Origin of the sequence: Jiangella aurantiaca, from assembly GCF_004349105.1 — a bacterium.
GTDB lineage: Bacteria > Actinomycetota > Actinomycetes > Jiangellales > Jiangellaceae > Jiangella > Jiangella aurantiaca.
The window spans coordinates 1-57,671 of the sequence record NZ_SMLB01000012.1 but is presented as its reverse complement, the minus strand read 5'-3'; the positions used below and the strand labels follow the sequence as shown (position 1 = coordinate 57,671).

49 protein-coding genes and 5 pseudogenes (1 of these 54 running past the window's edge) are annotated in these 57,671 nt (G+C 70.4%); 12 read left to right on the top strand and 42 right to left on the bottom strand.

Annotated features, from left to right (window positions below; all coding sequences use genetic code 11):
• The 3 genes from E1262_RS11320 to E1262_RS11310 form a co-directional block, all read left to right on the top strand.
• Positions 1–970, top strand: the 3' portion of a protein-coding gene (locus tag E1262_RS11320; protein WP_132103237.1) for an ArsO family NAD(P)H-dependent flavin-containing monooxygenase. The gene continues 104 nt to the left of window position 1, outside the view; 970 of the gene's 1,074 nt are visible here — the last part of the coding sequence; its start codon lies off the left edge, out of view; the stop codon is at positions 968–970.
• Between the two features lie 251 nt (positions 971–1,221).
• Complete coding sequence (locus tag E1262_RS11315; RefSeq protein WP_420810518.1) at positions 1,222–1,905, top strand: GTP pyrophosphokinase; 684 nt, start codon at positions 1,222–1,224, stop codon at positions 1,903–1,905.
• A gap of 81 nt (positions 1,906–1,986) precedes the next feature.
• Entirely contained in the window at positions 1,987–2,700 is a 714-nt protein-coding gene (locus tag E1262_RS11310) for a DJ-1/PfpI family protein (RefSeq protein WP_132103235.1), read from the top strand.
• A gap of 30 nt (positions 2,701–2,730) precedes the next feature.
• On the opposite strand, the gene E1262_RS11305 is transcribed toward E1262_RS11310, so the two are convergent.
• Positions 2,731–3,006 carry a DUF1876 domain-containing protein gene (locus E1262_RS11305; protein ID WP_203453774.1) on the bottom strand — a complete coding sequence of 92 codons (276 nt, stop codon included), beginning with the start codon at positions 3,004–3,006 and terminating at the stop codon, positions 2,731–2,733.
• A 131-nt stretch (positions 3,007–3,137) separates the two neighbouring features.
• On the opposite strand from E1262_RS11305, the gene E1262_RS11300 reads away from it, so the two are divergent.
• Positions 3,138–4,502 (top strand): phosphoribosyltransferase family protein, encoded by a 1,365-nt coding sequence (locus E1262_RS11300; protein ID WP_132103233.1) that lies wholly within the window; start codon positions 3,138–3,140, stop codon positions 4,500–4,502.
• 146 nt (positions 4,503–4,648) lie between these two features.
• On the opposite strand, the gene E1262_RS11295 is transcribed toward E1262_RS11300, so the two are convergent.
• The 4 genes from E1262_RS11295 to E1262_RS11280 all read right to left on the bottom strand — a co-directional run bounded on the left by E1262_RS11295 (position 4,649) and on the right by E1262_RS11280 (position 10,195).
• Entirely contained in the window at positions 4,649–5,053 is a 405-nt protein-coding gene (locus tag E1262_RS11295; protein WP_132103232.1) for a four-helix bundle copper-binding protein, read from the bottom strand.
• Between the two features lie 38 nt (positions 5,054–5,091).
• Complete coding sequence (locus E1262_RS11290; protein ID WP_132103231.1) at positions 5,092–5,544, bottom strand: YbhB/YbcL family Raf kinase inhibitor-like protein; 453 nt, start codon at positions 5,542–5,544, stop codon at positions 5,092–5,094.
• A 770-nt stretch (positions 5,545–6,314) separates the two neighbouring features.
• Positions 6,315–8,180: a PA domain-containing protein gene (locus tag E1262_RS11285; protein ID WP_132103230.1), complete on the bottom strand. Its 1,866-nt coding sequence runs from the start codon at positions 8,178–8,180 to the stop codon at positions 6,315–6,317.
• Between the two features lie 347 nt (positions 8,181–8,527).
• The gene (locus E1262_RS11280; RefSeq protein ID WP_132103229.1) at positions 8,528–10,195 is read right to left on the bottom strand and encodes a DEAD/DEAH box helicase; all 1,668 of its coding nucleotides are present in this window, start codon (positions 10,193–10,195) and stop codon (positions 8,528–8,530) included.
• 174 nt (positions 10,196–10,369) lie between these two features.
• Between E1262_RS11280 and E1262_RS11275 the strand changes: the two genes are divergently transcribed.
• Complete coding sequence (locus E1262_RS11275) at positions 10,370–10,870, top strand: DUF2231 domain-containing protein (RefSeq protein WP_132103228.1); 501 nt, start codon at positions 10,370–10,372, stop codon at positions 10,868–10,870.
• A 28-nt stretch (positions 10,871–10,898) separates the two neighbouring features.
• Here the strand turns inward: E1262_RS11275 and E1262_RS11270 are convergent, their stop codons facing one another.
• Positions 10,899–11,210, bottom strand: a complete 312-nt coding sequence (locus E1262_RS11270) for a MerR family transcriptional regulator (RefSeq protein ID WP_132103227.1) — start codon at positions 11,208–11,210, stop codon at positions 10,899–10,901.
• Between the two features lie 135 nt (positions 11,211–11,345).
• On the opposite strand from E1262_RS11270, the pseudogene E1262_RS11265 reads away from it, so the two are divergent.
• Positions 11,346–11,774 (top strand): annotated as a pseudogene (locus E1262_RS11265) (Hsp20/alpha crystallin family protein); the annotation flags it as partial.
• 324 nt (positions 11,775–12,098) lie between these two features.
• Here E1262_RS11265 and E1262_RS11260 read toward each other — a convergent pair.
• Complete coding sequence (locus tag E1262_RS11260; RefSeq protein ID WP_132103225.1) at positions 12,099–12,449, bottom strand: DUF8129 domain-containing protein; 351 nt, start codon at positions 12,447–12,449, stop codon at positions 12,099–12,101.
• Positions 12,450–12,579: 130 nt separating this feature from the next.
• A complete protein-coding gene (locus E1262_RS11255; protein ID WP_132103224.1) occupies positions 12,580–13,815 on the bottom strand; it encodes an MFS transporter in 1,236 nt (411 codons plus the stop codon).
• Between the two features lie 545 nt (positions 13,816–14,360).
• Between E1262_RS11255 and E1262_RS30295 the strand changes: the two genes are divergently transcribed.
• A complete protein-coding gene (locus E1262_RS30295) occupies positions 14,361–14,858 on the top strand; it encodes a hypothetical protein (protein WP_162605870.1) in 498 nt (165 codons plus the stop codon).
• Between the two features lie 299 nt (positions 14,859–15,157).
• Here the strand turns inward: E1262_RS30295 and E1262_RS30860 are convergent, their stop codons facing one another.
• Positions 15,158–15,331 (bottom strand): hypothetical protein, encoded by a 174-nt coding sequence (locus tag E1262_RS30860; RefSeq protein WP_203453771.1) that lies wholly within the window; start codon positions 15,329–15,331, stop codon positions 15,158–15,160.
• Positions 15,332–15,366: 35 nt separating this feature from the next.
• Complete coding sequence (locus E1262_RS11245; RefSeq protein ID WP_132103223.1) at positions 15,367–16,086, bottom strand: class I SAM-dependent methyltransferase; 720 nt, start codon at positions 16,084–16,086, stop codon at positions 15,367–15,369.
• 91 nt (positions 16,087–16,177) lie between these two features.
• On the opposite strand from E1262_RS11245, the gene E1262_RS11240 reads away from it, so the two are divergent.
• On the top strand, positions 16,178–17,326 hold the full coding sequence (locus E1262_RS11240; RefSeq protein WP_132103222.1) for a hypothetical protein: 1,149 nt from the start codon (positions 16,178–16,180) through the stop codon (positions 17,324–17,326).
• Positions 17,327–17,557: 231 nt separating this feature from the next.
• Here E1262_RS11240 and E1262_RS11235 read toward each other — a convergent pair whose 3' ends face one another.
• From E1262_RS11235 to E1262_RS11135, 22 genes and pseudogenes are all read right to left on the bottom strand, one after another.
• A complete protein-coding gene (locus E1262_RS11235) occupies positions 17,558–18,427 on the bottom strand; it encodes a F510_1955 family glycosylhydrolase (protein WP_132103221.1) in 870 nt (289 codons plus the stop codon).
• Positions 18,428–18,508: 81 nt separating this feature from the next.
• Positions 18,509–19,129 carry a DUF305 domain-containing protein gene (locus tag E1262_RS11230; protein WP_132103220.1) on the bottom strand — a complete coding sequence of 207 codons (621 nt, stop codon included), beginning with the start codon at positions 19,127–19,129 and terminating at the stop codon, positions 18,509–18,511.
• Between the two features lie 63 nt (positions 19,130–19,192).
• Positions 19,193–19,615, bottom strand: coding sequence for a DUF6153 family protein (locus E1262_RS11225; RefSeq protein ID WP_203453770.1), 423 nt, complete (start codon positions 19,613–19,615; stop codon positions 19,193–19,195).
• A 73-nt stretch (positions 19,616–19,688) separates the two neighbouring features.
• Positions 19,689–20,240: pseudogene (locus E1262_RS11220) on the bottom strand (proton-conducting transporter transmembrane domain-containing protein); the annotation flags it as partial.
• Between the two features lie 86 nt (positions 20,241–20,326).
• Positions 20,327–22,759 carry a heavy metal translocating P-type ATPase gene (locus E1262_RS11215; protein WP_420810517.1) on the bottom strand — a complete coding sequence of 811 codons (2,433 nt, stop codon included), beginning with the start codon at positions 22,757–22,759 and terminating at the stop codon, positions 20,327–20,329.
• Between the two features lie 67 nt (positions 22,760–22,826).
• Positions 22,827–23,069 (bottom strand): DUF427 domain-containing protein, encoded by a 243-nt coding sequence (locus E1262_RS31305; protein WP_238992900.1) that lies wholly within the window; start codon positions 23,067–23,069, stop codon positions 22,827–22,829.
• Positions 23,069–23,188: pseudogene (locus E1262_RS32055) on the bottom strand (DUF427 domain-containing protein); the annotation flags it as partial. The pseudogene E1262_RS32055 and the gene E1262_RS31305, both read right to left, overlap by 1 nt.
• Before the next feature lie 576 nt (positions 23,189–23,764).
• A complete protein-coding gene (locus E1262_RS11205) occupies positions 23,765–25,369 on the bottom strand; it encodes a glycoside hydrolase family 13 protein (protein WP_203453769.1) in 1,605 nt (534 codons plus the stop codon).
• Positions 25,366–27,006: a GH39 family glycosyl hydrolase gene (locus tag E1262_RS11200; protein ID WP_132103217.1), complete on the bottom strand. Its 1,641-nt coding sequence runs from the start codon at positions 27,004–27,006 to the stop codon at positions 25,366–25,368. The genes E1262_RS11205 and E1262_RS11200 overlap by 4 nt, the downstream gene beginning before the upstream one ends.
• Before the next feature lie 65 nt (positions 27,007–27,071).
• The gene (locus tag E1262_RS11195; protein WP_132103216.1) at positions 27,072–28,115 is read right to left on the bottom strand and encodes a GDSL-type esterase/lipase family protein; all 1,044 of its coding nucleotides are present in this window, start codon (positions 28,113–28,115) and stop codon (positions 27,072–27,074) included.
• Entirely contained in the window at positions 28,112–28,996 is an 885-nt protein-coding gene (locus tag E1262_RS11190) for a dihydrodipicolinate synthase family protein (RefSeq protein WP_132103215.1), read from the bottom strand. Before E1262_RS11190 ends, E1262_RS11195 begins: the two co-directional genes overlap by 4 nt.
• A 40-nt stretch (positions 28,997–29,036) precedes the next feature.
• Positions 29,037–30,671: an extracellular solute-binding protein gene (locus E1262_RS11185; RefSeq protein ID WP_132103214.1), complete on the bottom strand. Its 1,635-nt coding sequence runs from the start codon at positions 30,669–30,671 to the stop codon at positions 29,037–29,039.
• 28 nt (positions 30,672–30,699) lie between these two features.
• Positions 30,700–31,593, bottom strand: coding sequence for a carbohydrate ABC transporter permease (locus E1262_RS11180; protein ID WP_132103309.1), 894 nt, complete (start codon positions 31,591–31,593; stop codon positions 30,700–30,702).
• A gap of 5 nt (positions 31,594–31,598) precedes the next feature.
• Entirely contained in the window at positions 31,599–32,519 is a 921-nt protein-coding gene (locus E1262_RS11175; RefSeq protein ID WP_203453767.1) for an ABC transporter permease, read from the bottom strand.
• 84 nt (positions 32,520–32,603) lie between these two features.
• Positions 32,604–33,404 carry an alpha/beta hydrolase gene (locus tag E1262_RS11170; RefSeq protein WP_132103213.1) on the bottom strand — a complete coding sequence of 267 codons (801 nt, stop codon included), beginning with the start codon at positions 33,402–33,404 and terminating at the stop codon, positions 32,604–32,606.
• A gap of 3 nt (positions 33,405–33,407) precedes the next feature.
• Entirely contained in the window at positions 33,408–34,067 is a 660-nt protein-coding gene (locus E1262_RS11165) for a GntR family transcriptional regulator (RefSeq protein ID WP_132103212.1), read from the bottom strand.
• A gap of 42 nt (positions 34,068–34,109) precedes the next feature.
• Positions 34,110–34,913 (bottom strand): SDR family NAD(P)-dependent oxidoreductase, encoded by an 804-nt coding sequence (locus tag E1262_RS11160; protein WP_132103211.1) that lies wholly within the window; start codon positions 34,911–34,913, stop codon positions 34,110–34,112.
• Positions 34,910–36,076, bottom strand: a complete 1,167-nt coding sequence (locus tag E1262_RS11155) for a mandelate racemase/muconate lactonizing enzyme family protein (RefSeq protein ID WP_132103210.1) — start codon at positions 36,074–36,076, stop codon at positions 34,910–34,912. The genes E1262_RS11160 and E1262_RS11155 overlap by 4 nt, the downstream gene beginning before the upstream one ends.
• Complete coding sequence (locus E1262_RS11150; RefSeq protein WP_132103209.1) at positions 36,055–37,215, bottom strand: hypothetical protein; 1,161 nt, start codon at positions 37,213–37,215, stop codon at positions 36,055–36,057. The genes E1262_RS11155 and E1262_RS11150 overlap by 22 nt, the downstream gene beginning before the upstream one ends.
• A 1-nt stretch (position 37,216) precedes the next feature.
• A complete protein-coding gene (locus tag E1262_RS11145) occupies positions 37,217–38,308 on the bottom strand; it encodes an acyltransferase (protein ID WP_203453766.1) in 1,092 nt (363 codons plus the stop codon).
• An 11-nt stretch (positions 38,309–38,319) separates the two neighbouring features.
• Positions 38,320–40,236 carry a right-handed parallel beta-helix repeat-containing protein gene (locus E1262_RS11140; RefSeq protein ID WP_132103207.1) on the bottom strand — a complete coding sequence of 639 codons (1,917 nt, stop codon included), beginning with the start codon at positions 40,234–40,236 and terminating at the stop codon, positions 38,320–38,322.
• Positions 40,237–40,269: 33 nt separating this feature from the next.
• Positions 40,270–41,292: an enolase C-terminal domain-like protein gene (locus E1262_RS11135; RefSeq protein WP_132103206.1), complete on the bottom strand. Its 1,023-nt coding sequence runs from the start codon at positions 41,290–41,292 to the stop codon at positions 40,270–40,272.
• On the opposite strand from E1262_RS11135, the gene E1262_RS32050 reads away from it, so the two are divergent.
• Together E1262_RS32050 and E1262_RS32045 are read left to right on the top strand one after the other, a co-directional pair.
• On the top strand, positions 41,285–41,926 hold the full coding sequence (locus E1262_RS32050; protein WP_132103205.1) for a GyrI-like domain-containing protein: 642 nt from the start codon (positions 41,285–41,287) through the stop codon (positions 41,924–41,926). The genes E1262_RS11135 and E1262_RS32050 overlap by 8 nt on opposite strands.
• Positions 41,927–42,103: 177 nt before the next feature.
• Positions 42,104–42,241 (top strand): annotated as a pseudogene (locus tag E1262_RS32045) (SAM-dependent methyltransferase); the annotation flags it as partial.
• Positions 42,242–42,496: 255 nt separating this feature from the next.
• On the opposite strand, the pseudogene E1262_RS32040 reads toward E1262_RS32045, so the two are convergent.
• The 9 genes and pseudogenes from E1262_RS32040 to E1262_RS11080 all read right to left on the bottom strand — a co-directional run.
• A pseudogene (locus E1262_RS32040) lies at positions 42,497–42,955 on the bottom strand (GTP-binding protein); the annotation flags it as partial.
• A 56-nt stretch (positions 42,956–43,011) separates the two neighbouring features.
• Entirely contained in the window at positions 43,012–45,210 is a 2,199-nt protein-coding gene (locus E1262_RS11115; RefSeq protein ID WP_162605868.1) for a M14 family zinc carboxypeptidase, read from the bottom strand.
• 41 nt (positions 45,211–45,251) lie between these two features.
• Positions 45,252–46,142: a proline iminopeptidase-family hydrolase gene (locus tag E1262_RS11110; RefSeq protein ID WP_132103203.1), complete on the bottom strand. Its 891-nt coding sequence runs from the start codon at positions 46,140–46,142 to the stop codon at positions 45,252–45,254.
• Positions 46,139–47,059, bottom strand: a complete 921-nt coding sequence (locus E1262_RS11105) for an ATP-binding cassette domain-containing protein (protein WP_132103202.1) — start codon at positions 47,057–47,059, stop codon at positions 46,139–46,141. The genes E1262_RS11110 and E1262_RS11105 overlap by 4 nt, the downstream gene beginning before the upstream one ends.
• Positions 47,056–48,081, bottom strand: a complete 1,026-nt coding sequence (locus E1262_RS11100) for an ABC transporter ATP-binding protein (RefSeq protein ID WP_132103201.1) — start codon at positions 48,079–48,081, stop codon at positions 47,056–47,058. The genes E1262_RS11105 and E1262_RS11100 overlap by 4 nt, the downstream gene beginning before the upstream one ends.
• 16 nt (positions 48,082–48,097) lie before the next feature.
• Positions 48,098–49,114, bottom strand: coding sequence for an ABC transporter permease (locus tag E1262_RS11095; RefSeq protein ID WP_132103200.1), 1,017 nt, complete (start codon positions 49,112–49,114; stop codon positions 48,098–48,100).
• Positions 49,111–49,965, bottom strand: coding sequence for an ABC transporter permease (locus tag E1262_RS11090; protein WP_203453764.1), 855 nt, complete (start codon positions 49,963–49,965; stop codon positions 49,111–49,113). Before E1262_RS11090 ends, E1262_RS11095 begins: the two co-directional genes overlap by 4 nt.
• A gap of 9 nt (positions 49,966–49,974) precedes the next feature.
• A complete protein-coding gene (locus tag E1262_RS11085; RefSeq protein ID WP_132103199.1) occupies positions 49,975–51,603 on the bottom strand; it encodes an ABC transporter substrate-binding protein in 1,629 nt (542 codons plus the stop codon).
• A 12-nt stretch (positions 51,604–51,615) separates the two neighbouring features.
• Positions 51,616–53,844, bottom strand: a complete 2,229-nt coding sequence (locus E1262_RS11080) for a M14 family zinc carboxypeptidase (RefSeq protein ID WP_162605867.1) — start codon at positions 53,842–53,844, stop codon at positions 51,616–51,618.
• A 431-nt stretch (positions 53,845–54,275) separates the two neighbouring features.
• Here E1262_RS11080 and E1262_RS11075 point away from each other — a divergent pair, with 431 nt between their 5' ends.
• On the top strand, positions 54,276–56,579 hold the full coding sequence (locus tag E1262_RS11075; protein ID WP_132103197.1) for an ATP-binding protein: 2,304 nt from the start codon (positions 54,276–54,278) through the stop codon (positions 56,577–56,579).
• Here the strand turns inward: E1262_RS11075 and E1262_RS11070 are convergent.
• Positions 56,477–57,346 (bottom strand): IclR family transcriptional regulator, encoded by an 870-nt coding sequence (locus E1262_RS11070; RefSeq protein ID WP_132103196.1) that lies wholly within the window; start codon positions 57,344–57,346, stop codon positions 56,477–56,479. The genes E1262_RS11075 and E1262_RS11070 overlap by 103 nt on opposite strands.
• Positions 57,347–57,428: 82 nt before the next feature.
• Between E1262_RS11070 and E1262_RS11065 the strand changes: the two genes are divergently transcribed.
• The coding region (locus E1262_RS11065; protein WP_162605866.1) for an aromatic amino acid lyase at positions 57,429–57,671 on the top strand (243 nt) is incomplete at its 3' end.

Sequence of the window (57,671 nt, the reverse complement as noted above, 5' to 3'; positions counted from 1 at the left end):
CCTCGACGACCAGCCCGCACCCGGCGGCGCCTGGCAGCACATGTGGCCGTCGCTGCGGCTGTTCTCGCCGGCGTCGTACTCGTCGCTCGCCGGTTGGATGATGCCTCCGACCGGTGACGACCGCTTCCCCGATGCCGCGCACGTCGTCGACTACCTCACCCGGTACGAAAAGCGCTACGACCTGCCCGTCGTACGACCGATACGCGTGTCGTCGGTGTCCCTCGGCGCCGGCGGCCGCTTCGCGGTGCACACCGACGCCGGTAGCGCGGCGTCACGGGGCGTGGTCAGTGCGACCGGCACCTGGTCGCGGCCGCACGTGCCCGCCGTCCCCGGCCGCGACACATTCCGCGGCCGCCAGCTGCACACCGTCGACTACGACGGACCAGAGCCGTTCGCGGGCCAGCGCGTCGTGGTCGTCGGCGGCGGGAACTCCGGCGCGCAGATCCTCGCCGAACTCACCACCGTGGCCGAGACCCTCTGGATCACCCAGCGCCCACCCCGGTTCCTCCCCGACGACGTCGACGGGCGCGTGCTGTTCCAGCTGGCCTCGCGCCGCTTCGCCGCCCGCCGCGACGGCGTCGACGACCCGGGCAGCGGGATCCGCGGCCTCGGCGACATCGTCATGGTGCCGCCCGTGCGCGAGGCCCGGGACCGCGGCTCCCTGGTCGCCGAACCTCCACCGTCGGCATTCACCCCGACCGGCCTCGAATGGCCGAACGGGCGCCCCACCGACGTGGACGCCGTCGTCTGGTGCACCGGCTTCCGGCCGGCACTCGACCACCTCGAACCGCTGGGACTCCGCGGCCGCATCGCCACGACGGGCGCGGCCGGCACCCGCTCGGCGGACGTCCCCGGCCTGTACCTGGTCGGCTACGGCGATTGGACCGGACCCGCGTCGGCCACCCTCGTCGGCGCCGCACGCACCGCCCGCGACACCGTCCGCGAACTGGCCGACGCCATCGTCAGCTAGCGTGCGCCGTTGCCGCTCGGAGCGGTGAGGCTCCACGAGCGTCGACATCATGAGGCGTTCTCCCGCTGTACCAGGCATGCACTCCTGGTGAAGCAGGAGAACACCTAGGGAGAGTGGCTCACATACGATCGACAACGATGGACGAACACGCGCAGGTGAGTGCCGACGACGATCCCGACGTCCTGGCGGCAGGCGAGATCCCCGAGTTCCTGGCCGAGTTCCGGCAGCTGCGCGACGAGTTCTCGCGGTTCATGCTCTCGTACAAGTTCGGCATGGACGAGATCACCACGAAGGTGCGGATCCTGCAGGAGGAGTTCCGCACCGTCCACGTCTACAACCCGATCGAGCACGTCTCAGCGCGGCTGAAGACGCCGGAGAGCGTGCTCGAGAAGGTGCGGCGCAAGGGGTGCGAGCCGACGTTCGAGCGCATCCGTGAGCAGATCACCGACATCGCGGGCGTCCGGGTCACCTGCTCGTTCGTCTCCGACGCCTACCGGGTCTTCGATCTGCTGACCGGCCAGCGCGACATCGACGTGGTGGCGGTGAAGGACTACATCCGCCATCCCAAGCCCAACGGCTACCGGAGCCTGCACGCGATCGTCCAGGTGCCGGTGTTCCTCTCCGACGGGCCGACGCCGGTGCCGGTCGAGGTGCAGTTCCGCACCATCGCGATGGACTTCTGGGCCAGCCTGGAACACAAGATCTATTACAAGTACGACAAGCACGTGCCCGACGCGCTCCTGGCCAACCTGGGCGAGGCCGCGACCACGGCGGCCAAGCTGGACGAGGACATGGAGCGCCTGCACCGCGAAGTCCACGGCGACGACCGTCAGCAGCCCCCGCTCGAGACCTCGACGGGCGGCCTGGAGCTGTCCGAGCGTGTCGTGGCTCAGCTGATCCAGCAGCGCGCCGCCGCCCACGGTGGTAACGGCTAGCGGCCTTCGTGGCCTGGCACCCGGCTCACCGGCCCGATCGGGATCCGCCGCTCCTATGATGGGTGGCGACGAGGAGTTGTCATGGATGCCAGCTCGACGACCGCGATCGTCGCCTATCGGGGGGTCTCCACCGACGAGGCTGCGATCTTCCGGTTCGTGCTGTCCCAGATCCCCGACTTCCGCACCGTGGTCGTCGGCACCGCGCTCGGGCAGGTGCCGGGCCCGGGCGGGTTCCAGGTCGTCGAGGCCACCATCGACGAGATCAACGCGCCCGAGATCGTCGCCGTGCCCGGCGGCGTCGGGACCGACCGGCACCCTGAGCTCGCCGCCTGGCTGCGCCGCGTGTCACCGCGCTGGCTGCTCGCGAGCTCGACGGGCACCGCGTTGCTGGCCGCGGCCGGCCTGCTCGACGACGCCACCGCGGCGACCCACTGGCTGGCCGGCCCGCTCCTCGAACACTACGGAGCGCACCCGTCGCACGAGCGAATGGTCGTCGACGGCTCGGTCATCACCTGCTCCGGAGGCCCGGCCGCGTTCCAAGCCGCGTTGCTGGTCGCCAGGGCCTACGGTGGAGCCGAGCTGGTCACTCAGATCACCGCGACCGCGGCCGCCGCGCGCCGGGAACGCGTCCGGCCACAGCACCGGACCCTCCGGTCACGGCTGAGCGACGTGTTCCGCGGGCGGGACCCGTCGCCACCGGCACCGACGTCGCTCGACCATGCACTCGGCGAGGTCGACGTCCTCGACCTCGGGACGTTCACCGCGCTCCCCGACCGCCGCGACGACGAACGCTGAGGCAGCGGCACCCGGCCCGACGATCGATCGTCAGCGCTGCAGCCGCGCCTTCTCCCGGGTGGCCATCTCGATGTCACCGGCGGCCACCTCGAGCAGCTGGTGCGCGAGGTCCGACAGGGCCCGTGCGACGGCCAGCTCGTCGCCGATTCGCGGAACATCGGGGTCTTCCGGGTTGCGCCGCGCCCGCCCGACGCCCGCCATCGCGGGCCGCCGCGGCGCCTGCAGCCGCGCCTCGGCATGCGTCAGGCGATCGTCGTGGTGTTCGTCGATGACGACCTCGACCGTCCAGTGCTGTCCTTGCATCATCACGACTCCCACACGATCGGCTCTGGTGGTACTCGCCTCCGCTTACCCGCGGCCGAATCGACCAAACGGCGTCGGACCAGCCAGCGGGACCCACGTGCGTGGAGCGACGGCAGTGCGGGTACGAACCGCGAATGAGCACTCGAGACGCACCGATCTTCCGCGATCGTGACGACGCCGGCCGCCGGCTCGGTGAACGTCTGAGCGCGCTGACCTTCCGTGACCCGATCGTGCTGGCGCTCCCCCGCGGCGGCGTGCCGGTCGCCGCCCGGGTCGCCGCCGCGCTGGACGCTCCCCTGGAGGTGTTCGTCGCCCGGAAGGTCGGCGCGCCGTCGCATCCGGAGTTCGGCATCGGCGCCATCGCCGAGGGCAGCGACGAGGTCGTCGTGACGAGCGCGGCCGACCGCCTCGGCCTCGGCTCCGACGACCTAGAGGCCCTGGTCGACGACGAACGAGCCGAGCTCGCCCGCCGGGTCGACCGGTACCGCGGCGCCGCGCCACTGCCCGACCTCGAGGCGCGGGACGTGATCCTCGTCGACGACGGCCTGGCCACCGGCGTCACGGCCGAGGCGGCCCTGCGCTCGCTGCGCGGGTTCCGGCCGCACCGGCTCCTCCTTGCCACGCCGGTCTGCTCGCCCGACTCCGCCGAGCGGCTGGCCGCGATCGCCGACGACGTCGTTTGCGCGGCCGCACCGGAGGACCTGTTCTCGATCGGCGCCTACTACGACGACTTCAGCCAGACCACCGACGACGAGGTCGTCGATCTGCTCGCGTCGTCCAGGGACAGGTCGGCCACCACCGGCGACAGCCCGGCGAGCGAGCGGCCGGTCACTGTCGCCGTCCCCGGCGGCGGTACCATCGACGCCGCCCTCACCGTGCCCGCATCGGCACGCGGCGTCGTGCTCTTCGCCCACGGAAGCGGCAGCAGCCGGCACAGCCCCCGCAACCGCCAGGTCGCCCGGGCCCTCCAGCGACGCGGACTGGCGACCATGCTCACCGACCTCCTCACGCAAGACGAGGAGCGCGAGGACCTCGCCACCGGACGGCACCGGTTCGACATCGGTCTGCTGTCCCTGCGGCTGGAACTGGCCAGCCGCTGGCTGGCGGCGGAACCGTCGACCGCCGGCCTCCCCCTGGCCTACTTCGGTGCCAGCACCGGCGCCGCTGCGGCGCTGGTCGCCGCGGCCGCGTCCAGTGGTCGCGTCCGCGCCGTCGTCTCCCGCGGCGGGCGGCCCGATCTGGCCGGCGACGCGCTGGCCGACGTCGACGCTCCCACGCTGCTGATCGTCGGCGGCCGTGACGAGGCGGTCATCGGCCTCAACCAGGACGCCCTGCTGGCGATGCGCACCGTCCGCGAAATCGCGATCGTGCCCGGCGCCACCCACCTGTTCGAAGAACCCGGCGCACTCGACGACGTCGCCCGGCTGGCCGGCGACTGGTTCATCACTCACCTCGGCCGACCGGCCGGCGACGCGCCCGTCCACGACGTCAGGAGGTGAGACCAGCATGGCCACCCAGACCCAGCGGACGCTCTTCTGGATCCTGGCAATGGTCGCCGTCATCGCCCTCGTCGCGCTCGCGCTGCTGAGCGGCGGCAACGGCGGCGGAGGCGGCGGCTACTGAGTGGCCGCGGCGAGGCATTCGGTCAGCCGAGGCTGCCGAGCAGGTCGTGGCAGGCCTCCGCGCAACGTCGGCACACCTCGGCACAGATACGGCAATGGTCGTGGGCGGCGGCATGCCGCCCGCACTCGTCCGCGCATGACCTGCACACGACCATGCACGCCTGGAGCAACGCACGTGTGACGTTGGCGTCGTAGCCGGTGTGCCGCGACAGCACCCGGCCGGTCGTCTCGCACGTGTCGGCGCAGTCCAGGTCGGTCCGGATGCACTTGGCCAACTCCGCGACCATGTCCTCGCTCAGACAGGCGTCCGCGCACGCCGTGCATGCCTGTGCGCACTCGACGCAGGCCTCGATGCAGGCCACGAGCTTCGCCTGATCGACGTCGCCGAGGCTCTTCGGGTAGGTCAGAAGCATCTCGTTCACGACCATGGTCGCCCTCCTCATGATGCTCGGCGGGTGCCCGGCGCTCAGCGCTGGAAGAGCCCGACCAGCGTGCCGCGCTCGATCATCGCCGCGTCCGCCGCGCGGTAGACGTCCGCGACGCTGGGGTCGTCCGGGAGGTCGACCGGCTCGGACAACGCGTACAGCCGGAAGAAGTAACGGTGTGCCTGGTCACCCGGCGGCGGCGCCGGCCCGCCCCACCCGATCTCCCCGAAACCGTTGCGCCACTCACGGCCTCCGGCCGGTGTCCGGTGCTCGGGCACGCCGCCGCTGTGCGCGTCTATCCCGGTGACGAGCCAATGCAGGAACGAACCGCTCGGCGCGTCTGGATCCTCGCACAGCAGTAACAGCTCGACCGCCTCCGTCGGCACGCCGATCCACTCCAACGACGGCGAGACGTTCTCCTCGTCGTGGCCGTGGCGGCCGGGAATGGCCGTGTGGTCGCTGAAATCCGGACTTCGAAGCTCGATGCCGGCCACACTCCCACCTCACTCACGATGACGGGTCTTCTGCGCCGCGTACCCGCAACCCGGGCCGGCAAACCACCGGCGGGAGCGAGCATCTGGCCCGCCGATCCGGTCCGTCGGCCGGTCTTGCCCGGATCCTCGACCCTAGACGGTGATCTTGGCTGAGGTCGTGTCGTGGGCGCGGAAAGTACTCCTGACCTGGGGGAATAGGGATTGTCGAGTCAGTGGCGACGCTGCGGGGGGTTGTCGCATGCCGGAGTCGTCACGCGTGATGCGGGCACCTCACTCGCCTGAAGACCGCACACCGCGCGCTCGGGTCCCCGCAACGGCCCTGACGCGGGTGAGGTGTCGCCGGGGCGAGTGCCGGCGTGCGCAGTGCCCTACGTAGTCACCGTGACGACGTACGCGGTGATCGCGACCGGGCCGGTCCCGTTGGCCGATTGGCGCGACGGCGGGCTGGCTGCCGAGACCATGCCGGCCGCAAAGGGGGCTCGCGTCCCCGCCTCCCGGCGGCCTGGTCTGTCGGTCCGGCGTGTTGACAAGGACGCCGAGCAGTTGGCGCTGGTGTCAACACGCCCGGATCCTGATCAGACTGTCTGCCCGGTCGCCTGGACAGGGGCCGGCGGCCCGATGCCGGTGGCATCGTGTGGGATCGTGCAGCTCTGGCGACCCGCATCCTCAACCATCCACCACACGCTCGGCCAGGCCGACGATCGCCCCAGCGGAACAGAGAAGAGGGGCGTCGCCTGTCGCCGGCGACGCCCCTTCCCCCGTCGTGCCGGTCAGTCGCCGGTGTAGCGGAAGATGAACAGGCCGTGGTCACGGTCGCTGGCGGCGACGTACTCCTGGCCCTCGTGCTGGAAGACCTGCACGCCCCAGAAGTTGTTGCCGTCGTCGGCGACGTAGTGGCCGATCTCCTCGATCTGCCCGCTCTCCGTGCTGACCACGCGCAGGCCGCCGGAGTAGTAGGCGATGTATGTCAGGTCGGGGTCGACCTCGGAGGTGGCCACCTCGTGCACCGACAGGTCACCGAAGCCCGACGCGTACTCCGGGTCGTGTGCCTCGGGGATGGCGTAGGTGTCGAGCGACTCCATCGTCTGGCCGTCGAACAGGTGGACGTAGCCCCAGCCGTCGAAGTACGAGGAGAATGTGAGCGTGTCGCCCGTCGTGCCGACCGGGATCGGCGAGAGCACCGAGCCGTTGCCGGCCACGCAGCCCGCGTCGTCGTACTGGTCTTCGTAGCCGAAGATCGCGTAGCCCTGTTCGCGCGGGACGACGCCGAAGGTGTAGATGTCGCCGGCCACACTCATGCCGAGCTCGGCGTTGCAGGCGTCGGAGCCCTCACGGTTGAAGATCACGACGGCATCCCAGCCGCCGGCCGCGATCACATTGGCGACCTTCACGGTGAAGTCACAGACCCCGCGTTCGACGACGGCGATGTCGGCGACGTTCGGGTCGCCGGCCGGCACGGCGGTATCGCCCGGGCAGGCGCGCCCGACGAACGTCGTCGCCCCGGTGAAGGTGTCGCCCTCGGCGAGCTGTTTGGTGTCGCTGCCCGAGCTGGCGTCGATCTCGGTGCCGTCGGTGACGTTCTCGGCGCTCAGCGCGTACGGGCCGAAGTCCTCGTCGGTGGCGAGCACGAACTCCTGGTCGAGCGTGAACTCGCCCTGGTGCCCGTTGCCCTCCGGCGGCACCATGAACCCGCTCTCAGCGGCCTCGGGGTCGAACTCGGCGTACTGGGAGTCGGCGAGGTACACGGGGGCCAGCGGGTTCGTCACGTCGAGCTGGACGTAGCCGGCGTCCCAGTAGGAGACCAGCATGATCTGCCGGCCGTCGATCTCCTCCACGATCACGTCATGGTGGAAGATCTCGTCCAGGCCGTCCTGGGCGATCTGCGGGAACATGGCGTCGAGGTCGTACTCGGCGACGAGCCGCGGCTTCTTCGGGTTGGTGATGTCCATGATGTCGACGTCGGGACCCTCTTCGTTGTCGACGATCACGGCGTACGCCTTGTCGCCGGCGTCCCAGGCGAAGACGCTGTGGATCTCGTTCGCGCCCTTCTGCCCCTGCCCGTTGGCCAGGGTGTCGCCGATGCCGACGGCCAGCGGCGTCGGCGCCTCGGGCTTGGTGACGTCGTAGATGTTGAGGCCGCCGAAGCCGGCAGGGTCCTTGCAGGTCTCGTTGTTGGTCACCAGGATGTCGCCGGTGAAGTACGGCGTGTCCAGGGAGATGGCCTGGATGCCCTCGCCCGGCGCGCTGCCCTCCTTGGCGACGATGAACGCGACCTCCTCCGGGTTCTCCGGATCCCGGATGTCGACGACGTGGACGCCGTTGTACTTGCAGGTCGCGCCGCCCCACGCGGCCAAGTAGGCGTAACCCTCGTGCACGCCGACGTCGGCGATCTTCTCCGGTTCGACGTTCTTCAGCTCCAGCTGGCTGACCAGCTCCACGTCCGACACCGAACCGGGCAGGTGGCCGTCGTCGCCACCGTGCTGGTGATGGTGGTGCGTGGTCTTGGCGTTGTCGATGGCTCCGTCGTACTGGACGGAGCCGCTGTCGTGAGCCGTGGCCGGGATCGCCAGCGTCGCGGCGGCGAGAACGGCGACGCCGGCGGTCGTGACCGCCCGGCGAGATGCATGGTGCCTCATGGGCTACCCCCAGGTCGGAGATACGGGGTGTGGGTATCGAGACACGGACGATAGCCCTGCTCAGGCCGGTTCGAGAAGATCTCGGCCGATGATCGTGAGATACGTAAAGATATCCTGGGAAATGGGTCGCGACCCGTGCCCTTTTGAGCTGTCAGAGCGATCACATCGGGCTCATCGGCCGGGATCGCAGCGTCGCGGCGGTCGCGTGCGGTGACAGTGCATGCGCGGTGGTGGTGGCGACTCCGATAGCGCACCAGTTCGAACGGTGCAGCGCTCACCGCGGCTAGTTCCGCCGGCTCGTACGTGTCGGGACCGTTGGGGCGATCATCGGGTGCCCCGCCGCCGCGTCACCGCTTCGCCGGATACCGCTCGCGCCGCACGGTGGCCTTCCGTCCCTTGATGGTCGTGCGCCGCAGTGCCGCGATGACGTCGTCGGCCGCCGACTCCGGCACCTCCACGAGCGAGAACCGGTCGGCTAGCTCTATCGCGCCTACGTCGCGACCAGTCAGGCGCGACTCGCCCGCGATGGCTCCCACGAGGTCCTGCGGCCGGACGCCGGCCCCGCGGCCGACGCCCACGTATATGCGCGTAGTGGCACCCGGTCGCGCGGCACGCCGTTTCGCCACCTTGTCGGCTCGCGCTGGAGGTGCGTCGGCGACGGCGGGGATGGTCTCGTCGTCGGCCTCGTCGCCGGTACCGGACGTGGCTTCATGCGCCAGCTTCACGGCCGCCAGAGCGACGTCCACGATGTCGAACTCGTCGGACAGCGTCTCGACCACCGGCCGGAACCGCTCGACGTCGTCGGTGAGCAGCATCTCACGAAGCGCCGCACGGGTCAGGTCGAGTCGTCGCGTCCGCAGCTCCGCGACCGTGGGCACCCGGTCGACGGTGATGCGCTGCTTCGTCAGCCGTTCGATCGCCTTGAGCATCCGATGCTCGCGCGGCTCGGCCAGCGTGATCGCCACGCCTTCCCGACCGGCTCGCCCCACGCGGCCGATCCGGTGCACGTACGCCTCGGGCGCGGCCGGGACGTTGTAGTTCACCACATGCGTCAGCTGCTCGATATCCAGACCACGGGCGGCGACGTCGGTGGCCACGACCAGTTCCACCGCGGCGCTGCGGAGCCGTCCCATGACCCTGCTGCGGTGATCCTGGTCCATCCCGCCGTGGAGTGCCTCGGCACGGTAGCCGCGGCCGGTCAGCGTCTCGGTCAGCTCGTCGACCTCCTGCCGCGTCCGGCAGAAGACGATCGCCGCCGCGGGCGCCTCCACGTCGAGCACCCGGCCGAGCACCGTCGCCTTGTGCGCTCGATCGACGATGTAGGCGCTCTGCCGCACCAGCGGGCCGCCCCGCTCCGTCACCGCCGGGCCGATCTCGATCCGGACCGGGTCGCGCAGGTGACGGCGGGCGATCCGCCCCAGCCGGGCCGGCATCGTGGCCGAGAACAGGACGGTCTGCCGGTCGGCGGGCGTCTGTTCGAGGATCGCCTCGATGTCCTCGGCGAATCCCATGTCCAGCATCTCGTCCGCTTCGTCGAGCACCACCGTGTCGAGGTCGTCCAAGCGCAGCGTCCCCCGGCCGATGTGGTCCAGGGCGCGACCCGGCGTGGCGACCACGACGTCGACGCCGCGGCGGAGGGCGGCGAGCTGGCGTCCCATCGGCTGGCCGCCGTACACCGGAAGCACCCGGACACCCAGCTCGCGGCCGTAGCGATGAAACGCCTGGGACACCTGCTCGGCCAGCTCACGAGTCGGCGTCAGCACGAGAGCACACGGCGCCGCGTCGCGGCGATCGGCGGCCATGCGCTGCAGCACCGGTAACGCGAACGCCGCTGTCTTCCCCGTCCCGGTCGCGGCCTGCCCCAGCAGATCACGCCCGGCCACCAACGGTGGAATCGCCGCCAGCTGGATCGGCGTCGGTTCCTCGTAGCCCAGCCCCGACAGCGCACCCGCCAGCTCCGGCCGCAGCTCCAGGCCGGCGAAACCGCCGGCATCACTCAGGTCCACTCTCATCATCTCCAGCCTTCGAGCACTGCGGCGCCCGGCAGCGGACCCCCCGGCCAGGTGCCGACGCCACGTCCCGTACCCAGGATCGTCTCCGGCGCCCTCCATCCCCTGCTCCACGTCGAGTGCATCGACGGTGGGCCATCAGGGTACGGCTGAGCCAACTGGACCACGGCGAGGTGGATCATGGAGAGTCGTGTGAAGGCGGCCGGTCATCCGGTCCATCCGATGCTGATCGTGTTCCCGCTGGGATTGCTGACCACGGCGGTCGTGTTCGACATCCTGTACTTGATCACCGACGGAGCGGGGTTCCCGGTCGCTGCCGGATACGCGATCGCCGCAGGCCTCATCGGGGGGCTCGTCGCAGCGCTGTTCGGCTTCATCGATTGGCTGGCCATTCCAGGCGGCACGCGCGCCAAGCGGATCGGGGCGCTCCATGGGCTGGGCAACGTCGTCGTGGTGGCGCTGTTCGCGGTGAGCTGGTTGCTGCGGGCGGGCGACGAGGGCTGGAAGCCAGACCTCTGGGCGCTGGTGTTCGGCTTTGTCGGCGTAGCGCTGGCCGCGGCGACGGGATGGCTCGGCGGGGAGCTGGTGGACCGGCTCGGCGTCGGTGTCGACGACGGCGCACACCTGGATTCGCCGAGCTCACTGTCCCACAGACCGGCACAGGCCAGAGGACCACGCTGAGGCACGCCGAGAGCGACGACGGGACAGCTCAGTCATCACCCGCCCTCTGACCGCGGCGGCCATCAGCGTCGCGGCGCAGTTCCGCGTTCTCGGCTTCGAGGTCGAGGACCATGGCGATGCCGGCGAGGTTGAGACCGTCGGCGAGGAGCTCGCCGATGCGACGGAGCCGGTCGACGTCGTCGGCGCTGTAGCGGCGGGTACCGCCGTCGGTGCGAGCCGGCGCGAGCAGTCCGCGGGCCTCGTACAGGCGCAGGTTCTGCACGCCCATGCCGACGAGGTCGGCCGCGACGGAGATGCTGTACACGCCGCGCGCCGAATCGATGTCGTCTCCGCTGGTCATGAACCTCTTCAGTCGTCTACTTGCACACACTGTGGTGCGCGTGCTATAGGAAAACTATAGCGCATGCCATAGATCGCAGCCCGGCGATCCATGGTCGGAAGGAGCATCTCGTCTGACGCGATGGAGGTGGAACCGATGCTTATGCGCACCGATCCGTTCCGCGAACTGGACCGGCTGACCCAGCAGGTGTTCGGCGCCCGCGGCACCCTCGCCCGTCCCGCCGTCATGCCGATGGACGCCTGGCGCGAGGGCGACGAGTTCATCGTCGAGTTCGATCTGCCCGGTGTGGCCGCCGGCTCGATCGACCTCGACATCGAACGCAACGTCGTCACCGTCAAGGCCGAGCGTCCCATGCCCGAGAACGACAGGGAACTGGTCGCGGCCGAACGGCCCCGCGGCATCTTCAGCCGCCAGCTGATCCTCGGCGACAACCTCGACCTCGACCGCATCACGGCCCGCTACGACGCCGGCGTCCTGACGCTGCGCATCCCGGTGGCCGAACAGGCCAAACCGCGCAAGATCAGCGTCAGCAGCGGCGGCGCGGACCGGCAGGCGATCCAGGCCCATGGCGAGGCCGGCGACCGGCGGCTGAGCGGCAGCGCCCAGGAACCGGCCGTCGAAGGGCAGGTCGAGTCAGTGCAGAACGGGCACACGGTGCCCGCCTGACCCGCACCTCGATGGCGATGCACGGCAGCGTCCAGGTCGAGCTGCGACCTGTCGGCCCGGCGAGCGCCCCCGCCCGCCGGCACCCAGAGGCGTCGGCTACGAGAGGTAGGTGATGCGCCACAACGATCATCGACACACCACCGATTCAGCGAGCGCGTCCGGCTCGGCGATCCGCGCGCCGAGCCGGACGCTCGGACGGCACCGGCCCCCTCTGTGGAGCGGCTAGCCGGGAGCCGGGCCCTGGCGAGGCTTCGGCTGGCTCGTCGGCACGCCGTGTGGTGCGGAGTGGCTCGGCGGTGCCTGGGTCTCGGGCCGGATGCGCTGCGTGTCCGACGGCGGGCCGCTCGGCTGCGGTCCAGGCGGTGCCTCGCCACCCGACGGGGTGGCGCCGGCCTCCAGTTCGCTCATCCGAGTCGCGAGGACCTGTCTCACCAGCGGCCGGTCGGCGTGGCCGGATTCGTACTCCATGAGCTGCCTCAGGGCAGCGTGGTCGAGCGTTCGGATCACCTCGCGCACTGTCTCGACCGACATGTGGTCGTAGTCCCGTATCGGCAGGCGTTCGTCACGGCTCACCGTCATCACCTCTCGACGTTCACGGCCGGAACGCTCAAGCCGTTACCCGGAGGCGGTAGCCGTACACCGATCGCCCGAGGGGTCCTGGCCACGTCCTGCGCGGCGGGCGCGGATCAGAGGTCCGGGCGGCTCAGCGCCCCACGCGCCGCAGGTCGCGCACAGCCGGGATCGCCAGCAGCAGGGTGCAGGTGACGAGCGCCATGGCTGCGGACACGAACAGCAGCGGCACCGTGCCCGCGATGACCGCGAGCGGCCCCGCCACCGCCTGGCCGATCGGTTTCATCACCAGCGAGCCTGCCGCGTCGTACGCGTGCACCCTGCCGAGAACGTCCTGTGGGATGTGCGTCTGCACGCTGGTGTGGAACATGACGATCCAGAACGCCATGCCCACGCCGCTCACGGCGTAGCACCCGGCGACGAGGGGCGCGGGAAGGCTGAGCGCGACACTCAGCGGCATGAGCGTCCACAGGATCATGGAGAGGGCGCCGGCCCGGAGCGGAAACCGCGGGCGGAGCCTGATCGCGACGATCCCACCCAGCACACTGCCCGCCCCGAGGGCCGACATGACCAGGCCGAACGTCGCTGATCCGTGGTCGGTGACGAGCGTGCTGTAGCCGAGGGTCATGGCGGGGCCGGACCCGGCCAGCTGCCAGGCCATGAAGACGACGATGACGCTCCACAGCCAGGTCCTGGCTCGGAACTCCCGCCACCCCTCGATGAGGTCGGCTCGGAACGACGACACGCCACCCCGCCCGGCGGGGCCCATCGGGACCGAGCGGATCCGCAGAAGGCAGGCGCCGCTGACCGCGAAGGTCAACGCGTCCAGGGCGACCACCGCCGCAGGTGACGTGATCACCAGCAGCAGGCCGGCCAGCGACGGGCCGATCACGACGGTCACGGACTCGGAGATGCGGAGGGTGGCGTTCGCCTTCTGCACGTCCCGAGCGATGAGTGGGGTGATGCTGGCGACTCCCGGCTGGAACATGGCGCTGCCGGCCCCGACCAGGGCCAGCAGCACCAGGATCTGCCACAACTGTGGCGTACCCAGCACGAACAGCAGCGCGAGCACTGCCTGGAAGCACAGTCGAGCCGTGTCCGACACGACCATCAGCCGCCGGGCGCCGAAGCGGTCGGACAGCACCCCGCCAAAGATGATCAGCGCTGCGAACGGAGCGATCAGCGCGGCGAGCGCGTAGCCGACGCCGCTCGCCCCGTACCCCGCTCCGATCACGGCGGCCGTGATCGCGACGGGGAGCATCGCGTCGCCCAGCAGCGAGGTGGTGCGGGCGGCGAAGAACAGCCGGAAGTCCGCCGTCCACAGCGGCAGATCAGATGAGTCGTCCTTGACGCGCAGGTCACGGGTCATGTCCGAGCCAGCCACTGCTCACCGTCCCACATATGCGGTTGATCACCATCAGGGCGATCCTCTCGTACCCCGGTCGTCCCGCGCGGCGGTCTCCAGCACCACCTGGTGAGAACCTCACTCTGACGGTCACCATGGGCGCCGTGGTGGGCTGACCGAGCCATCCGAGGCCGGGCGTCGCAACGTCGAACCGGCCGGTGTGGCTGTGCATGCTCCGGGTACACGGTCCGGTTGATCGGTCTCGGAAACGTGATCGGCGGGCTTCCGGCTGTCCGCGGCGCTCGCCGTCGCCGGCCTGCACTGGGGCTGGGGGCGCCGGCCAGTACCCGGAGCTGCTGCCGGGGCGACGTTCCAGCGCCCGCAAGGCTCCGGATGAAGTCGGTCGTGGCGGCTTGGCTGTGTCGCAACCGATCTGTACGCCGAACCGGACCTGGAACATGCCGCCAGGAAGCGGCATTCTGGGCCGAAAGCGTCCGCGGGAGAAGCTGATATCGGTCATGTCTGGGGCCTGGAGAACCACGCGGTTCGGGCGTCGCCCGATGACGCGAATGGCCACGGCGGGCCTGGCCCTGCACGTGTTCTTCGAGTTCGGCGCGGGCGTGGGTATGCCGCTGGCGTCGGTCCTCGGACCCACCGGTGCGGGCACCCTGTGGGCGGCGAGTGCCGGGACCGCGTTCCACCGGGCCGGCACCAGACCGTCATCCAGCGACACGACCTTCGCGCTGATCAACAGCTTCGGCCTGGCTGCGGTCACCGCTCACCTGGCCGGCTGGCCGACACGGCGGACCGCGTTCGGCTTGCCGTGGCTGCGCGACTGCGAAGGACTCGGACCGGAACTCATGCGCTTCTACAATCCGATCTTGTACTTCTCCGGCAGCGCCGCGTTGGCCGCGCTTCTCACTGAGAACCGATCGGCGCCGCGGTACTTGCCGCTGCTGAGTCTTGGGCTCGTGCCGGTGCTGATCGCGGCGCAGCACGGCGAGCACAGACGGCTGAGGGAGATCGCATGCCAACAGCCGCGCTGGTGGAACCGCAGACTGCAGTAGGACGACTCATGCCTCCACAGGGGAAGGACGGGCGCCTCCTCCTGGACTGACTCCTGCGAGGTGGACGTCATGCCGACCCTTCCGGCGGTGGTCGGCGGCAGCCATTGCACCAGTTCGGTGGCCGGTTTTTGTACGAGCGCCCGGGCGCGATGCCGGGCGAGTGCGGCATCGACGCCTCTGGTGACGCAGGCGGCGAGGTCACGAACCGCCCCGGGATTTCCGGACAGTCGGCGGCGGCCCTTGGCCGCTTGTGTCGTCTTGTCCGAGATGTTCAGGCGCCGTCGAACCACTCGCGGTGATCAGCCGCCAGGTTTCGCCCTTCGATGGGCCGATCGCCTCAGCCAGCCGACGATGGCAGTGGCCACGAACAGCACCACCCCGATGACGCCGAGCCAGAGGATGCCCTCGATCGCGAACCCCACGATCGACAGCACCAGCCAGATGGCCAGCAAGACGACGACGAGGATGAGCATGTCCGGAGTGATACCCAGCTCCGAGCTTCGCAAGCCTAGAGCGCGAAGCCGTCGTCGCCGCCGCGCGGGCTTCGGTTCGGGTCCGGCTGAGGATCTGTCTCCTTCGCCGCGGCCACCAGGGCGTAGCGCTCGTCCGCGACCGGCCGACCCCACAGGTCCGGATCTCCGCTGAGATCCTCCACCCGCAGGTCACGGACCAAGGGCCGAACCGCCGCCACCAGGTCTCCCGCGGCCACCCCGCCGTTCCAGGGCAGCTGTTCGGCCTCGACGACGTACGACCCGTCGGACCCGGCGCCGGCCCAGCGCCCTTCGACCAGGATGAGCGTCCCGCCGTCGCGCAGCCGACCACGCCAGTCGCGCAACGCCGCCAGCGGGTCGGGCAGCGTCCACACGACGTGGCGCGCCAGAACCACGTCGAACCGCTCGTCACCGGTCGGTGGCGCCACGGCATCGCCCACCAGGAACCGGCCACGCTGACCGGCGGCCGCGAACTTGGCCTGGGCGAGCTCCACCATCCGCGGCGACAGGTCCACACCCGTCACGCGATGTCCCGCCTCGGCCAGCAGCAGAGCGAGGGAACCGGTGCCGCAGCCGACGTCGAGGACGTCGGGGGCACCCGCCGGCAGCCACTCGGTCAGCCGCTGCCGCCATGCCGCCCTCGTGCGCTCGGCCCGCAGCCCGTGATCGGGCTCCTCGTCGAAAGCTCCCGCTGCTTCATTCCAGTACGCCTTGATGGTGTCGACCCGGTTCGTCATGCCCCCGAGTATCGAGGCAAGGTCCGACAAGGTCGGCGCGATGGTCGGCGGTTCATTGCAAATGAGAACCATCCCCTCATAGAGTCGCCGTATGCCGCGTCTGAGTTCGATCACGCCAAGGCTTCGAATCCTTCTCGCCGCCACCATCGCGACCGCGGGACTCACCTACGCCCAGACCGCAGCCGCGGACCCATCGCCGTCCGCACACCCGCCCGAGTTCAGCTTCGCCGAGGTCGGAGATCTCGGCGGCTCGGCGTCGTTCCCCCTGGACATCGCCCGGAACGGGACGGTCGTCGGAACCGCCCGGACGCAGGCCACGCCGCGCCCTCAGACGGCGTTCGTCCACCGGGACGCGGCCCGCTCGCTGGGCACGCTGCCCGGCTCCACCTTCAGCCGCGCGATGGGCGTCAACGCCCGCGGGCAGGTGGTCGGCGAGGCGTTCACAGCCGGCGCAGAAAGCTCCCGAGCGGTCATCTGGGATCGCCGTGACCACCTCAGCGTGCTTCCTGGCCTGCGCGGCCCGGACAGCAGTGCGGTCGCGAACGCGATCAACGAACGGGGCGACGTGGCGGGAGTGAGCACAGCATCCGACGGACGAGCCACCGCGGTCATCTGGCCTCGAGGCGCAGCCCCACGGGCGCTGGGATGGCTCGATGACCTTCCCGGCACGTCGTCCCGGGCATGGGACATCGACACCACCGGCGCGGCGGTCGGCTCCATGTCTGTCGCCGACGGTGACGATCACTTCCACCCGCATGCCGTCGCTTGGGACCGCAGCGGCGTACCCACCGATCTCGGCGTCCTGGAAGACCACGGCAGCAGCACCGCGTACGCCGTGGCCCGGGGTACCGGCCGCCACCCACTCATCGTCGGAGCGGCATCGCTGGACGGTGGTACGCGAGCGGTGGTCTTCGGCTCGTCCGGGCCGACAGCGCTCCCGACCCCCGGCGAGTTCCGCCACGCTCGCGCCAATGACGTTGCCCGGCAAGACTGGGTGGTCGGCCACGCTGCTCAGCTCGAAGGCGCGCCCACGTTCGGCGGCGCCGCGGTGCTCTGGGTGAGCGGCGTGGCCTACCGCCTGGAAGAGCTGACTCGCGACCTCCCGCCGGGATGGAGCCTCCAGAACGCCGAAGCCATCGACGACCAAGGCAGGATCGTCGGATACGGCACCGTGCGCGGCGAGGTCCGGGGCTTCATCCTGACGCCCGACTCCCCCGCGACACCAGAGCCATCCACCTGAGAAGGTGCCGTCACCTTGGCTGATTGTCATGCCGCACATCACTGTCCAACGGACGCACAGGAGTGCGCCCGACCCAACCAGGCGGCTGAGCAGGCGACGCGGGTCAGATCGGTGGCAGCACGATGAATGAAGCTCGCCCTGAACTTCACGAGGCGGGAGGTCGAATCGCCCGTCGATGGTGACGTAGCTGGCCCGGCCCAGTGCGCCGGGCCTACGCGGTTCCGGCTCACATCAACCCCAGGTGTAGTAGGGCTCAAACCTCTCACCGCCGTCGCTGGAGGCGACGATGGAGCCCTCGAGAGCGACGTAGATGGCGCCGTCGTGGGCGACCGTCATGGCCTGCGGCGGTCCGCCCAAGCCGGCGCGCTCCTCCCAGGTCACACCACCGTCGACGCTGACGTGAACCGCGCCATCGGGCGCGATGCCGTAGACCTCGTCGGCGTGCGGCCACTCGGCGAGCATGACGACCGGAGCGCCCTCGACGACGGCGAAGGTGCGGCCGCCGTCGGTGCTGAGCTGCGGGCCCTGCTCCGTGGTGACCAGCACGGACGCGGCGTCATCGGGGTTGATGGCGACGTCGGCGAGCGGGATCTGGCCGAGCGACGTCCAGGTCTCCCGGTCGGTCGTGGTGAGCAGCTCGCCGCTGCCGCTGTCGTAGCCGTAGACGGTACCGGCCTTGGCGTCGAGGGTGTGGAAGTCGACCTCTCCGGACAGCGAGAGCGTGTTCCAGGTGGCGCCCCTGTCGGAGCTCTCGAGCAGGCCGAGGTTCGGCGGCAGGTCGGTGCGGCTGTTGGGGTGGCCGCTGGCCAGGAACTCGCCGGTGTCGGCGACGGTGAAGCCCATGAAGTCGTGGTCGTCGCTGCTCGCGGCCGACGCCCGCCCGTCCGGCGAGACGGCGAACAGGCCGTTGTGGGTGGCCACGTAGAGAACGTCGTCCACCATGCCGAGGCCATGGATGTGGTCGAACGGCTCCCCCACGTGGGCCTCGGCCGTGGCGCCGGTGTCGGCGTCACCTGCGCTGTCGCCGTCGTCACCGCAGCCGGCCAGGAGAAGGCCGGCCGCCGCGATCGCGGCGGGCAGCCGTGCACATCGTTTCGTCATCGATGTCCCCTTGAGAGTCGAAGTGAGGAGGTACGAGTCGTGGCGGTGCCGGGCGGTCACCCGGCACCACCACGAGCTGAGTCAGGAACCCACGCCCTGGAGCATCTGCTCCATCTGCGTGATCTCCGCTTGCTGGGCGTCGATGATCGTCTGAGCGAGTTCCTGCGCCTCCGGGTCCTGGCCCTCGGCGAGCTCGGTCTCGGCCATGGCGATGGCGCCTTCGTGGTGCTCGATCATCATGGTGAGGAACATCTGCTCGAACTCCGCGCCGGCGGCGGCGCCGAGGGCCTCCATGTCCCCGGCGGACATCATGCCCTCCATGTCCATGTCCATGTCCATGTCTCCCGAGCCGTGGCCGGCGTGCGGGTCGTCGGACGGGGCGTCCTCGCTCCACCGTTCGAGCATGGCGGTCATCTGGTCGATCTCGGGCTGCTGTGCCGCCTCGATGGCGTCGGCGAGCTCGATGAGCTCGGGGCTGACGCCCTGGTCCGGCACCACCTGGGCCATCTCGACGGCCTGTTCGTGGTGCGGGATCATCCCCTGGGCGAAGTCGACGTCGGCGTCGTTGAACTCCGCCTCGGTGGCGCTGGTCTCCGTCGCCGGATCGGCGCCGGCGTCGTTCGACTCGTCGTCGCCACAACCGGCGAGCAGGAGCCCGACGGCAGCCACGAGGGCGGGCAGGGTGAAACGTGTGCGGTACATCGATCTGTCCCTTTCAAGACGTGCGTGGGCATGCGAATGTGCAGGTCAGGAGAACCTGACCTGTCACGTCCGGATCACGCACAGGGACATCAGAAGCGCCGAACCATGGGGTCTGGGAGGTGCCCTGGAAGGCTTCGGCCGGGCTCGGAACGCCACGAACGACGACATCGGCAGCCATGGGCGCCGGGCCAGCAGCAGCCAGCCGACCACCAGCACGGCCGCCGCAGTCAGCACGGCAAGGCATAGGTGCAGCAGGCCGTGACCGGCCGACGGAGCGTCACCGTCGGCCACGCCGGAATCCGAGGCGGCGGAGACGTCCGCACCCTCCGCATGACCGACGGCAGCAGTTGGGCTGTCCACCATGGCCGAGGACCCGGGACCACCAGATCCGTCGTGCTCAGGACGGGCCACATGGTGCATCACCACGATGCCGAGGACAAGGACTGCCACCGCCATCAGGCGCGCCAACAGCCGTGGTGTCCTCACGGAATTCGAGCGTAACCCTTCTCGGCCCGCAGCCCGACGGTGCTCCCCCGATCGGCCACGAGCGAGGGCGCGTTCAGAGTCCGACATAGGCCAGCCAAGCTCCCGCGCCGAGGCCGAGGACCAGGGACCCGGCGGCCGCGGCGTGCAATGTCGCCGCAGGCGCACACGCCGGCACGGTCATGGCCTCGACCGGTGTAGTGGTGTCGGCTGCGGGTGCGATCCAGCGCAGGTAGTAGAAGAGGCTGGCGACGGTGTTGACGGCGGCGACCACGACGAGCCATGCCATGGCGCCGTCGGCGGCCGCCAGGAAGACGGCGAGCTTGCCGACGAAGACGGCGGCGGGTGGCGTGCCGACCAGGCCGAGCACGCAGACGACCAGGCTGACCACCAACCATCGGCGCTCGCGGACCGCGGCCGCCCAGTCCGCGATGGTGGTGGACCTCGGCAGCGCGGCGACGGCGGCGAACGCGCCGAGGTTGGTGATCGCGTAACCGGCCAGATAGACGACCAGGGCGGGGACGGCGATGTCGGTGCGGGCCGCGACGGCTACCACCATGAACAGGTAGCCGACCTGGCTGATGGTGGAGTACGCGAGCAGGCGCAGCAGCTCGTTCTGGGCGAACGCGGTGCGCCCCTCGACCTCCGCGGTCAGCCAAGACCGTGGTTCGGCGGCCGCCTCCTCGGGCGGGCTTTCACGTGTCAGACCGTTGTTCATGCCGGGGTCTCCGTCTCGTCCGCGTGTCCCTGGACGTCGAAGCCCATCTCGTGCAACTTCGCGCGGAGCCGGCCTTCGAAGACGTCTGCGGCGTGCTCGATCTCCACGATGTCCGCTGCGTGGTCGGCGGCCACCCGGTGGACACCGGGCACAGCGCCGAGGCGGTCCTCGATCCGGCTGGCGCAATGCTGGCAATGCATGGGCACCCGCAGCCGCGTGGTGGTGAACGCCGCGAGTTGGCGTTCGCCGCGGGCGCGGCGCAGCAGTCCGCTGGCGAAGGAGTTGGTGAGCACCGTGGTCACCGACGCGACCATGGCGGCCATCGCCCAGATCGGGTGCACCAGCCCGGTCGCCGCCGCCGGCACCCCGATCCCGTTGAACGCGAACGCCAGCGCGAGGTTCTGCTTGGTCTTGGCGTACGAGCGGATGCCGATCTCGCGGGCGTCGGCGACCGCCCCCAGCCGGTCGCTCAGGACGACGATGTCGGCGGACTCGATCGCGATGTCGGTACCGGCGCCGATGGCGAACCCGACGTCGGCCTGGCTCAGTGCCGGTGCGTCGTTGATGCCATCACCCACCATGGCCACCCGCCGGCCCTCACGCTGCAGCCGTCGCACCTCGTCAGCCTTGTCCGCCGGCAGCACCTCAGGGAGCACCCGGTCGATCCCCACCTCCGCCGCCACAGCCTCGGCGGTACGCCGGTTGTCACCGGTGATCATCACCGCGGTGATACCAGCCTGGCGCAGCCGCCCGATCGTGGCCGCGGCGTCCGGCTTCACCTCGTCGCCGATGCCCACCAGCCCCAGCAGCCGCCCGTCGCGGGCGACGCCGACAACGGTCAGCCCCTGTCCCTCCAGCTCCCGCTGATGCGAAGCGGCAGCAGACACGTCGACGCCCCGCTCGGCCAGGAAGCCCAGCTTGCCCACCAGCACCGGCGCGCCGGCCACCGTCGCCTCGATACCCCGCCCGCTGTGGCTCTGGAAACCGTCGGCCCGCGCAACATCGATGCCGCGTTGCTCGGCGGCGTCCTCGACCGCGCGGGCCAGCGGATGCTCGCTGGCCGCCTCCGCCGCCGTGGCGATCGTCAAGACCTCGGCCTCGCGGAATCCGTCCATCGCGATGACGCGCCGCACCGCCGGCCGACCGCGGGTGATGGTGCCCGTCTTGTCGAACACCACCGTGCCGATCTCGCCCATGATCTGGAACGCCTCACCCGAGCGCATCAGGATGCCCTGGCTGGCGGCCTGTCCGCCGCCGCGGATCATCGCCAGCGGCGTCGCCATCCCCAACGCGCACGGGTAGCCCAGCACCAGCACCGCAAGAGCGGCGAACGTCGCACGGAACACGTCCGGTGACCCGCCGAACAGCAGCGGACCGAGCGTCCACACCAGCAAGCTGCCCGCGGCGATCACCAGCACTCCCGGCACGAACCACTTCAGGACGGTGTCGACGAGCCGCAGCACTCCCGGCCGCAGTGCCCGGGCCTCCTCGATCGAGCGGGCGACCTGGGACAGGAACGACTCCTCGCCCACCCTGGTGACCTCGACGACGAGCGTGCCGGTCTGGTTGATGGACCCGCCGATCACCTCATCACCGGCAACCTTCTCGGTCGGGATGGATTCACCGGTGACCAGCGACTCGTCCACCGCCGAGACCCCGTCGACGACCATGCCGTCGACCGGGATGGATTCTCCGGGACGGACCCGCACCGCATCGCCCACCATCACGTCGTCAACGGGCACGTCGACCTCGCGGCCGTCGCGGATCACGCGTGCGGTCTCCGGCTGCAGACTCATCAGCTGCCGCACCGCATGCGAAGAACGCGTCCGCACTGCTTTCGACGCGTAGTCGGACAGCAGGTGGTAGGTGGTGATGAACACCGCGACCGCGAAGAAGTGGCCGGCCGGGAACTCCGCGCTGACGAACAGCCCGAGCACTCCCCCGATCAGGCCGGCGAACGCTCCGAACTCCAGCAGGACGTGCTGATTGAGGATGCCGCGGCGCAGCGACGCCCATGCCATCCGCTTCACGAACCACGCGGTGACGAACATCGTCTCCAGCGCGAGAGCGAACATGATCCACATCAGGAACGGGTGGGCCAGCACCGCCCAGAACGGCTCCATCCCGAGGAACATCAACACAGCGGTGACGCCGGCGAATACACCGGCGACAATGAGCCGGTTCCGCGCCGTACGTAGCTCGCGTTCCTCTTCGTCGAAGGAGCGGACCTTCGCCGGGTCGCGGTAGGTGTAGCCGACCTGCTCCAGGGTCCGGCGCAGCTCATCCTCACCCACCAACGCCGGGTCGTACCTGATCAACCCCTCCTCGTGCGCCAACGACACCCCCACCTCGTGCACACCCTCCATCCGCGAGTACGCCTTACGGATGGTGCTGGTGCAGAACGAGCACGACATCCCGCCGATCTTCATCCGGTAGGTCGCCTCGCCACCGCTGGTGACGTCACCGGTCGGACGCCGGTCGTCGGCAGTCACCAGGTCACCCCATTTCGACCTCGAGGGTCAGCCGGCCGCCCACGCGCAATGACCGATATCGAGCGGTGCCCTTGTAGGGGCAGACGGTCCGCGTCGTACTCGGTTCGAGAAGATCGTCGCGCGCGTGCGCACGTGAGAGGTAGTAACGGTTGGGCAGGCCGGTCTCCGACAGCAGCCGCGCCGAATCGGCATCCGCGATGACCACGTCGCCGAGGAGTATCCGTACCCGCCGACTGATCGCGCGCACGTCGACGCGGTGGTACGGGTCGCGCAGGTGCCGTGATCGCTCGACTCGAGCAGGTCCTGCCGAGCGTCGTCGCTCGGCACATACAGCTGCGGCAGGCAGCCGGTCTCTTGAAGCAGCATGCCATGACGGGTATCGAGCAGCGTCTCGCCCGCAAACACCGCCCGCACCCGGCGTGGGAATCGATGGAACAGCAGCCGATGGTCAGGACCGGCGATGGTGTAGTTGGTCTGCCGAGGCGGGTCCGCGGACAACGGGCCGTGATTCAAGGTGAGCGTCATAGCCGGCAACAGCCTCCTCTTCGAGCGCGTTGGGCACCGCTGTCGGCACCAGCAAACAACCGTTGAACCGTGCCTTCTGTGTGCCCGGCCACAGAACGGTCGATGAAGCTTCGGCACGGTGGACGTCGTGGGTACTCCCTCGCCGCCGACACCTCAACAAGGCCGTTCCCAATAGACCTGGAAGGACTACGTGCCATGACCAAAGTGGCGATCCTTGGCCGGGCGTTCTCGCCGACCCGGCGCACACGTCCCACGGGCTCTACGAGACGGTACGTGACCGAGTCGCCGGAGCCTGCGGCTTCTGCGCACGAGCATTCGACGCCGGAGAAGGGCTAGAGCACGCACACGTGAGCATGCTGGAGCAATACGACGATCATCCGAGCGTCCGCCAGCTCGTCGCGTCCGGCCACGAAGTCATCACCTTCTGAGCCGAGCCGGACGCGGCCGAGACCGCGTCATGCGCCACCATCCGCCGCTGTTCGGTGGCACGGCGGCGCTTGTCCAGGGCCGGCTGGCGACGATGAGGTCTCCGTCCGGGGCGGGCACGGGATCGGGTCCGGTGTTGACCAGGCAGACGAGGTCTCCGCGGGCGAACGTCAGGACGTGCGGGGGCTGGTCGAGCCAGGTCAGTGGAGTGTCCAGCCCGAGTTCAAGGTCGCGCCGAAGCCGGAGCAGGTCGCGGTAGAGCCGTAGCGTCGAGGCCGAGTCTGCCTGCTGGCTGTCAGCCTCGTAGGCGGCGAACCATGGCGGCTGGGGCAGCCACGGCGCCTGGGCGCCGTCCGGCGAGAAGCCGTACGACGTGCCCTCGGACGTCCAGGGCAACGGTATCCGGCAGCCGTCGCGTCCCAGCTGCCGTCCGCCAGTTCGGCGGAAGATCGGGTCGGCGCGGTGTTCGTCGGGCAGGTCGATGTACTCGGGGAGGCCCAGCTCGTCGCCCTGGTAGACGTAGACGGCCCCCGGGAGCGCGGCGAGCAGCAGGAACGCTGCCCTGGCCCGCTCGGCACCAAGGCTTGCGCCGCCGTAGCGGGTGACGACGCGGGTCGTGTCATGGTTGCCCAGGACCCACGTCGGCGCCGAGCCGGTCTGTGCTGCGAGCGCGAGACCGCGGTCGATTGCCCGCCGGTACTCCCCCGCCTCGAAGGGCACGTGGAGCAGGTCGAAGAGGAAGGCTTGGTGCATCTCGTCGGCACGGACGTAGTCGGCGAGATGCGCCTGGGCGAGTCCGGTCACCTCGCCGACCAGCACCCGGTCGCCCAGGTCTGAGTGGGCGTACTCGTCGACGATCGCACGCCAGCCGCGATACACCTCGTGCACCTCGGGCTGGTTCCAGGCGTTGGGGTTGGCGGCGTCGCGGGTCAGCTCATCGGCGCCGGGCTCGTCGCCGTCGGCGAGCTCTGGATGTTTGAACAGGCCTTGCGCGGCGTCGATCCGGAAGCCGTCCACGCCGCGGTCCAGCCAGAACCGCAGCACCTTCGCGAACATCTCGGGTACGTCGGGGTGCCGCCAGTTGCAGTCCGGTTGCCCCGGCGTGAACAGGTGCAGGTACCACTGGGAGGTTCCGGGCACTCGGGTCCAGGCCGGGCCGCCGAACATCGACCGCCAGCCGTTGGGTGGCGCGTCACCGTCGCCGTCGGCGAAGTGAAACCGCTCACGCGCCGGGTTCCCGGGCTCGGCGGCGAGCGCTTCGACAAACCAGGGGTGCGTAATGGCGCAGTGGTTCGGGACGACATCCAGAAGGACCCGCAGACCGAGGCGGTGTGCCTCGGCTACCAGCTGGTCGAAGTCATCGAGGTCGCCGTAGGCCGGGTCGATGTCGGTGTGGTTTTCGATGTCGTACCCGTGGTCGTACTGCGGCGACGGGTAGCACGGGGTGAGCCAGATCCCGTCGACGCCTAGGTCGGCGAGATACGGAAGGCGGCCGGTGACGCCCTTCAGGTCGCCGATGCCGTCGCCGTTGGAGTCGGCGAAGCTGCGCACGTAGACCTGGTAGATCACCGAGTGCCGCCACCAGGCCTCGGTCACAGCGGCAGCGCCCCGCGTTCGGCGATCACAATCGGCGAGTCGTAGAGCGGCAGGCCGCGCAGCCGCACGCCACCGCGGTCATCCCGCCAACAGCCCGCCGGCAGCTCGTACACGGCACCGGTGCGCAGATCGACGTACACCGGGTCGGTGAACCGCACGCCCGCGAACCGGATGTCGGTCACGAGCCAGGGATGCGGTGGGTTGACGGGCGCGGCGACGGTCCAGGCCGCGACCAGGTGCCCGGCGTCCAGGCGCTGGAAGCCGTAGGCGGCGACGGCCGGGTCACCGTGGTGTGAGGAGACGTGAGCGAAACCGGGCAGCGGCTGGACGCCCGCGTCGAACACGCTGACCAGTGCCTGCAGGGCGTAGTACGACTCCTTGGCGTACACGACGCTGCGGTCCGCGGCGTTGATGTGCAGCAGTCCTTTGTAGTTGACGCCGGTCGAGTAGGCCATGTCGCACAGGGAGAAGTGGCAGCTGCGGATCCCGCGGGCGAAGTCGCCCAGGGCGCGGCGCAGGTTCCATTTCGCCTGGGTGGTCTCGCTCCACTCGACGCCGCTGTCCTTCGCGTTGGCCAGGGCGCCGTAGCCGGGCGTGGACGGCGCGCCGCTCTCGCCCTGGAACAGCGGTATCTGGCGGCCACCGGTGATGCCGGGGAGGGCCCGCGCGAACGCCTCGACGGTGAGGTACTTCACCTCAGGCACGAACGCGTAGTGGTGGTACGTGATGGCCGTCAGCAGGTCGAGCTTGCCCCTGTCGGCGAGGTGGGCAACGAAGTCGAGCGCGTGCAGGTTGGTCAGGCCATTCGCCGGGCCGTAGATCTTCGCCGCCGGTTGGACCGACCGAATCACCTCAGCCGTGCGAATGTAGAACTCGGCGTACTCGATCGGGTCGATGAGCTGGACGTCGGGCTCGTTCCAGATCTCCCACTCGTCCACCCGGTCGCGGTAGCGGGTCACCAGCGCGGCGACCCAGCCGTCCCAAGCGGCCAGGCCCTCGGCGGAGCTGGGAAGTGGCCCGTTCACCTGCTCGTGGCCGGCACCCGGATAGATGGGGTTGCCGTAGGACGTCTCGACCCAGGGTTGCACACCCTGGGCGAGGGCGTCGTCGATGATGGTGTCCAGCCAGGCCCAGTCGTAGTGGCCGGGCGTCTGCTCGGTGCGGCCCCAGCCGGCTTGCAGCCGCAGCCCGGTGACGCCGAGCGGTCCCAGGTAGCGCTTGTACTCCTCGTACCGGGTGAAGTCGCGGTCGATCGTCTCACCGCCGACCGACCACGGCGACGGAGCCAGCTCCGCGGCCGACCGCGGCCGGACGCCGCCCGTGAGCTCGAAGCCGGACGCCGGCGGCCGCTCGACGGTCACCCGCAAGTGAGTGATCGAGGCGATCCCGTCGGCGCGGGCGGCCACCGCGGCGAGCGGACGGGCGGCCCGCACCGGCAGCGCCGCGGCCCTGCGCGTCCCGTCGACGTACACGTCACAGGTTCCGGCAGCCGGCTGGGCCACCAACCTGACGTCGAACCAGGCTGGGCCGTCGTCCGGAGTCAGTCCGCCGAGTTCTTGGACGAGTGCGGGTGTGCCGTCCTCGTCCTCGAGCCGAAGCTCGACCCTCGTGGCGGAGCTGTCAGCCCTGACCCTCATGCCAGCGATCACGAGATCTGACGTCGGCGGGAAGGTCTGGACGGCGGACGCGTCGGACAGCTGTGTCACCGTGGATCACCAACCTGTTCAGTATGGACGGAGGAACGTGCCGCGCGCGCCAGCTGAGGTGACAGGCGGTCGGCCAGCAGCCGGTACCCGTCGGAGGTGGGGTGCACCCCGTCGGCGAGGAACTCCTCGTCGCCGGGACCGAGGATGGTCAGGCCGTCGATCAGCCGCAACCGAGTGTCCCCGACGCCGACCAGGTCCGCGACGGTGGCCGCCACCTGGTCGCGCAGGTCTCGGAGGGTCATGCCGGCGGCGCTGGGCGTGTCTTCGTTCGGCGGCGACAGCAACGGCGAGATGACCACGACGGGGGTGTCCGGATGGCCGTCCCGGATCGTGTCGACGAACCCGGACAGGAACGACGCCAGGGTTCGGCGGTTGAGGCTGCTGGAGCCGTGGATGTTGATGCCGACGCACAGCGAGATGAGGTCGGCGGGCCGGTCGCGGATGGCTCGCGCGACGAGCGGATCCAGGTGGCACTCGCCGCTGAAGCCCAGGCAGGTGAGGTCCCAGTCGTGCCGGCGCGCGACGAGCGCGGGCCAGGTCTCGCTCGGTCCGGCCGACTTGCCACTGCGCGTGATCGAACTGCCGTAGGTGACCCATCGGTGTCGGCGGGCCGGTGCCTCGGCGGTGGTGGCCCCGGTCAACCGCAGGGCGCCCACCCGGGCCCACCCGCCGTGGGGCAGCCAGACGTCCACGTCGTTGCTGCCGGCCGGTAGGTCCACCGAGATGGTGGCGGGTCCCTCGGTGAGGTGGTGCCGTGCGACGAGCACGTCGCCGACGCAGACGTCGAGCGGACGCGGATAGGGACCCGGCTGATAGTCGACGCAGAGAGCAAGGCGTGCGGCGTCGGTGCGCAGTGCGGCCCGTACGCCGACCGGGGCCCGGGCGCCCGCGGTCAGGTCGGCGGATCCGGCCAGGCCGACCCTCGCGGGCGGGAGTCGCCACGGCTGCCACCATTCATCGTCCCGGGTCCAGTCGAGCCATCCGTGCCACAACCAGCCGGCGGTGTCCGGTGTCAATGTGATCGCGTCGGATGTGGTCATGCCGGCTCCGGCAGCTTGGCGACGATCGCCTCGACCTCGTCGCCAGGGGCCGGCAGAGAGGGTGGCCGGACGTCGCCGACGTCGAAGCCGCTCAGGCGAAGGGCCTGTTTGACTACCGCGACGTTGTGGCGACCGCCATCGCGGTTGCGAAGTCGCTCGAAGGCCAGGATCGGTTCCAGCACCTCGGCCAGGGCCGCCGCGTCGCCGTCCCTGGCGGCCGCGTGCACCGCCAGGGCCAGGTCTGGACGCACGTTGGCGAGGCCGGAGGTGAAGCCGCGAACCCCCAACCCAGCGGTGGCCGGAACACGGGACTCGGCGGCTCCGTTGACCCAGACGCAGTCGATCCCGTCGCTCATCAACTCCTGGAGGGCGGCGAGATCGGGAACGGCGTACTTGACGCCGACGACCGCGGGATGTGCGGCCAGCTCGGCGACAGCGCCGGTGATGAGCCGCCCGGACCGGACATAGAGGACGGTGGGCAACGGCATCCGTTCCACGAGGTCGATGATGTACGCCCGCACCCCGCTGTCGTCGGTCAAGGGATCGGCCGGCTCGTGCAGCATTACGGCGTCGTAGCCCAGCGAGGCAGCCAGGTCGGCGTTGCGCAGCACCTCTGAGGCACTGCCCGCGAGGCCGGCGATGCGCACGGCGCCGTCAGAACCGTCGGCGACGGCACGCAGCATGGCCTCCCGCTCGCTGCCATCGAGCTGATAGACCTCGGCGGTGTTTCCCAGCGCGGTGACCGCCGGTATCCCGGCGCCGATCACCCGGGCCGTGAGTGCGGTACAGCGGTCCGCGTCGAAGGGCCCGGAGCCGTGTCGAAAGGGCGCGACCAGAACGGCCACGACACCGTTCAACGCCTGTGCGAGGTGCTGGTTCACCTAGGTTCCTTGACTAGTGCCGGTAGGTGGTGAGCGTGGATCACTCGACGGACGCCTCGTACTCGGTGGAGAGCTCATCGGCGATGGCGGCGCCGCCACCGTCCCGCCACTTCTTCAGCGCGTCGTCCCAGGTCGAGATATCCGCGCGGCCGAGGACGATGGCTTTCACGGCATCGAGCATCGATCCCTGCAACGTCGCGAGTTCGCGGTCGCTGGTGGGTGAGGAAAGTCCGACCGACGGATCCGTCAGCCCTGCGGGTAGCACTTCGGACTGGTACTCGAAGGCGCGCCGGGTGGCCTGCTCGTTGCCGGGAACCTGGATGACGTCCGGTGAGTCGCACACGTACTTGCTGATCGGCACGGAGTTGTTGTTCTCCAGCCCGGCAAGCTCCGTCATCGCCAGCCCGTCCGCGGTGCGGGTGAAATGCTCACCCTCGACCCCGTAGTTGACCAGCTCGTGCTCCACGGTGCCGTAGGGTGCGGCGAGGTAGTTGCAGACCCGCAGCAGCAGCCGGATCCGGTCGGCGTCGGCGTTCTTGAACACCGTGTAACCGAACAGCCCTCCACCCAGCCACGATGTCCGCTGGTCGCCGAACGGCAACGCAATGTCGGTGGCGAACCGGTCGCCTACCCTGTCGAGGTAGGTGCCGTTCGCGTAGTTGTAGTAGGAGCCGAGGACCGAGGCGACATCGCCGCTGTAGTACACGTTCATGATGTCGGCGAGCTCGGAGGTCAGCGACGACGGGTGGTAGCAGCCCGCCGCGTAGACCTCCCGGGCGAACTCCAGCGCCGCCCGGTACTCGTCGGTCTCGTACGCCGAGACGAACGCGCCGTCCTCCACCTTCCAGTTGTTCGGAGCACCGAGAGACCCGCTGAAGTAGTTGAACCCGAGGTCGGAGCTGACGGCGCCGTAGCCGTAGGTGCCACTGCCGGTGAGAGCCTGCATCGCGGCGAAGAACTGGTCCTGCGACCACTCCTCCGGCGCGCCGGCCTGGTCCATCAGTGTGCGGTTGACGTGCAGCACGACCGGCATCCGGCCGCGGGTGATCGGGATCCCGTAGAGCCGGCCGCCGATGCGGCCGACGGCCTGCCAGCTGTACGTCGGGATGTTCGCCAGGTTCGGGTACTCCTCGACGTTGTCGCCGCCGATGAAGTCGGACAGATCGGCGCACTTCGCCGAGATGAACTCGCGGATCCGCGGCACGGTGCCATTGATCAGCACGATGTCGGGTAGCTCGTTGGACGCCATCAGGGTGGCGAGCTTGGATTGGTATTCGGCGATCGGGACGAGGTTGAGCCGCAGGTCCACGCCGAGCGCCTCGTTGATCGCCTGCCAGAGCCGGTTGTCCTCCACCGACTTCGGCGGCGGGCTGTAGGTGGGGATCATGGCGGTGATCACCTCACCGTTGCCCGGCGTCTCGCTGACCGATGGGGTCAGCTCGCCTGGGTATGCGAAGTACGCGTCCTGGGCGCCCTCACCGTCGGCGACGAGGTCGGGTGTCGGCCCGGAGGCGCGCAGGTAGGTCGGCCAGGGCACCAGGTCGGTGCCAGTATTGCCGACGGAGCCGGTGCCGGAGCCCGACGACGAGCAGCCGATCAGCGCGGAACTGCCGGCGGAGAGGATCGCGCCAGCGCCGGCAAGCTTGAGCAGCGTACGGCGGTCGAGTGCGTTCATGATCTCTTCCCTTCTCCTTCGAAGGTGGTCATGCCTTGATGGCGCCGGTCAGGACGCCGCGGACGAAATGCCGCTGGATGAACGGGTAGATGACGACGATGGGCAGCATGGCCAGCACGACGACTGCCATCTGGATCGAGTTGACGGCGCTGAGCTGCGCCTCCTGGGTCTCGATCGACCCCGCCAGCGGCGACCCCTCGATGACGTACTGCCGTAGAACCACCTGGATCGGCCACTTCGACGAGTCGTTCAGATAGAGCACGGCGGTGAAGAACGAGTTCCAGTAGCTGACCGCGTAGAACAGGCCGATGACCGCGATCGCCGCCTTCGACAGGGGCATCACGATCTTGCGCAGGACGCGGAGCTCACCCGCGCCGTCGATGCGCGCCGCCTCGAACAGATCGGTCGGAATGCCCTGGAAGAAGCCACGAAGGACGACGAGGTTGAACGCGTTGACCAGAACCGGAAAGATCAGCGCGCTGTAGCTGTCGAGCAGTCCCATTGCCTGCACGACCAAGTAGGTGGGAATCATTCCCGGGGTGAACAGGAACGTGAAGAGCACCATCAGCAGCACCGGCCGGCCACCGAAGACACCGGGGCGGGCGAGCGCGTAGGCCAGCAGGGTCGTGCAGACCAGCGACAGCGCGGTGCCGACGATGGTGACGCCGGCACTGACCATGGTCGCCCGGGTCACGATGCCGCCGGCCAGGATGTCCTGGTACGCCTGCACAGTGATCCGGTCCGGCCAGATCACCCACCCACCCTTGTCGATGACCTCGTCCTGCGGCGCCAGACTGGTGGACACCACGACGAGGAACGGGAACAGCACCAGCGCCACGATGATCACCAGCGCGACCGCCTTGGCCAGCACCAGCAGCGGGCTCGGCTTGGGCAGCCAGGCCGGTTGCGCGGTCCTGCTCAGAATGCTCATCGGTAGATCCCCTCCTCCCCGATCCGGTGCGCGACCTTGTTGGCGGCGAACACCAGCACGGCACCGAGGACGCCCTTGACCAGGCCGACGGCGGTCGCGTAGCCCCAGTCACCGCCGGCGACGCCGGTGTAGTAGACGAAGGTGTCCAGCACCTCGGCGACCTCTGGGCCGAAAGCGTCCCGTTGCAGGAACATCTGCTCGAACCCGACGGACAGGATGTCGCCGAGCTTGAGGATGAACAGCAGCAGGATGATCGGCCGCAGCCCCGGCAGGGTGACGTGCCAGAGCCGGCGCCAGTAGCCCGCACCGTCGATGGCCGATGCTTCGTAGAGCTGCTCGTTCACCTGGTACAGCGCGGCCAGGAAGATGATCGTGCCCCAGCCACAGTCCTTCCAGATGATCTGGACGACCATCAGTGGCTGGAACGCCGAGGGGTTACCGATGATGTCGATCGCGTGCCAGCCGTTGTCGGCGAGCCAGGTATTGAGCAGCCCGGCCCCGCCCAGCATCTGCTGGAACAGGGCGACCACGATCACCCACGAGATGAAGTGCGGCAGGTAGACGACGCTCTGGACGAACCGGCGCACGGTGCCGTACGTGAGACTGTGCAGGAAGATCGCCAGCGCGATCGGCGCCGGGAAGAAGAAGACGAGCTGTAGCCCGGAGATCTGAAGCGTGTTGACCACAGCCGACCAGACGGCGGGGTCCTCGACCAACTGCGCGAAGTTGTCGAAGCCGACCCAGGTCGAGCCGCCCACGCCCAGGAAGGGCACGTAGTCCTGGAACGCGATCGCGTAACCGAACAGCGCTCCATAGTGGAAGACGGCGAAGTAGGCCACCGCCGGAGCCATCATCAGCAGCAGCGCGGCGTCACGGCGCAACCGGTGCGTCCGCTTCGTCGAGAGCGCGTCTGGCATGGCGTCATACTGCTATACCAGGCGCACAGACACAAGATGTCGGACAGTTTTCGTCGATGTGAGGTCGCTGCCGGCTGCGCCGGATCAGCGGTCGTAACGGGCGATGACGTCGTACATGCGCTGGAACCCGAAGGTTGCCGGTGCGCTGTCGACGTCCATCATGAAGCCGTGCTTGGTGCCGGGAACGACCACGATCTCTGCGCTTGCACCGGCTGAGCGCAGCCGGTCCGCGAGGTCGTGGACGTACTCGTGCGGGAACAGGTCCTCGTGCTCGGCAAGAAGGAAGAGGCACTCCGGCGGGGCGGGCGAGGCGTAGGTCCCCGGCGAGGCGGCGGTGAACACGGAGGCGCTGCCAGGATCGTCGTAGGCAGCGCCACACAGTTGCTCCATGGCCGCTCGGATGCGCGGGTCCATGTCCGGCCAGCGTTGCAAGGTACCGGGGCCGTACCAGCAGATGCATGCTCGGGGCGCGGCGTCGCCGAACGGTTCGGTATCCGGGTTCCATGCGTGGGGTCCGCGCAGGGCGAGCAGCGACGCGAGATGCGCGCCGGCCGAGCCGCCGACGAGCACGGTGGCTGAGACGGACGGGTGGTGTTCGCGGACGTACTCGCGGAAGGCCTGGTAGCCGCGCGCGACGTCCCTCATCTTGTCGTGCAGGCGACTGCGCGGATCCAAGCGGTACCCGACGCTCGCGCCCAGGTGGCCGGCATCGGCGAACCTGCCCAGATGGGGGTGGTACATCTGCCGCGATCCGTGATACCAGCTGCCGCCGTGCACCATGAACACCGCCACCGACGACGTCATGCGTTCCGGGGTCAAGAGGTCGACCGCTTGGTTCTCGTCCGCGTCGATCCCGTATCGCAGCGTCGTGAGGGTGTGTGCCATGAGTCAGGCCGAGGCGATCGCCCGCTCGACGCTGGCGAACGACCGCTCGATGTGGTCGCGCAGCAGTTGCTCGGCGCGGTCGGCGTCGCCCGCCTCGTACCCGGCCAGGATGTCGGCGTGCTGGCCGGCCTCCTCCTTGTACGTGGGCTCGTGTCGCCATCCCGCAGTGGCGACCAGCGCGCTGAGATCCTGCACCTGGTCGAGGAAGCCGTTGAGGAACGAGTTGCCGGAGGCCAGGTACAGCTCGCGGTGGAAGGTGCGATTGGCCAGGCCCATCGCGGCGATGTCGCCACGGGACATGGCCTCCTCGGCCTCCTTCAGCGCCGCCCGCGCGGCCGCGTGCTCGACGGCCCCGCGCGCCCCGACGGCGAGCCGGACCGCGGCGGGCTCCAGCACCAGCCGGGCCTGGTAGACCTCGCGGACGGTCGCTGCGTCCACCGAACGGACGGTGACCGCCTCGTAGCTGGAGATGCGCACCAGCCCGCTCGCGTGCAGAAGCTTGAGCGCCTCGCGCACGGGGGTCTTGGACACCCCGAGCCGTGTCGCCAGCTCTCGCTCGACGAGGGGCTGACCCGGCGCCAGCTGACCGTCCAGGATTGCCCGGCGCAGCGTATCCCGGACCTGTTCAGTGCGCGACACCGGTTGCGTCAGAGCCGGAAGCATGACGACTCCATTCTTCGAGATCGACCTTGGTATATCACCATACTAGGCGCTAGCCGGCTGGAACCGCGGTTCGTCCTGCGACGGCCGGGCCTGGGCTGCGAGCCCGCCGTCGACGGCCACGACCTCACCCGTGATGTAGGCGGCGTCGGCCGAGGCCAGGAACGCGACCGCCGCAGCCACCTCGGCGCCGGCGCCGACCCGGCCCAGCGGCACCGCCGCGGCGCGAGCCCGCGCTTCTTCGGGTCCGGCCGCGCGGAGGCGGTCGTTTGCGATGGATCCGGGCGCTACCGCGTTCACCCTGATGCCGTGCGGCGCGAGATCGACCGCCATCGCGCGGGTCGCCGCCTCGACCGCGCCCTTCGTCGCGTCGTAGGCCACCGCGTTGCGGTGCGCCCGGGTGGCACCGATCGACGAGACATTCACGATCGCACCGCCACCCTCCTGCAGCATGAGCTTCGCGGCGGCCACGGTGCACAGGAACGTTCCCCGGACGTTGACCGCAAACGCTCGATCCCAGTCGCTGAGTGACAGGTCGAGCAGGGGCACCCGGCCGACCGTGGGCACCGCGGCGTTGTTCACCAGGACGTCGAGCCGGCCGAAGTCGGTTCCGATGGCGGTGATCATGGCAGCTACCGCCGTTGCGTCGGACACGTCGGCGACATAGGCAGCGGCGCGGGCGCCGGCTGTCCGCAACGCCGCGACCGCCGGTGCGGCGTCCTCGGCCGTCAAGGCGTTCACGGCGACACTGGCGCCCTCGGCGGCGAACCGCTCTGCGATGGCCCGGCCGATGTTACGCCCGGCGCCGGTCACCAGGACGACCTGGCCGGCGAAGCGTCCGGGCATCATGACGGCACCACCGCAGTTCGGTCAGTCGCGGCCGTCGCCGATGTGTGCGCCCAGGTGAGCGGGCCTTCGATGGCGGCCAGCCGCTCAGGGTCGACCTCCATGCCCAGCCCTGGGCCCTCGGGCAGGGTCAGGTGGCCGTCCACGTACGTCACCGGCCGGCGCACCACGTCGGCCGTGTACAGCAGCGGGCCGACCGGGTCGCCGGGCAGGACCGCCGCCGGCATCGCCATCGCGACGTGTGCCGCGGCGGCCGTCCCGATCGACAGCTCCTGCGTGGTTCCGATCAGGCACGGGGTGCCGGCCGCCTCGGCGATCGCGAAGATCCGCCGAACCGGCGTGATGCCCCCGATCGCGATGACACTGACGTTGAACACGTCCACCGCGTCCGCGGCGACCAGGTCGAGCGCCCAGCGGTACGAGTACACGTGCTCGCTGACGGGCACCGGCAGCTGTTGCCGCGCCATCGCCAGGCCACGGATGTCGCGGGCCGGCGCCGGCGCCTCGACCAGGTCGAAGCCGACGTCGGAGACCCGGTTGGCGAACCTGCAGGCCGCCTTGGCGTCGAGCAGGTTGGAGAAGTCCAGCGACTTGATCCGCAGCTGGTCGCCGAAGCGCTCTCGCGCCATCCGCAGGAAGCGCTCGTCCAGGTCCAGCCGGCGGCCCACGTAGATCCGGAACCACTGGAACCCATCGGCGAGGCGATCGGCTACGACGTCGAGGCGGCGGTGGACGTCGTCCTCGTGCTGCATGCGGAAGATCGGGTAGGCGATCGGCATCCGGTCGCGCATCGGGCCGCCGAGCAGATCGGCGACCCGGATCCCGAGTCGCTTGGCGGCCAGGTCCCACAGCGCGGTGTCGACTCCGGTCTTGATCGCCCGGCTCTTGTCGTAGATGTGCTCGGCCTGCGGAAAGCTCGCCTCGAGCCGGCGGTACCCCTCGGTCAGCGCCAGTGGGTCGAGCCCGGCCAGCAGGCCGGTGAGGGTCCGCTCCAGCTCCGGCACGTCGACGTGATACCGGGGCAGGTGCTGGAGGTCGGACATCTCCCCCACACCCACCAGTCCGTCGACGTCGGTGAGCAGCTCGACGATGATGTGCCCGCACGTGATGCCGCCTCGGCGAGGGGTGTTGACGCTGGTCAGCGTTACCCCGGTGATCGCGACCACTGGCCGCTCCTCTCATCGCTCGCATTTGTCAGCCATCCCAGGCGACTGGGCGGCGCCAGGTCGTAGGCGTAGAAGGCCAACCTATGGCCGGCGTACTCGGCCCGCAGTGTGGCGAGCATCGCCGGATCGGTCGTGTGCTGACCCAGCAGGCTCCAGCCCACCGCCAGCCGGCCGGGCTCGAGCGACCGCGCCTGAGTCACGTCGCGGCGCAGCGCCGCCAGGTCGCCGGCGAGGTCGGTGAGCACGAGATGTCCGGCCACGGTGCTGAGGGCCGGCAGGTCGCCCGCCGTCTTCCCAGCACAGGCGTAACGATCGGCTGTCGCGCGCAGCCACACCGGGAGGTCACGGGCCGCGGCGACGACGTCGCGCACCAGCTCCTCGACGACCCGGTCCCGGACTGCGTGGACGACGTCGCAAAGATCGGCGCCGAGCGCTGTCACGGCGTCCGCGGACGGGTCTGCAGCTGCTGGTGCTGGATCGGCGAGCTGGGCATCGATTGCTGTGCGGGCCCGGCCGGTCAGCTCCTCGACCCCCACCCCCGCGCTGGTGAGGCACCGCGCGCAGGCCGGGCATGTGCACAGGGACAGCAGCCATCGATCGGCCGGGCGCAGCGGACCGGACTTGTCGTGTGCGCCCTGGTGCGGCCAGCCGAGGTAACCGAACGCCTCGAGGTCCAGGCCGGTCACATCGTGCGTGGCGACGTCGGCGGCGAGCGCGGCCGCGTACCGTCGCACGGCGGGCTGGGCCGGGCACAGGGCGTGCCGGTACCGGTGGCCGAACACGTTGCGGATCGCGAGGTTCGGGTGCGCGGTGGCCAGCGGTGTGCTGTGCAGGCCGACCAACCACGCCACGGTCTCGATGCCGGCCGCAGCCAGGGCGGCAGCGGCGCGCACCGCGGGTTCCTGCGGGCCGGCGAAGGAGCGCCGGGGTACCGGACCTCTGGCCGGGTACTGGCCGGGACGGAACCAGGCGCCGGAGGGAAGGTCGACGACGGTGCCCGGCTCGCTCGTCGTCAGCAGCCATCGGCCGCTGTGGTAGACGAAGGCCAGCCGGACCGCCGAGATGCCGGCCGCGGCCAGCCGGTGCGCCTCCCGAACCGGGTCGTCGGCGAACGAGATCGGGTGTGCCCACATCTCCATGTCAGGGCACCTCGCCGGGCCAGGCCGGCTCCGGACGGTGGACACCGCGCGGCCGATATCCCAGCGCCCCGCTGGGCTGATGCTCGCTCCTAGTCGTCGGTGCGGGGCTGAAAGGGAAACCGGCCTCGGGATGCCATCGCGACAGGGTGGAATCCAACCGCTCCCCGACCCAGTTCTGCACCTCCGGGCGGCGATGCCGGGTCTGCTGCCCGCACAGCCACAACGGGTGGACGACATCGAGCACGTCGCAGGCGGTGCCCCGACCTTCGGCGAAGAAGCGGCCGTCCTGGGCATGCGGCAGGACCGTGTCGATGGTCGCCTCCGGACGCGGCACGTTGACGCCGAACTGGGCGAACGTGCCGCGCGTGAGCCGGTAAGAACCGTTGACCGGCTGCCGCCGACCCTCGTGCACGCTGGGCATCCCCCACAGCCCCGACCAGCGGTCCCGCCGCGTCATCAGCCAGCCGAGCTGGGTCGCCTGCGGACCGTGCCGGTCGAGGGAGCACCCGACGCAGAGAACGTGGTACGCCGACGGGCCGTCCAGGCCGAGTGGGGTCGTCTCGCCGAGTTCCGGGATCAGCCCGGCGCCCGGATCCTGCCGGGCGGCGAGACGTCGCGTTAGCTCCCGCGCGGGTTCCTGCGGCGGCGGTCCGCCGAGCAGCAGGTCGGCGATCTCGACCGCGTCGCAGGTCGCCCGCACGGTCGGCGCGCCACCGGGCTGGTTCACGAAGGCGTCGGTCCAGTACCGGTCGAGCAGCGACCCGGCCTGCTCGCGCGCCCCGATGCGCACGCCGTCACCGATCCGCACCGGCCCGCGCACCACGGCGTACGGGTTGAGCCTGGAGTGGTCACCGAGGTCGACGTCGCTGGTGAGGTAGACGTGCGCCGCGATGAACGAATCGTGACCCACCGTGAGCTCCGCCTCGTACACCGCGGCCAGGTAGGACACGAACGACCGCTCGCCGGCGCGCTCCAGTCCGCGCGAGCGCAGCTCCTGCTGCCAGGCCTGTTGCCCGTCCCGCTGCTCGTCCGTGGCCCGGGACCAGAACAGCCACGGGAGAAAGTCGAGTTCGCCGTCCGGCAGCCGGTCCACCTGCATACCTCTCAGATCACCGTCGACACGCGCGTGAGTTTGCGGTACGACGGCTCCAAACCGGCTTCCCGCATGATCTGCTGCGCATCGTCTGGCCAGCTGGTGATACCGGTCTGGTTGTCGGCCACCGTGTTGCCGCCGGTGTTGGACTGGGTCTGGTACTGCGTGTGGGACGTAAAGTTGCCGCGGAAGACGTTCTCGCTGCCCGCCCGAGACGTCGCGATGAAGAACCAGGTCCGGGCGTCGGACTCGGAGATCACGTTCTCGGTGACGTCGAAGTAGTCGCTCCCTGCGTCGAGGTAGATGCCGCCGACGGCGTACGGAATGTCGTGCACCCAGTTCCGGGTGATGACCGACCGCTCGGCGTCGGGCGTCGAGCCCAGCGTGTAGATGCCGCCGCCGTCGTGCATCAGGGGACTCTTCTGCAGCACGTCGTGGACGTTGTTCGCTTCGATCCGGTTGCCCTCGACGTACGTGTCCGACGTCCATCCCCAGCCGACCGAGATGCCGGTGTAGGACACGTTGGTGACCTCGTTGTGCGCGACCGTGGTGTCGGCAACATACCCGGCGAGGATGCCGACCGCGCCCTTGTACTCCGCGCCCGCACCGTCGATGTAGTTGTTCTCGACGGTGATGCCCCGGTCCTCTGCCTCGGGCGCCGGGTGCCTGGTGACGAAGCCGCCGAGCTGCACGGCGTTGCCGGAGATGTCGGTGAACACATTGCCGACGATCTCGCTGTCCTGCGTGCCTCCGCGCATCTCCAGGCCGGCCGCGCCGGCGTGCGCGAAGTGGTTGCCCTCGAAGCGGATGTTCCGCCCGGCGACGACAGCCACCGTTCCGGGAGGGCCGACGCGGCTGTTCCCGCTCGTATAGACGTTGGCCTGCTGCTCCGGGTAGCCCGCGTCGGTGCTGGGACCGAGCCAGGTCGTGTAGGCGAACGTGATGCCCGAGAACGAAATGTCGTGCACCGGCGCCTCCGGTGTGCCGGCGAGCACGACGAGCTGTTCCAGCCGCGGCGCGATGACGGTGGCGGTCGTGACGTCCTCGCCGCCGCGCGGCACGTAGTAGACCGTGTCGGCGGTCTCGTCCAGGTACCACTGGCCGGGGCGGTAGGTGGCCTCCAGCACGTGCTCGACGTACGTCGGCATCAACGCGGTCTGGTCGTTCTTGAGCGCCGGCTGCAGCTTGCTGAAGCACGGCTGCCGCATCGTGATCGTGGTCTGCGTGGACGTGCCGGAGATGCTCTCCACCCGGCACCTCGGCTCCATCCACGACGCGTTGGAGTTGGCTCCCTGGCCGCTCCACACGAACTCGATCAGCTGCGGGTTGGTCCACTGCTGGATCGCGGTGTTGTTCGTGATGAAGCCGGTCTCGGTCCGCTGGAGCTGGGCCGGGACGACGGGTCGTGACTGGTTGGTCGGCGTCAGGCCGTAGTCCACCCGGGAGCGGTCGGCGCGGACACCGTCGACGTAGAGTTGCCGGGTCCGCATGCCGGCCGGGACGGGGGCCTTCCAGCGATTCCGGTTGACCCAGTCGTCCTGCGTCCAGCCGGTGACCTCGATGCCGCCGGACAGTACCGGCTGCTCCCCCGGATACGCCTCGTAAGACACCTGGTACCCGCCCGTCCCGGAGTCCGCCGGGCCGAGTCTGAGCGGCTCGGTGAGCTGGTAGGTGCCGCCGCGCAGCACGACCTCGATGTCGCCGGTCATGGTCGGCGCGAGCTCGGCCACGGCCTGCCGGGCCCGCTCGAGGGTGCCGAACGGCGCTTCCTCGGTGCCCTGATCGGCGTCCGAGCCGCTCGGGGACACGTAGAACACCGCGTACGACGTCTCCTCCTCTGCTGCGATCGGGGCCTTTTGGGCGCTGACCAGCAGCCCAGACGCGATGACGACACCGGCCGTCAGGGATAACGCGGACAGATGACGCATGCTGCTACCTTCCTTCCGCTGCGGGTGGATGGTTCAGATGCCGGGCTCGCGGGGTGCCTGGACCATGCCGTTCTCGTCGACGCATGCTTCCCGGCGCACCGGGTTGGTCGTGACGAGTGACTCGTAGTAGGTCGCGTTCGGGATGGCCATACACAGGTGCCTGTTGACGGGGCCGCTACCGTGGACCTCCGCGCGGAGCTGGAACGCCTCGGCGAGGTGGGCGATGCGCATCGCGCCGGTGATACCGCCTTTGAAACCGGCGCTGGTGCGCACATACGACGCACAACCGCTGGCAACGAAGTCGGCCGTGTTGAGATGTGCACCCTCGGTGGTCTCCGCCACCAGCAGCGGCACGTCGACCCGCTCCGCCAGCCGCGCGTATGCGGTGATGCTGTACTCGCGGATCGGTTCCTCGTACCAGAGATAGTCGTGCTCGGCCAGCACCCGACCCAGGTGGACGGCGTCCGGCAGGTCGAAACCCGCCGACCCGTCGTACATCAGCGGCACGTCCGGACCGACGTGCTCACGAAGGGCTGCACACAACGCCGCGTCGCGCCGGGCGTCGCCCCACGCGTGCAGCTTGATCGCCGGATAGCCGAGCGCGAGGCACTGGTCCGCGACGTCCAGGTACTCCTCGACGGAGCCGAACGTCACCGTGCTCGCGTACGCAGGGATCTGTGACCTGAAGCCGCCCAGGAGCCTGTACACCGGCTCCTGGGCGACCTTTCCAGCCAGATCCCACAACGCCACGTCCAGCAGCCCGATCAGGTACACCGGAAAGCGCTCGATCCGGTCGATCTCCCACGCCAGCCGCCACAGCTTCTCCCGCTCCAACGGGTCGAGGCCGACGAAGGCCTCGGCGAATCGCCGCTCCACGATGTCGCGAACGATCACACCGCGATTCGTCCGAGCCGTGCCCACGACCCCGGCGTCGGTGTGGATCTTCAGCACGCCCCCCACCAGGGCGGGCTCCGAACCTGGCAGCCCGTCCCGCCACCGAAACGGTTCCGCGGCCTCGACGTGCACCAGGTCGACGGTCACCCCGACAATGCGCATGGGAGATGGCATGGCGTCATACTGCTATACCACCGACAGACGCGCAATGTTTCGCCCGGATTTCCGCGCTGTGCAGGTCTTGCGATCCGCCTGCTCCATACCTTCGGGCAAAGACTCACCCCACGGTCGAGGTCAAGGGCTCGCGCACGCTAGGTTGACCATGCTTCCCACCCAGCCAACAGGAGGAACCGCTCAGATGGAGATCGTGCAGCGGCCGGAGCTGACCGTGGTCGGCATCGAGGTCGTCGCTCGCTTCGAGGGCCTGAGCACAGCCGTACCGGACGCCTGGCGACGCCTCTTCGACCGCCGCGACGAACTACCGCCGCCGCCCGGCGGGACCTTCACCGAGGTGAGCAATGAGCTCGGCGGCGGCGCCTACCGCGAGACGGTCGGCCTGGTAGCCGTCGATGCCGACGACGTCCCCGCAGGCATGTCCGCCGTTGTCGTACCGGCCGGCCGGTTCGTCCATCACCGCCACGAGGGCCCGGTGGAACAGATCGCCGACAGTTTCGGAGCCATCTACGATTGGGCCGCACAGCACGGGCTGCGGCTCGGACCACTCAAGGTCGACCAGGGATACACGCCGGACGCCTTCGATGGCGCCCACGACCTGTACATCGACGTCAACCCATAACCCTGAGCAACCATGCATGAACAACCCTGACCTCCTCAGTGCTGGCCGCTGAGCTGGCCGGTGGTGCGTTCGTGCAGTCGCGCGCTGTGTGGGTTGAGGCCGACGACTTCCGCGTCGATGCCGCGTGCGGTGAACTTCGCCGCCGACGGCACCGCCAAACTGCGGCCCACCGCCTCCCGCTACGCGTGGCCGGCCGAGCTGGACCTGATGGCCCGCGTCACCGGACTGCGGCTGCGCGACCGCTGGGCCGGCTGGGACCGCCGCCCGTTCACCGCTGAGAGCCCCCAGCACGTGTCCGTCTACGAGAAGGCGTGAGCCAGCATGACCACCAGCACCGACAGCGCGTCCGGTGTCGGCAACGGCCTGCATGCCGACACCGGCACCTGGACGTTCGCCGGCGACGTCCCACGCGTCTTCGGCGACCACGTCCGCCACTCCGTGCCCCTCTACCAGCCGCGCGCCACCGGCCGCCGCCTGACGGCCGAGAGCCTCGCGGCGCAAGCCCGCACCGGGCCGGGCGTGCGCACGCACCAGCTCCGCCTCCCCCGCGCCGTCGATCACGGTGATGGCGTCGGCGTACTCCACCTGAGCCGCCGCGACCTCGGCGACGCCGCGGTCATCGTCCTCGGCGGTAGGCACGCCTCGTTCGTGCAGCAGTTCGTCGCCGAGGAGGTCGTGCCCCACGCGCGCGCCATCGACGGCACACAGCACGCCGGCGATGCGCACGTGCCGAAGCCGCGAATCCTGGGCCACGACCCGGCACACCTGGACCGCGTCGGCGCCGACCGGAAGGTGCGCGACGATCGTGTCCCAGCGCCGCGACCGGGCCAGCCGGTCCAGCGTGGGCACCACGTCCTCACGCACGGCGCAGCTGACGCACGCGTGTTCCAGCTCCATTTCGACCCGCTCGAGCACACCGGTGACATCGCTGACCGTCCTCAGCAGCCGGTCGTTGCCCACATCGATGCGGTGGTGCACCACGACGGCATTGGGCAGGTCCCACTGCAGCGCGATCGTGGCGGCCGCCATGGCATCCGCGAAGACCCCGGTCACCACCAGGGCGTAACATCCCGCCGAGAGGCCGGTCAGAACGGTGCTCGAACGGCGTTGGCGAGCAGCCGTGCGCTCAGCGGGCTGAGGCTTCTGTACGTCGGGTTCACCGCGAACAGCGTGACGGTTCCGGCACCGCGCCGCCCGCGGACGATCGCCGCTCGGCGCTGCGCTGGTCCCTCCGGCAACGCGCCCGCGAAGTGCGCCACTCCGCGTACCGGCAGGAGGCGGGAGAACGTGGCCAGTTGCTGCACGCCCTGGCCGGCGGAGAGGACGGTGGCGCCCGGTTCGCCGAGCCACGCCTCGCAGTCGATCATGGCGTGGATCAGCCCGTCCCGCCAGGAACCGGCTTCGTCCCATGACCCGGTGAGTCCGTCGAACAGCGGGTCGTCCGGCGCGTCGACGGTCAGCTCGACCAGTCCGGTGCCGAGGTAGTCGGCGGAGACGTCGCAGTCGATCAGCGCCAGGTGCCGGCGCGTGGCCAGCACCGCGCCGCCGTCGACGCCGATGTAGTGTCCGCCACGGTCGACGAACGCGCCGATCGCCGCGGCGCCGTCCGCGCCCAGCCCTCGTGTTTCTTCCTCCTGGTCCCACGGCGGCCCGTACCACAGCGGCCCCGGCCGGCTGCCCTCGAGGACGGCGTCCGGGTCGCCCTTCGGGACGACGAGCACATCGAACTCGTCCAACTGGCCGGCCCGCACGGCGTCGGCCTCCAGGAGAACGAACGGCAGTCCCGTCCGGTCCAGGAGGCGCCGCACGCTGCCCAGGTGTCCTTCCGCGGCGAAGTCCTTGACCCCCTGGCCGGCGTACACGGCCACCCGAGGTGTGCCCGCGGCAGCCACCCGCGGTGCCGTGTGCGGCGTCGGTGGCGGGTCGTCGACCTCCGCGGCGGCGCCGTCGGCGGCCTCGGCTGCCCGCCGGTCGAGGCGGGAGTCGAGGACGTGCAACCCAAGGGTCGCGACCAGGCTCTGGTGGCGGCCGTGGTCGAGCGAGAGCAGTACCTCCGCGGTGCCGCGACGGGGCTGGCTGTGTGGCACGACGTAGCCGCCGGATGCGTCGGCGGCGAGGACCTGGATGTCGTGCGCCCGCAGGATGCTGACGGCCCGCTCCACGACTCCCGGGTCCTGGTCGGCGGGAATCCAGAAGACTTCGTCGGGCCCGGTCGTCGCGGCCTCCCCGACGTCGCGGACGATCCGCGTCAGGGTCGCGACGTCATCGGCCGCGGTCGTGAGGATCGCGGCGCCCGCGTCGACCTTCTGCCCGACCCGTTCCTCCCAGGTCTGGGTCCCGGGGCGCCGTGCGCTCTCGGTGATGAACGTCGTCACGCCGCGCAGCAGCATGGCGCGGGTGAACCTCGTCTCCGGCTGCTTGGGCCGCTGCTCGAGGCCGGGCACGGCCGACCGCGGCCAGCCGTGCCGCCCGTCCGGGTCGTGCAGCAGCCGGTACCCGCCGGCACGCCACGCGGCGGCGATGGCGGCACCGTACTTCACCTCCTGATGCCACAGGCGCGGATCGTTGTCACCCGGGCCGTTGGCGATCCAGGACCCGATCCGGTCCGCCGGCGACATCGGCGGGCACAGACACGTCTCGTCGAACTGGCGCCCGAGGTTGATGGAGTCCTCGTGGACCTCCCACACGAGTACCGGATGCCACCGCCGCACGAGTTCGGCCAGTGCGGCTGTCTCGGGCTCGAGCAGATGCAGGTACTCGCGCGCGACCTGGACGTCGTAGTGGTTGCCGTACGCCGTCACGGCGGTGGCGGCGGGGTGCCGTCGCCAGGTCTCCAGGGCACGCTCGCGGCCGTCCGGATTGAGGAGCGGCACGATGAGCACGACGAGCCGGTCGAGCAGCCGCTGGTTCTCCGGCGTGTCCTCGGCCACCCGCTGAGCGATCTGCACCAGCGCCTCGGTCTGCGCCGCCTCATTGCCGTAGTTGCTGGCGACGAACAGCACCGGAATCGGCGTGTCCTCGGGCCACGTGGCGTCGCCGTCGTCCTGTGGGAATGGGAGCGACCAGCATCGCGCCAGCTCCTGGACCGGTCCGGGATCGGCGACGACGTCGGGCCGGCCGACGACGATGGCATTGACGACGCGGCCCTCGTGACTGTGTCCGAGCTCTTCGACACGCACCCGCGGCGACCGCGCCAGGCGTTCGGCCGCACGGTGCACGTCCGCATGGTCCAGCAGCTCGTCGGCCGGCGGCTGAATACTGGACAGCTCCACGTTCGTGGTCAAGGGGGTCCTCTCCTCGGGGATGACGGTGTGGCGTGTGCCGGTCACGATGCGTCGATGCCGCTCAGAAACGTCTCGACGGCTTCGCAGAAGGCATCGGGGTCCTCGAACCACGGCGTGTGCGAGCCGCCGTCGACGACCACGCAGCGCGCACCTGGAACGGCCGCCGCCATGGTCTGCGCGATCGCCGGTGAAGCCATGTCTTCCGAACCGGTGATCACGAGCGTGGGAACCGCGATGCGGTGCAGCCGGTCGAGCACGGTCCACCCGCGCAGCCGTCCGGTCATCTCGAAGCTGCGCCCGCCTGGGCCCCACATGATCCGGCTGACCTCGGGATTTCCTCCCGCCCGAGCGCGCCGGATGGCGTCTGGAAGCGGGCGGAGGCGGCACGTGAAGACGTCCAGGTACTGCTGGTACGCCGCGGCGTACTCCGGGTCGTCCGTCGTGCCGCCCTGCTCGTGCCGGTCGAGCACGGCCTGCGTCGCCGGCGGCAGGCCCCGGCGGATCCGCATCCCCTCCGCCAGATACATCTTCGCATCGGGCGCGGTGTCGGCCAGCACGATGCCGCGCAGCCCCACGGGATCGCCGAGCGCGTACTCCTGCACGACCCACCCGCCGTAGCTGTGCCCGAGGAGCGCCACCTCGTCGAGGCCGAGCTCGTCGCGGATCGTGTCGATCTGCGCGTGGACGAGTTCGTTGCTCCACAGGGAGGGATCGGCAGGTCGGCTGGATCTGCCGGACCCGAGCTGGTCGAAGAAGATCACCCGCCGGCCGTCATCGGCGAGGCGTTCGAGCGGTTCCAGTACGTCATGGGAGACCGAGCCGGGACCGCCGTGCAGGCACAGCAGCGGGGTGCGGGAGCGGTCGTGGCCGACCCATCGCGTGTAGACGTGCCACCCGTCGCCGAAGGGCACGAGCCGTTCACCGCGCGTCATTCCCTCACCCACCGATCCGGGACCACCTCACGGAGCTCCCCGCGCGCGTCGGCGATCGGGCCGGCCACCCCAGGCGCCCTACCATGGAGCGCCTCGCGACGTCCACGCCCCGGGAGCGCGTCGAGCAGTTGCCTGGTGTACGGGTGCCGGGGCGACTCGAGCACGTCCGCCGCTGCCCCGATCTCGACGAAGCGCCCCCGCTGCATCACGGCGACGCGATCGCACAGGTAGCGGGCGATCGCCAGGTCGTGCAGCACGACGACGTAGGTCAGCGAGAGCCGGCGCCGCGTCTCCCGGAGCAGGTTGATGATCTGGGCCTGCACGGAGACGTCCAGCGCCGACACCGGCTCGTCCAGCACCACCAGATCCGGGTCGAGGATCAGCGCGCGGGCGAGCGCGATGCGCTGCCGCTGCCCGCCGGAGAACGCGTGGGGCCGTCGCCGCCCGGCCGTTGGGTCGAGGCCGACCAGGGTGAGCAGGTCGTCCGCCCGCTGCTCGCGGTCGCGCCGGCTGGTCGCGGTGTGCGCGGTCAGCGGCTCGCCCACGATCTCGCGCACCGTCATTCTCGGGTCGAGGGACGAGTACGGGTCCTGGAAGAGGATCTGCATCCTGGCGCGCAGCTTGCGCATCGCCGCCTCCGGCAAGTCCAGCACGTCCACGCCGTCGAAGCGCACCGACCCCGAGGTGGGCGCGATCAACCGCAGGAGGCAGCGCGCGAGGGTCGACTTTCCGCTGCCGGACTCGCCCAGCAGGCCGAAGATCTCGCCGCGCGCGACGTCGAAGCTCACGTCGTCGACGGCGCGGACTGGCTCGCCGGACCGTCTCGATCCGGTCGTGAAGACCTTGGTCAGTCGGTCCACCTCCAGCAGCGGCGCGGTCAGCGCGGGCCGGCGCCCAGCGGTGAGTGGTGCGGTCATGGCGTCGTCTCCATCGTCAGCCGGTGCTGTTCGCCGGCGAAGTGACAGCGGCTGACCCACGCGGCGTCACCGACCACCGCCGTCATCGCCGGTGACTCGGACCGGCACCGCTCCCGCTCCCGGCCGAGCACGCAGCGCGGCGCCAGCGCGCATCCGGTGTGCTCGACGGCGAGATCCGGAGGAAGACCCTCGAGAGATCGCAATGGCGCCGCACGGTCGGTGTCCAGCGACGGCACCGACACCATGAGGGCGGCCGTGTAAGGGTGGGCGCTGCCACTCAGCAGCTGCTCTCGCCGTCCTCGCTCCACGACCTGGCCGGCGTACATGACCTGCACCGTGTCGCAGAAGTCGGCGACGAGGTCCATGTTGTGGGTGATCAGGACGACGGCGGTGCCGCGCTCGTCCACCACCTTGTCGATCAGCCGCATGATCTGCGCCTGGGTGGTGACGTCCAGGGCGGTCGTCGGCTCGTCGGCGATCAGCACGTCCGGGGCGTTGGCGAGGGCGACGGCGATCATCACCCGTTGCCGCATCCCGCCGGACAACTCGTGGGGGTAGCGGCGATAACAGTCGGCCGGCCGTGGCAGCTCCACGTCGTCGAGCAGCTCGATGGCCGCCTGCTTGGCCGCCGCCCTGCCGACGTCCTGGTGCATGGTGATCGCCTCGGCCAGCTGCGGCCCGATCCGGCGGACCGGGTTCAGCGCGGTCAGCGGATCCTGGAAGACGACGCTGATCTCCTTGCCGCGGATCCGGTTCAGCCGGGCCTCGCTCAGCGTGCGCAGGTCCCGCCCGTTCAGCCAGACCTCTCCCGCGACGGTGCGCCCCGGGGGCTCGATCAGCCCCAGGATCGACAACGCGAGAGCCGACTTCCCGGAGCCGGACTCGCCTACGATGCCCAGCCGCTCGCCGCGACGCAGCTCGAACGACACGTCCCGGACGGCACGCACCTGTCCACGGTCTGTGGCGTACTCCGTGCTCAGTCCCCGCACGGTGAGCACCGGCTCCGGCTCGACGTCGGTCATGGTGTCCCCTCCCCGCTCATGTGGCTCGCACCCGGACCCGCGGGTCGGCGACGCTGTACAGCACGTCGGTCACCACGGTCGCGGTGACCGTGACGAACGCGCTGAGCATGATGAACGCCTGCACCACCGCGAAGTCCTGCTGCAGGATGGCGTCGGTCACCAACCGGCCCACGCCGGGCCAGTTGAACACGGTCTCGGCCAGCACCGTGCTCGTGAGCAGCTCGGCGACGATCAGTCCGCTCGCGGTGATCGCCGGAAGCAACGCGTTCGGCAGCACATCACGGGTGACGACCGCCCAACGGCCACGTCCCTTGCTGCGGGCCACGAGCGCGTAGGGTTCGCGCACGAACTCCAGCATGCTCGCCCTGATCATCCGGACCAGCCAGGCGTACAGGACGAACCCCAACGTCAACCCCGGCAGCAGCACGTGCTGCACAGCGTCCCACCACGTCGACCACTGCCCGGCCAGCAGCGCGTCGACGAGGTGGAACCCGGTGACCCGCAGCGGCGCGGCGACGCCGGGAGACAGCCGGCCCTCCGGACCGGGGAGGACACTCAGCCGCTCGAAGAACACGATCAGCGCCAGGAGACCCAGCCAGAACGGCGCGGTGCCGAGCCCCACGTACGACGACGCCCTGACCAGTCCGTCGACGACGCCGCCACGCGACCAGGTGGCCAGGACCGCACCCAGCACCGAGGCGGTCAGTGCGGTGCCGACCGCCACGAACGCGAGCTCCAGCGTCGCCGGCAATGCGTTCACGAACTGGTCGAACACCGGCTCGCCACGAGAGTAGGAGAACCCCCAGTCGCCGGTGACGAAGTCGCTGACGTACATCAGGTATTGCCGCCAGATCGGCTCATGGAGGCCGAGCGCCTGCCGCTGCAGCTCGACGGCCTCGTCGCTGGCGTGTTCGCCCGCGATCAGGCGCGCCGGATCTCCGGGGAGCAGCCGCATGAACACGAATCCGGCGATGGACGCGCCGACGATGGTCAGCGCCGCGCCGAGCGCCCGGGTGAGCAGGAACCGGCTCATCCGCGGCTCCTGCGGCCGGCCAGCGCACCGCGCGGGTCCATGAGGTCCCGGATCCGGTCGGACAGCACGTTGGTGCAGACGACCAGGGTCAGCATGCCCAGGCCGGGGAACAGGGCCACCCACCAGGCACCGGCCAGGGCCGGTTCCATGCCTTCCGTGATCATCGCGCCCCATTCCGGTGTCGGAACCTGTGCGCCCAGCCCCAGGAAGCCGAGTGCCGCCACGGCGAGCACCACCGACCCGTAGGCCGACGTGGCCTGGATGATCAGCAACGGCAGCAGGTGCGGCAGGACGTGCTTGCGCACCAGGTCCAGCCGCGGCAGCCCGATGGCCCTGGACGCCTCGATGAGCGGCAGCGCCGTGATACGCAAGGTCTCCGCCCTGGCGACCCGGGCGACCCACGGCACGACCGAGAGGGTGACGCCCACCGTCGCCGAGCGCAGCCCGGTTCCGAGTCCAACGGTGACGGCCATGGCGAGGAGCAGGGCGGGGAACGCCATGAGCACGTCCATGATCCGCATCAGCACCTCGTCGACCCACCCGCGCAGCAGCCCGGCCGTCACGCCCACGACCATCCCGGCCAGCGATCCGATCGTGACGGCGACGAGCCCGATGAGCAGCGAGATCCGGGCGCCGGCGGCGAAGCGGGCCAGAACGTCCCGGCCCACTCCGTCGGTCCCCATCGGGTGCGTCCACGACGGTCCTCGCATCGTCGCGGCGAAATCGGTCGCGGTGGCGTTCCACGGCCACAGCAGCGGCAGGGCGACGGCGGCGACCACGATGAGGCCGAGGCCCACCGCCGCGATGCCCGCGCCCGGGCCCCACCGCTGCCACGTACGTCGCAGTGCCACGGCGATCCGTCACTTCCAGCTGTAGAAGTTCGGGTGGATCGCATAGTGCACCGAGGTCATGGACTCGTCGATGACCACCATCGCCGGGATCGACCAGAACTTGAGCTTGGGCGACGCCGCCACCCAGGCCTGCATCACGGCGTCCCAGTGTCCCTGACGTTCAGTCTCGTCCAGGGTCTGGCGCGCCAGCGCCCAGTTCTCGTCCGCCTCGGGGACGCAGATGCCGGTGATGTTCGCCGGGGACTCGCACGACATGTCGTAGGCGAGGAAGTAGCCCGCATCGACCATGGCCGGCCCGCCGGCGATGACAATGGCATCGTAGGCGCCGCTGTCGAGGATCGCCGCGCGCTCCGCCGGTGGGATCTCCCGGATCGTCACCGCGACGTCGATCTCGGCGAGGACGCTCTGGACAGCCGTGGCGAACTCGGCGAGCTCCTCCTGCCCGGCCGGGATGGACAGCTCGAACTGCAGTGGCAGGGTCACGCCGGAGTCCTCGAGCAGCTGGCGCGCCCGATCCGGGTCGTACGGGCGCTGCTCGCTCAGGTCGGGGTTGAATCCCGGCATGTCCGGCGCCAGCGGCCCGTAGAACGGCTCTCCATAGCCGTGGCCGACCGATGCCAGCATGTCCTCGTACGGGAAGGCGTACGTCAGCGCTTCTCGCACCAGCGGGTTGGCGAACGGCTCGAACTCCCAGTTGAGGGCGATGTCGAGCGCCAGCGCCGACGAGAACGGCACGACCGTGCAGCAGGGGTCCTCCTCGAGGCTGCGCGCCGCCGCCTTCGAGATGCCCACCGTCACGTCGGCGGTCCCGTTGCGGGCCTGGAGCAGCATGGTGGAGGTGTCGGTGATGAAGTTGACCTCGATCCGCTCCGACGCCGGCGGGTCGCCGTAGAAGTCCGGGTTGGCCACCAGCGTGGCGCTCCGCCCGGGCTCGTACTCCTCCAGGACGAAGGGACCGGTGGCACCGGCTGAGTGGTTGGCGAAGTACTCGTTGGCCGCTCCTTCGACGATGCCGCCGTTGGCCTCGATCACCTGAGGGTCGACGACGGCCGCGGCCGGCTGGGCCAGCGCTTGGAGGAAGTTCTGGTTCGGCTGTCGCAGCGTGATCCGCAGGACCGTCGGCTCGACGGCCTCGATGCTCGAGATCAGCGGCGGATCGACGAACTGGTCGTTCAGGTACCGGTTCCCACACAGGCCCATGGCCTGCGTCCGGTCGAGCGAGTATTTGACGGCGGCGGCGTCCAGCGGCTCGCCGGAGGGGAACGTCAGACCGTCGGGCAGCGTGAACGTGTAGACCAGGCCGTCGTCGCTGATCTCCCACGACTTGGCCAGGGAGGGCTCGAAGCTCGACGGGTCGAAGGTGGTCGTGCCCTCGGCCGGGCCGGGCAGGGTCGCATAGTCGACCAGCCGGGCGTACAGGTTGTCGGCCAGATGCATGTCGTTGACCCCGCACGCGGCGGCCGGGTCGAGCGTGGTGGGCGCCCCGAGGATGTTGACCACGAGCGGTCCCTCGCGGTCTCCCCCGCCGTCCCCCGTCCCGTCCGATGCCGGCGTGCTCCCGCTGCCGCACGCCGCCGCGACGAGCGCGGTCATGGCGAGCGTTGCGGCGAGCAGTGGTCGGATGCGTACGTTCCTCATCGGTATCGCCTCCTAGGTCTGTGGTGTGGCGCGGTCGTCGAAGCCATCCCAGGTCGCCACGGCGCGCAGGATGGCGTTCCCCAGTAGCCGCGCGCTGCGTCGCGCGATCAGCCGATGCGTGGGGTCGAATCCGAACAGCACGACGCGTCCGGCGCCGGCGTGTCCCTCGATGATCGCCGCGGCGTCGACGGCGACGCCGCTGGAGTAGCCGGCCAGCCGGCGAACGGACGGGGGATGGACGAACGCGGTACCGGCGGGCACCCGGACCGAATCACCGAGGCCCGCGAAAAGCACCCGGCCGGTGGCATCGGGCCGCACCGTCGCCATCGACACGTCGGGCCGGAGATCGTCGGCGCCGACGTCCAGGAGGTGCGCATGGTCGCGGGTGGCCAGCCAGCCACCTCCGGCGTCGATCCCGATGAACGTGCCCCCGGCATCGATGAAGGAACGGATTGCCGACACGCCGTCGCCGGCCAGGCCTCCGTCGTCTCCCGGCGAGTCCCACGGAAAGCGGCGCAGGAGGTCGTCGTCGCTCCAGCCGCGCAGGATTTCGCGCACGTCGCCGGCCGGGACGATCAGGACGTCGACATCGTCCAGCGCTCCGGAGACGATGTCGCTGGCCCGCAGCAACGTCGCCGGGAACTCGCCGTCCCGCAGATACCACCGGACCCGCCCGAGCCCGCCGGCGCGACCCGCGTCGCGCACTCCAGGGCCGGCATACACGCCGACTCGAGGGGACCGAGCGAGGTACCCCATACCTGCGCCGTGGATCGATGACTCGTTGATCGTCTCCAGCGCCACGGCACGCACCATCTCGACGACGTGGTGTTCGGCCGGCGGGACCGACGCGACGAAATCACCGCCGGCCAGCCAGCCGACCCGAACGCCCGGTGTGCGCAGCAGACGGTTGACCGCGGCCATCGCGCCGGAGCCCGAAAACGTCACCGTTTCCGGCCCGCTCGGTGTCCCGGCCAGGCGCCGTGCACCGTCCGGTGCCGCGCTGTCCGCGCCGCGAGCCGGCGGCCCGGCCGGCGACCGTTCGGACTCTCCCTGGCCGTCTCCCCGTTCGTGGACGACCAGTCCCATGGCGATGACCAGGGACCCGTCTCCCCCGCGCTGAGGCGAGAGCAGGAGGTCCGCGAGGCCCTTGAGGGCCTGCCGCCGCGGCACGACGAGCGTCCCGCCGGGATCGGTGGGATGCTCGACGTGGACGCCGGCACCCTCGAGCAGCGACACCGCGTGACGCACCACCGCCGGGTCCTGGTCTGTGGGGATCAGATAGCGGCCGGCCGCGTCGTGGTCCAGCGCCCGGCGCAGCACATCCACGCGGGTCCGCACCAGGTCCTCCCCCGCATCGCCGGCGACGTGCATGAGGATCGCGCGTCCGGCGATGCGCTTCTGCTGGTTGCGGTCCTCCCAGGACTGGGTCCCCGGCGACCGGGCACTCACCGTCTGGACGGCGACGACCCCTGACAGGGCCATCGCGGCCCGCAGGCCGGCCTCGGGTGCGACACGCGCGGCATTGTCGCCGGCGAACGACCATGCGTGGCGCCCCGTGGGCTCGTGGAGGACGTCATATCCGGCAGCACGCCAGGCGGCTGCGATGGCCGCACCGACGCGCTGTTCGGCCCGCGCCGTCGGCGCGGCACCGGGATCGACCACGCGAAGGGGTGGCGCGACCGCGACCTCGGTGTGAGTCCGGCCCAGGCTGGCCCCGTCCTCCTGCACCTCCCAGACCAACAGCGGCTGCCAGTCGCAGATCACCGACTTCACGGCCGACGTCTCGGGCTCGTCGGAGTGCAGGTACTCCCTCGTGACGCCGATGCCGTAGTGGTTGCCGTCCCCGGACCGGCCGCTGCTCAGCGGGTGGTTCGTCCACTCGCGCCGGCTTCGCTCGTAGCCGTCCGGCGACACAACGGGCATGATCAGCACGATGACCGAGCGCAGGGCCGCGCCGGTCTCGGGAGCGTCGTCGCTCGCCAGCTCCTCGGCCAGCTCGAGCAGCGCCTGCACCTGCGATGCCTCGGACCCATGGTCGTTTGCGAGGAACAGCACCGGTACGGGGACTGGGCGGCCGGTCGGCGGCGGCCCGGCCAGGTGCTGGTGCCGGATCGTCTCCAGCTTCGCGATGTTCTCGGCGCTGGAGACGGCGAGCAGCGGGATCGGGCGCCCCTCTTGGGTCGCGCCGACCACCCGCACCTCTACCCGCGCCGAGCCGCCCAGCTCCTGAACCCGTCGCATCAGCTGCACGTGCGAGATCAGGGCCGCCCCTGGTGGCTGGGACAGCTCTCGCCGCACCCGCAGGCGCGGCGACGCTGCCTCCGCGCCCGGCATGAGACGCGACGGCGCATCCTGTGCCGGTGGTGGACCGAGGTGTTCCATGCGCACGAAGCCTCTCGACGCCCGGATGAAGGGTGGTCGCAGCATCGTGCTCGTCCGGACGGCTCGCCGGTATAGCCGGAATGCACCACCGTGACACCCGGACCCCACACATGGGCGATGGTGCGTTCGCCCCATCGGCGCCTCCGGCACCGCGAGACGTCGCCCGCCCGACCCGGAAGTGCGATACTGCGGTTTCGCCTGCCGGGGGCGCCGACGCCAGGACACCGAAGGACACGCCGACGACCGGGGACCGCACGTATCACGCCGCGCTGCCGCGACCGCTCACTCCGATGTTCGGCCGCGCGGACGAGCGCGCCGCCATCCACGACCTGGTCCTCGACGGCGCACGCCTCGTCACGATCACCGGAACGGCCGGTGTGGGCAAGACGCGGCTCGCCATCGCGATCGGCGAGGCGTCGTCGGCCCGATACGGCGGCCGGGTGCGGTTCGTCGACCTGGCAACGGTGACCGATCCGGGGCTCGTCGTCCCCACAGTAGCCGCGAGTCTGGGGCTCGCCGTTCCTCATGGCGCGGGCGGCGCTCTGGACGCGTTCATCGGCGCGTCGCCGGACACGCCGCCGACGCTGGTGATCCTGGACAACTTCGAGCAGGTCGTGGCCGCCGGGCCGGATCTGGCCTACATCCTGGCGTACTGCTCGTGGCTGCAGATGCTCATCACCAGCCGGGAACGTCTGCGGCTGCGCGGCGAGCACGAGATCGAGCTGCTGCCGTTCCCCGTCCCTGCGGCGACGCCAGATCTCACCGTCGCCGCGGCGCGCACCAACCCGGCTGTCGCCCTGTTCGTTCACAGCGCCCGCGCGGTCCAGCCGCACTTCGACGTCGACGACACCAACCTCGGCACCGTCGTCGAGCTGGTGCGCCGGTTGGACGGCGTGCCGCTGGCCGTCGAGCTGGCCGCCGGCCACCTGAAGGTGCTGTCGACCGCCGAGATCCTGAACCTGCTCCGGCAACGGCTCGACGCGCTGGCCGCGGGGCCGCGTGACCTGCCGGAACGGCAGCGAACCCTGCGGTCGGCCCTGGACTGGAGCCATCGGCTGCTCGACGCCGGCGAAGGCCGCCTGTTCCGCACGCTGAGTGTGTTCCGTGGCGGCTGCGACCTCGCGTCGCTGGCCGCCGTCGCCGGCGTCCGCGACACCGCTGAGGTGCTGCCGGCCGTCCAGAGCCTGCTCGACAAGAGCCTGGTACTGCGAGTCTCGGTCGGCGACACTCCTCGGCTCGCCATGCTCGAGTACGTCCGGCAGTACGCCGCCGAGCAGTTGGAGCGAGCCGACGACGCCGAGACCGTCCGCGCCGCACACGGCGCACGGTTCGCCGCACTCGCCGTCGAGCTCGGCTCGGCGCACGGCGGCGCCCAAGGTGGCCAGGGACGACGCCTCGCCAGGCTGGAGGCCGACCACGACAACTTCCGTGCGGCCTTGGAATGGGTTCTCGCCCAGCCCGGCCGAAACGGGGCGTCGATGGCGCTCACGATGAGCGTCGCGCTCGCCGAGTTCTGGTTCATGCGGGGCTACTTCGACGAAGGCGCGCACTGGTTGCGTGCCGCGATGTCCACGGCCGGCCCCGATGCCCCGCCCGGCCTGCTCGCCGCCGCCTCCGCCGCGGCCGGGCGTATCGCGTTCGGCCAGGGGCGCTACGACGAGGCCAGCGCGTGCTACCAGGACGCCATCGATCGGGCCGGCCACGCCGACCTGCCCGCCGAGCGGGCCGCGGCGCTGACCGGTCTCGCGGAGGTCCACGCGTATCTCGGCGTGTACGGCCCGGCGCTGGACCTGCTGAAGGAGAGCCTCGCCATTCGCGAGCGCATCGGCGACATCGCCGGCCGGGCCCGTGCCACGAACAGTCTCGCGCTCCTCTACCTGCACCAGGGCCGCAACGAACAGGCGCTGGAGCTGTTCGAGCGCGGATTGGAGTTGTTCGGTCAGCTCGACGACACCTGGGGCATGGCGTGGAGCATGAGCAACGCCGCCGACGCCGAACGCGCGCTCGACCGGCCGGTGGAAGCGGTCGAGCACTATCGGCGCGCGCTGGATCTGGCGGCCGAGATCGGCCTCAGCGCCGCCGTGGCGGCGGCGCTGGAGGGCCTGTCCGCCCTCGACGTGCACCAGGGCCGGTTCGAGGCTGCCACCATGCGGTATGCGGCCGCTCAGGCGGTACGGCAGTCGATCGGGTCGTCCACGTCACCGACCAGGCGGGCCACCCTGGAACGCCTGGTCGGCACCGCCCGCGCGGCCCTCGGCGACGAGCGGTTCACGGCGGCGTGGGAGCGCGGCCGGGCCACGGCGCCGGCCAGCCTCGCCGAAACACCACCAGACGCTGCGCCACCGGTCGCCGAGGAATCGGCACCCGACGCCCTACTCAGCCAGCGCGAGCGCGAAGTCGCCCTGCTCGCCGCGCGCGGTCTGACCAACCGGCTGGTGGCCAAGGAGCTGGGCATCTCCGAGAACACCGTCGGGCGGCACCTGGAGAACATCTATCGCAAGCTCGCCGTCCGGTCCCGCACGGAACTGGCCGCCTGGGGGTACCACGGCGGCCTTCCGGAGCTCTCCGCCGCCGAGACCGACACCACCCGCTGAGACGAGCCGCTGAGCCGGCGGGACAACTCGGTGGCCGTCGCGGCCACGCGGCCGGCCAGCCCCTCCCACGGCGGCTCCCCCGCCGTCGAACGGTCGAAGGTGAGGGCGATGGCGGCGACCGGGTGCCCTGTGTGGTCGCTCGCGGCCACGGCGACCGAGGCGAAGCCCGGCGTCACCGCGCCGTCCTCGACGGCGAAACCGTGTCGCCGCACCTCGACCAGCAGTGAACGCAGCTCCCCGGGCCTCGTCGGGCCGGCGCCGTGCCGGTCGACGAACGACGTCGCGTCAGGGAAGAGCGCGCGCACCTGCGCCGCAGGCAGTGCCGCCAGTATCGCGCGGCCGCTGGCCGTGAGGTGCGCCGGCAGCCGTACGCCGACATCGGTCACCAGCGACGGACCGCCTCGAGCACGTTCCTCCACGAGGTAGAGGGCTTCCCGGCCGTGGAGAACGGCCAGGTGCGCGCCGTGACCGGTCGAGTCGACGAGCGCGGCGAGCAGTGGCCGTGCCATCCGGGTGAGCGGAGCCTGCTTCGTGTACGCCGCGCCCAGCTCGTACACCCCGACGCCGAGCCCGTAGCGGCGTTCCTCGGGCAGATGCACGACCAGGCCCGCTCGCTCCAGCTCGGTGAGCAGGTGGTACGTCGTCGAGCGAGGCAGGCCGAGCGCCTCGGCGAGCGCCGACGCCGGTGCCGGTCCGCCCAGCGTGGCCAGGTGCTGGAGCAGGGCCACCCCGTGTCGGAGGGCCGGAACGCGGGTGCTTCCGCCCATCGGGTCTCCTTGTCTGGGATCACAGACAGTATCGCGGCCAAGCCGGTTCCGCGGTGTCGCTGCCGTGCGCTGCACTGTCGGCATGACGGCTATCACGGCGAGGCGGGTTGTGGTGGGCACCGGTCCGGTGTCCTTCGACGAGATCGTGGCGGTGGCCCGCGGCGGCGCCGGCGTCGAGCTGGGCGCCGACGCGCGGGCGGCGGTGGCGCGCAGCCGCGAGGTGATCGAGAAGCTCGCCGTCGCGGACCTGCCGTACTACGGGGTGTCGACGGGGTTCGGGGCGCTGGCGACCAGGCACATCCCGGCGGAGCGGCGCGCGGGACTG

Excerpts from the sequence above, each read along its gene's own strand:
- E1262_RS11235 (WP_132103221.1), bottom strand. The coding sequence starts at position 18,427 with ATGACGAAACGATGTGCACGGCTGCCCGCCGCGATCGCGGCGGCCGGC.
- E1262_RS11275 (WP_132103228.1), top strand. The coding sequence starts at position 10,370 with ATGGAGAGTCGTGTGAAGGCGGCCGGTCATCCGGTCCATCCGATGCTG.
- E1262_RS11135 (WP_132103206.1), bottom strand. The coding sequence starts at position 41,292 with ATGCGCATTGTCGGGGTGACCGTCGACCTGGTGCACGTCGAGGCCGCG.
- E1262_RS11280 (WP_132103229.1), bottom strand. The coding sequence starts at position 10,195 with ATGATGAGAGTGGACCTGAGTGATGCCGGCGGTTTCGCCGGCCTGGAG.
- E1262_RS11305 (WP_203453774.1), bottom strand. The coding sequence starts at position 3,006 with ATGATGCAAGGACAGCACTGGACGGTCGAGGTCGTCATCGACGAACAC.
- E1262_RS11285 (WP_132103230.1), bottom strand. The coding sequence starts at position 8,180 with ATGAGGCACCATGCATCTCGCCGGGCGGTCACGACCGCCGGCGTCGCC.
- E1262_RS11075 (WP_132103197.1), top strand. The coding sequence starts at position 54,276 with ATGTTCGGCCGCGCGGACGAGCGCGCCGCCATCCACGACCTGGTCCTC.
- E1262_RS11080 (WP_162605867.1), bottom strand. The coding sequence starts at position 53,844 with ATGCGACGGGTTCAGGAGCTGGGCGGCTCGGCGCGGGTAGAGGTGCGG.
- E1262_RS11085 (WP_132103199.1), bottom strand. The coding sequence starts at position 51,603 with ATGAGGAACGTACGCATCCGACCACTGCTCGCCGCAACGCTCGCCATG.
- E1262_RS11195 (WP_132103216.1), bottom strand. The coding sequence starts at position 28,115 with ATGACCACATCCGACGCGATCACATTGACACCGGACACCGCCGGCTGG.
- E1262_RS11140 (WP_132103207.1), bottom strand. The coding sequence starts at position 40,236 with ATGCGTCATCTGTCCGCGTTATCCCTGACGGCCGGTGTCGTCATCGCG.
- E1262_RS11230 (WP_132103220.1), bottom strand. The coding sequence starts at position 19,129 with ATGTACCGCACACGTTTCACCCTGCCCGCCCTCGTGGCTGCCGTCGGG.
- E1262_RS11255 (WP_132103224.1), bottom strand. The coding sequence starts at position 13,815 with ATGACCCGTGACCTGCGCGTCAAGGACGACTCATCTGATCTGCCGCTG.
- E1262_RS11270 (WP_132103227.1), bottom strand. The coding sequence starts at position 11,210 with ATGACCAGCGGAGACGACATCGATTCGGCGCGCGGCGTGTACAGCATC.
- E1262_RS11165 (WP_132103212.1), bottom strand. The coding sequence starts at position 34,067 with ATGCTTCCGGCTCTGACGCAACCGGTGTCGCGCACTGAACAGGTCCGG.
- E1262_RS11200 (WP_132103217.1), bottom strand. The coding sequence starts at position 27,006 with ATGAGGGTCAGGGCTGACAGCTCCGCCACGAGGGTCGAGCTTCGGCTC.
- E1262_RS11295 (WP_132103232.1), bottom strand. The coding sequence starts at position 5,053 with ATGGTCGTGAACGAGATGCTTCTGACCTACCCGAAGAGCCTCGGCGAC.
- E1262_RS11150 (WP_132103209.1), bottom strand. The coding sequence starts at position 37,215 with ATGGAGATGTGGGCACACCCGATCTCGTTCGCCGACGACCCGGTTCGG.
- E1262_RS30295 (WP_162605870.1), top strand. The coding sequence starts at position 14,361 with ATGGCCACGGCGGGCCTGGCCCTGCACGTGTTCTTCGAGTTCGGCGCG.
- E1262_RS11175 (WP_203453767.1), bottom strand. The coding sequence starts at position 32,519 with ATGCCAGACGCGCTCTCGACGAAGCGGACGCACCGGTTGCGCCGTGAC.
- E1262_RS11070 (WP_132103196.1), bottom strand. The coding sequence starts at position 57,346 with ATGGGCGGAAGCACCCGCGTTCCGGCCCTCCGACACGGGGTGGCCCTG.
- E1262_RS32050 (WP_132103205.1), top strand. The coding sequence starts at position 41,285 with ATGCGCATGGGAGATGGCATGGCGTCATACTGCTATACCACCGACAGA.
- E1262_RS11105 (WP_132103202.1), bottom strand. The coding sequence starts at position 47,059 with ATGACCGCACCACTCACCGCTGGGCGCCGGCCCGCGCTGACCGCGCCG.
- E1262_RS11300 (WP_132103233.1), top strand. The coding sequence starts at position 3,138 with ATGAGCACTCGAGACGCACCGATCTTCCGCGATCGTGACGACGCCGGC.
- E1262_RS11245 (WP_132103223.1), bottom strand. The coding sequence starts at position 16,086 with ATGACGAACCGGGTCGACACCATCAAGGCGTACTGGAATGAAGCAGCG.
- E1262_RS11315 (WP_420810518.1), top strand. The coding sequence starts at position 1,222 with ATGCTCTCGTACAAGTTCGGCATGGACGAGATCACCACGAAGGTGCGG.
- E1262_RS11095 (WP_132103200.1), bottom strand. The coding sequence starts at position 49,114 with ATGAGCCGGTTCCTGCTCACCCGGGCGCTCGGCGCGGCGCTGACCATC.
- E1262_RS30860 (WP_203453771.1), bottom strand. The coding sequence starts at position 15,331 with ATGCTCATCCTCGTCGTCGTCTTGCTGGCCATCTGGCTGGTGCTGTCG.
- E1262_RS11110 (WP_132103203.1), bottom strand. The coding sequence starts at position 46,142 with ATGACGCGCGGTGAACGGCTCGTGCCCTTCGGCGACGGGTGGCACGTC.
- E1262_RS11240 (WP_132103222.1), top strand. The coding sequence starts at position 16,178 with ATGCCGCGTCTGAGTTCGATCACGCCAAGGCTTCGAATCCTTCTCGCC.
- E1262_RS11170 (WP_132103213.1), bottom strand. The coding sequence starts at position 33,404 with ATGGCACACACCCTCACGACGCTGCGATACGGGATCGACGCGGACGAG.
- E1262_RS11215 (WP_420810517.1), bottom strand. The coding sequence starts at position 22,759 with ATGAAGATCGGCGGGATGTCGTGCTCGTTCTGCACCAGCACCATCCGT.
- E1262_RS11100 (WP_132103201.1), bottom strand. The coding sequence starts at position 48,081 with ATGACCGACGTCGAGCCGGAGCCGGTGCTCACCGTGCGGGGACTGAGC.
- E1262_RS11185 (WP_132103214.1), bottom strand. The coding sequence starts at position 30,671 with ATGAACGCACTCGACCGCCGTACGCTGCTCAAGCTTGCCGGCGCTGGC.
- E1262_RS11310 (WP_132103235.1), top strand. The coding sequence starts at position 1,987 with ATGGATGCCAGCTCGACGACCGCGATCGTCGCCTATCGGGGGGTCTCC.
- E1262_RS11160 (WP_132103211.1), bottom strand. The coding sequence starts at position 34,913 with ATGATGCCCGGACGCTTCGCCGGCCAGGTCGTCCTGGTGACCGGCGCC.